Source organism: Alitabrizicola rongguiensis (assembly GCF_021491355.1).
In the GTDB taxonomy this organism is placed as follows: domain Bacteria; phylum Pseudomonadota; class Alphaproteobacteria; order Rhodobacterales; family Rhodobacteraceae; genus Aliitabrizicola; species Aliitabrizicola rongguiensis.
This window is the reverse complement of sequence record NZ_JAKENF010000003.1, coordinates 112,282-166,667: the sequence shown is the minus strand read 5'-3', so window position 1 is coordinate 166,667 and position 54,386 is coordinate 112,282. Positions and strand designations below refer to the sequence as shown.

The following is a 54,386-nucleotide window of genomic DNA, read 5'->3' as shown; positions in this document are numbered from 1 at the left end:
ACGTCGCGCACCCGATCGATCCCCAGCAGCAAGGACAGATCCACACGGCTGACCTTTGGCACTGGCACCAGCCGATCCGGCGACGTGTGCCAGACAAAGGCGTCGGCAGCCCCGATTTCCGGCAGGGGCGGCGTCGGCGGGCTCATCCGTTCCAGCGCCTCGGCTATGCGGGTCAGAGGATCGCTCATCTTGCTGCTCAAGGCTTCGCCGGCGGCTTTTCCTCGACGTCGGACGAGGTGGAGTCGTCATCCTCGAACCACAGACCCTGCGCCCGAAGCTCGGCTTCGCGACGCTTCTCGATGCGCCGGATCAGGAAGATCGACACTTCGTAGAGCGGATAGATCGCCGCGAAGAGGATGATCTGCGACATCATGTCGGGCGGCGTCGCGATGGCAGCGAGGATCAGGATCAGGACGATGGCATATTTGCGCATCCCCGCCAGCCCCTTGGACGTAACGATCCCCGCCTTGCCCATGAGCGTCAGCAGAACCGGAAGCTGGAAGCACAGACCGAAGGCCATGATGAACGAGGTCGTCAGCGACAGGTATTGCTCCATCGAGCCCTGGAAGACGATGCCGGCCACATCCGGGTTCTTGGTCACCGCGGCCGGATCGGCAGTCATCGACTGCTGGAACCCGAGGAAGAAGCTGAAAGCTGTCGGCAGAACCACATAGAAGGCGAAGGCCGCGCCGATGAAGAACATCACCGGCGAGGCGATAAGAAACGGCAGGAACGCCGATTTCTCGGACTTGTAGAGACCCGGGGCGACGAACCGCCAGAGTTGCGTTGCGATCACCGGGAAAGCCATGATGAAGCCGGCCATCATCGAGATGCGGATCGCGACGAAGAAGCCTTCCTGCAGCTTGATGAGCACGAGGCCGCATTCCTGCCCGCGGTCTTCAAGCGCATTGCAGATCGGCTGGGTCAGGAAGTTGAAGATCGGGTTCCAGACCGCGAAGGCCAGGAAGATGCCCACGACAAAGGCCGCGAGCGAGATCATGATGCGGTTGCGCAGTTCGATCAGATGCTCGATCAGCGGGGCGCTGCTGTCGTCGATTTGGTCGGTCGTCATGCCTTGCTTCCGCTGTCATCGGTCTTGACGGACTTGCCGGATTTGCGCGCCTTGGCTGCCGACGACTTGTCCACTGCGGCACCCAGACGATCAGGACCCTTGCCTGCCGCAGCCTTTGGGGCGCGCGTCTTCTTCGCGGGCGCAGCTTCGGTGACAGCCGCAACCTGCGCCTCGACCTTGGCCTTAGGAGCCTTGGCAGGCGCTGCTTCGAAAGCGGCCTTCGGCTTGCGGGTCACGGGCTTGCGCTGCACGGCGGGGTCTGCGCCTTCCGCTGGTATGGAAGCCACAGGCAGCGGGGCGACCGGTGCAGCCGGGTCAGGCTTCGGGGCCAGACTCGCCTCGAAGGCAGCCTGACGCGCAGCCTTTTCCTCGGCCATCTTCTCGGCAAGCGCCTTGGTCGCCGGTCCCATCGGGGTCGGTTCCGGCGCTTCGGGATCGGGAACGGGCGCGGCCGCTGCCGTCGGCGCCGGTTTCGGCGTCGGCTTCAGGGGATCCCATTTCTCGAACTTGTCCGCCGCCTTCTTGACGGCATCGAGGCCAAGGCTCTGCGGCGAGGTCATCGTCTTGAGATCCTTGGCGATGTCCTTGACCCCCGCCTCGTCCGCCGCCGATTCCATCGCACGCTGGAAGTCGCGCGCCATCGACCGGGCCTTTGCGGTGAAGCGGCCGAGCGTCCGGAACATCTCCGGCAATTCCTTGGGACCGATGACGATCAGCGCCACGACCCCGATCAGCATCAGTTCGGTCCAGCCGATATCAAGCATCTTTTACGCCCCGCCCGCGCCGTCCATCCGACCCGCGATCAGGCCTTGTCTTTCTCGCTTTCGGGCGTCACGTCGCGCACCGCCTCGATTTCCTCGGTTCCGTCTTTCACGCCTTTCTTGAAGGCGGTGATGCCCTTGCCGACTTCACCCATCAGCGCGCTGACCTTGCCGCGTCCGAACAGCACGAGCAGCACAACCCCGATGATCAGAATCTCGGTAACGCCAAATCTTCCCATGGCTCTTTCTCCTTCGCGGGCGAACCTCCCGGCACGCCGTCCGAATTGCATGACGGTTCGGTGTAGCCCCCCGCCTGCCGCAAGGATAGCGCGATTCTTGCGGTGCGACTGTCCACAGGTGCGCTGAAGTGGCCTTGAATCTGTCTCACCTGACAGTTTATTGTCAGTTGCCCTCCAGTTTCGCACGGGCAACCCGCCATGAAGCGCACCGACCGCCTGTTCAACATCCTCCAGATTCTCCGCGACGGTGAACTTCATCGCGCTGCCGACATCGCGGCAACGCTTGGGGTTTCCGTGCGCACGGTCTGGCGGGACATGGCGACGCTCGCATCGAGCGGCCTTCCGATCGAGGGCGAGCGCGGCCTTGGATACATTCTCGGCGCGCCGATCACCCTGCCGCCGGTGGCGCTCGGCAAGGAGGAACTCGAGGCGCTACGCCTTGGCATCACCCTTGTTTCCAGCGCCCAGGACCCGGCGACGGCGCGGGCGGCAAAAAGCCTCGCCGCCAAGATCGCCGCCGTCGCCCCTTTCGGGACCGAGGAAACCGGCAGCGAGAGCTTTGTCTTTTCCACCCCCGAGGCAGCCCGCGCCGCGCCGCATCTAGGCATTCTGCGCCGCGCTCTGCGCGACCGGTTGATGCTTGTCCTGCACTACCGCGACGAGGCCGGAAACGAGACCGAGCGGCGGATCAGACCCTTGCATCTGGAATACTGGGGCCACGCCTGGATCCTGACTGCCTGGTGCGAATTGTCTCAGGATTTCCGTGTGTTTCGCGTTGACCTTGTCATGTCGCTTCACCCGGACGGCACCGCCTTCATGCCTGAGCCCGGCAAGACCGCAGAGGATTTCCTCGCCCGCCTTACCCGGCCCTGATCACCTCTCCAGCAGGCGCAGCGCGTGGTCGGCGATGTCGCCGGGCCAATCGGCGATCAGCGCAGAAAAGCGGGCCCCGTCACCGGCAAACAAGGCGCGCGACGCTTCTTCAAAGCCCGGCAGGTCGCCCGCAATCCCCGACAGGAAGCGATAGCAGCGCTCGCGCGCCTGCCGAAGGACGGTGCGCCCGTCATCCGCCTTTCGCGCCTCGTCCACCAGACGGCGGAGCGCCGCCGAGGCGCCGCCGGGCTGATCGGCCAGCCAGTCCCAATGCCGGGGAAGGAGCGTTACCTCGCGCGCGGTCACCCCAAGCTTTGGCCGCCCCCGCCCCCGGACCGGGGTTTCGGCGTTCGGCGCAAGGCGTGCCCTGACCTCTTCGTCGCTGCCGCGCAGATCAAGGTCCAGGACGCGCCCGGTGGCGTCGTCAAAGATCAGGACCGGCCCGCGGGTCTCGTCGAGGCGGCGGACGGCAAGGCCGACTTCCGCCAGCGGGCCTTGGGCGATCCGTCTGGTGCCTTGAAAGGCGGTCCAGCCGAGGGGGTGTTCGTCTGTCATGCGTGCCTCCAATTTGCCGGTAAATTTATCCGGGTATTAATACTTGTCAATATTACCCGGATGAATTACTCCGCCGATCGACAGAAGGAATCGATCATGACATCAGCCGCCCGAAAATCCGCGATCAGCGACTACAAGGAACGCAAGGCCTCTGCCGGGATCTATGCGATCAGTTGCCTGGCCACAGGCCAGGTCTGGGTCGGCCGGGCGCCGGACACCGGCGCGATCGCCAACCGCGTCTGGTTCATGCTCCGCCAGAACGCCAGCACCCATCGCAGCCTGCAGGAGGCGTGGAACCAGCAAGGCGCAGAAGCCTTCACGCTGGAGATCGTAGAGGTGCTGGACCCGGACCTCACACCCTATGCCCGCCAGGACGCGCTGAAGACCCGGCTTGGTCATTGGGCGGGGATGCTGGGGGCAACGGCAATCTGAGGCCTGTCCAATATCCTTCGAAGGATATTGGCAGATCTCTTCGAAGAGATCTGCCCGCGCCTGACCTCAGATCGTCGCGTTCACCGCACCGCCGTCAAGCAGGATGTTCTGGCCGACGATGAAGCCCGCATGGGCCGAACACAGAAAGGCGCACATCGCTCCAAATTCCTGCGGCGTGCCGTAGCGCCCGACCGGGATACTGGCGGCCCCGCGCCGTTCGACCTCGGCAACCGTGATGCCCTGCGCTCTTGCGGCGGCTTCGGCCAGGGCAATCGAGCGATCTGTTGCATGACTGCCCGGCAGCAGGTTGTTGATCGTCACCCCGTGTTTCGCCACCTGCCGCGAGGTGCCGGCCACAAAGCCGGTCAGCCCGGTGCGCGCGGTGTTCGACAGGCCGAGCGCCGCGAGCGGCGCCTTGACCGATTGCGAGGTGATGTTGATCACCCTGCCCCAACCGCGCTCGATCATCCCCGGCAGAAAGGTCTGCATCAGCGCGATCGGCGTCAACGTGTTGGCGTCGAGCGCGCGAATGAAATCGTCACGGCTCCAGTCTGACCAAAGGCCCGGGGGAGGTCCCCCGGCATTGGTCACAAGGATGTCGATCCGCCCTGCCGCTGCGATCACCCCGGCCCGCGCCTCGGACGCGGTAATGTCGCCGGCCGCTGTCAGCACCTTGACCCCGTGCGCCTTTCGGATCGCCTCGGCAGTCTGCTCCAAGGCCTCGGCGCCGCGGGCGTTCAGCACCAGATCGACACCTGCTTCGGCCAGTGCCTCGGCACAGCCGCGGCCCAGCCCTTTCGATGCTCCGCAGACCAGTGCCCGCTTGCCCCTGATGCCCAGATCCATCGCCGCCTCCAATATGCCCTGATCCCGGAGTAGCATCGAGGGCGCGGAACGAGAAGGCGGTTTGACCTTGCCCGGCACCGCGCCCAAGATCGGCATCTGATGACAGACAGGACCTCCCCCTCCGTCGATCCACACGGCCAGACTGCACAGGTCTTTGCCGCCGACGATTTCCGCGTGGTCAGCGGCGTCAATCGCGGCGAGGGCCCGGAGCGGGCCGATCTTCTGGAACCGGGCGACATCTACGAACTCCGCGACGGCGGAACGCCTTTGCGCATGCGACTGGTGCAGACAGGCGACGGGACCCGCGTGGCCGAGGGGTCGGGCATAGGCCAGTCTGGCGACAGGCTGGATCTGCTCGCGGCGCTGGTCTTTCTTGCGGCCCATGGCGAACGGGTCGAGGTGCTGTTGCTGGGCCATGCCTCCGGCGCCTATCTGCTGCCGCTGTCGCCGCTTGCCAGGCGGACAGGCTACACGCTGGTCGGCATTGACGAGACGCCGAAGGATGCAAGGCTGACCGATCTGATCTGCGTCTCGCTGTCGCGCGGCACGCTCATCACCCTGCCATCGGGCCTTCAGCAGCCGATCGAGGCGCTCCGCCCCGGTGACCGCGTGCTGACCCGCGATCACGGCCCCCAGCCGATCGCCTGGATCGGCCAGGCGGCGCTGCGCGCCGTCGGCGCCTTTGCCCCCGTGGTGATCGGAGCTGGCGTGCTTGGCAATGCCCGTGACCTGATCGTTAGCCAGCATCACCGCATCTTCCTCTATCAGCGGGCCAGGCGGTCTGGCATCCGCACTGCCGAGGTTCTGGTTCAGGCCAAGCACCTGATCGACGGAGAGCAAATCTTCCTGCGCGAGGGTGGCATGGTCGAATACTTCAGCCTCGCCTTCGACCGCCACGAGATCATCTATGCCGAGGGCATTCCCTGCGAGAGCCTTCTGGTCAGCGAGGCCACGGTCGCCCGCCTGCCTCCGGACCTGGCGCAAGCCGTGCGCGACCGTTTCCCCGGCCTGCGTCAGGACCAGCATTTCGGCACCGAGGCCGGGCGCGAGGTTCTTGACAGCCTGAGGGATGCGCTGATCCGGCCCTCCCTGACCTGAGGTGATGGACGAAATGACGCTCTTGCGCTAACAGCCGGGCCATGCTCGACAACCGCGCCCAACTCCCGCCCGAAATTGCCCGTCGCCGGACCTTCGCGATCATTTCGCACCCCGACGCCGGAAAGACGACGCTGACCGAAAAGTTTCTGCTGTTCGGGGGCGCGATCCAGATGGCGGGACAGGTGAGGGCAAAGGGTGAGGCGCGGCGCACGCGGTCGGACTTCATGAAGCTCGAGCAGGAGCGCGGGATCTCCGTCTCGGCCTCGGCCATGTCCTTCGACTACCGCGAGTTCCGCTTCAACCTCGTCGACACGCCCGGCCACTCGGACTTTTCCGAGGACACCTACCGCACGCTGACCGCCGTGGACGCGGCGATCATGGTGATCGACGGCGCGAAGGGCGTGGAAAGCCAGACGCGGAAGCTGTTCGAGGTCTGCCGCCTGCGCGACCTGCCGATCCTGACCTTCTGCAACAAGATGGATCGGGAAAGCCGCGACACCTTCGAGATCATCGACGAGATCCAGGAAAACCTGGCGATCGACGTGTCGCCGGCAAGCTGGCCGATCGGGATGGGCCGCGAGTTCGTCGGCTGCTACGACATCCTGCACGACCGGCTGGAGCTGATGGACCGCGCCGACCGCAACCGGGTGGCGGAATCGATCAAGATCGACGGGCTGGATGACCCGAAGCTGGCCGAACATGTCCCGGCCGAGCTGCTGGCCAAGCTCCGCGAGGAGCTGGAGATGGCGCGCGCGCTCCTGCCCGCCTTCGACCGCGAGGCATTCCTGAACGGCTCGATGACGCCGATTTGGTTCGGCTCGGCCATCAATTCGTTCGGGGTGAAGGAACTGATGGATGGCATCGGCGAATACGGCCCCGTCCCGCAGATCCAGAAGGCCTCCGAGCGCGGCATCCTGCCCGAGGAACAGGCCGTGACCGGCTTCGTCTTCAAGGTGCAGGCAAACATGGACCCCAAGCACCGCGACCGGGTGGCGTTCGTCCGCCTCGCCTCGGGGCATTTCGAACGGGGAATGAAGCTCCTCCATGTGCGGTCGAAAAAGCCGATGGCGGTGTCGAACCCGGTGCTGTTCCTCGCCGCCGACCGCGAACTGGCGGAAGAGGCTTGGGCGGGCGACATCATCGGCATCCCGAACCACGGGCAACTCAGGATCGGGGACGCGCTGACCGAGGGTGAGACGCTGCGCTTCACCGGCATCCCGAGCTTCGCGCCGGAACTTCTGCAGGGCGTGCGCGCGGGCGACCCCATGAAGGCCAAGCACCTGGAAAAGGCGCTGATGCAGTTCGCCGAGGAAGGCGCGGCAAAGGTCTTCAAGCCGATGATCGGCTCGGGATTCATCGTCGGGGTCGTGGGGGCGCTGCAATTCGACGTGCTGGCGAGCCGGATCGAGCAGGAATACCAGCTGCCGGTCCGCTTCGAGGGCTCGCAATTCACCTCGGCGCGGTGGGTGTCAGGCCCCAAGGCGTCGCTCGAGAAGTTCATCAACGTCAACAAAGGCCATATCGGCTATGACCACGACGGCGACGTGGTTTTCCTGACCCGCCTGCAATGGGACATCGACCGCGTCCAGCGCGACTATCCCGATCTCAGGCTGACCGCGACCAAAGAGATGATGGTCTGAGCCGTCCGAGCCATTTGCAGTCGCAGCGAATCACATTCCGGTGATCTGGCGTGAGCAGCGCCAGACGCGGCTTTGGCGTGCTTCCGGTGGGGTGAAGCTTTGGCGCGAAAAGATTCATTCAAACCATATTTTCCCCATCGGCAACAATCTACAACCAGATGCGGGATTGTAATTGCGAGCGAGGCTAAATCTTAGGACTCTGGGCCTTAAATTGTTTCAAAGTAGGCAGAATTCTGGCATCTTAATTACGCGGGCAGGATTTAGCCCTGTGTGTTTTTTGTACAGCCTGTTTCAACTAACCAGTGATGGAGGATTTCCATGCTTCGTAACTTGGCGCTCGCCGCTGGCGCTGCGCTCTTCCTGCCAATTGCGGCCAACGCCGCTACGGCGATCATCACCGACGGCAATGTCAGTCTGGGCGTCGACAACTTCGGTCAACTGAACGTCGGCGGCGGTGTCCGCGACGTTGTCGGTCAGACGATCGTGGGCGAACGTTGGATCGACCCGGATGGCGTTCAGTACGAGTCCACCTCGCACGGCTGTCTTTGCGAAGGTTGGGGTGTTGCCGTCAACGGCACCACCGCCGGCTATGCGAACAACTCGTCCGGGACGGGCGGGCTTACCCAGATCAGCTTCGACTCTGACGCCAAGACGGCGAAAGTCGTCACGCAGATCAACGGCACCGATGTCTTCGTGACACACAGCTTCGCGCTCGCCACGGAAACCGATGACCTTTATCGGGTGAAGGTGACGATCGAGAACAAGGGGACGTCCGGCGTCACCGATGTGACCTACCGCCGGACAATGGACTGGGATACCTCGCCGACCCCGTTCAGCGAGTATGTCACCATCCAGGGCACCACGACCACGACGCTTCTGAACCGTTCGTCTGACAATGGCTTCTCCAGCGCCAACCCGCTGGCGAATGACGTGACCGACCTGAATGGCTGCGGATTTGCCGACTTCACCGCATGCGGTCCGGACGATCATGGTGCGGTCTTCGACTTTGGCTTCGGCGACCTCGCTGCCGGAGAGTCCTATTCGTTCGACATCTACTACGGTGGCGCCGCGAACAAGAAGGACGCCCTTGCTGCGCTCGGCGCGGTGAAGGCCGAGCTCTACTCCTTCGGCTGGTCTGCGCTTGATCCCGATCAGAACGGCTTCTCTGACGCTGGCGCGCGGACCCCGACCTTCATCTTCGCCTTCTCGGGCGTTGGTGGCGAGGTCATCGTGCCCGAACCCGGCGCGGTTCCGCTGCCTGCGGCTGGCCTGATGCTGATCGGCGGTCTGGGCGGTCTTGGAGCCTTCGGCGCATTCCGCAAGCGCAAGGCGGCCTGAGAATCTGATGACAACGGTTGCGGGCAGGCGTTCTACTGGCGCCTGCCCGTTTTCTTTTTCCGAAGGTGTCGAATTATGTTTCGCAGTATCCTCCTCGCCTCGACCCTGATTGCGCCGCTTGCCGCGCAGGCAGAAGATCAGGCTGCCTGGCAAAGCAATTGCCAGAACGGGTCTTGCACCTTGGTGCGAAGCGTCGCCGAAAGCGGCACGGACCGTACTGTGGCGACCTTTATCGTTGCCCTTTCCAAAACACATGAGACGGCGCGCGTGGGCGTCGCCCTGCCCCTTGGCACCGCCCTTGATGCCGGCGTGCGGATGATCGTTGGCGACAAGACCCTGAACGTCCCGTTCCAAGTCTGCTTCCCCGATGGTTGCCGCGCAACGGCCGACGCAGATTCAGCAACCCTCGCTGCGCTGACGGGCGCGGCGGCGGTCCAGGTGCAGTTCTTCCCGTTCTCGTCGGACAAGCCCGTGGCGGTCGACGTGCCGATGAGCGGCCTTGCCGAGGCCATTGCAGCGGCACGCACAGCCCTGACCCAACCCTGACCGGCCGGAATGCCGCTCCGGAACCGCGTCCTGCCCAACGGCGAGATCGTCGCCGTTGCAGGGCGTGGGCTGTTCACCGGCAACCGCGGCATCCTGCATGACGCACAGCGACAGCTGGGGCGGGCGCGCTGGCGGCATCCGCACTGGATAATCTGCGCGCTGGACTACAAGGACGTGCGCCGCAGGGTGATGTCGCCCGGAACCTGGACGGAACTGTTCTTTCTGGACGAGGCGGTGGCTCTGGCCGCTGGACACCGCCCCTGTGCTCTGTGCAGACGCAGCGCCTACGAGGCCTTCCGTGATGGGTGGCAGGCGGCAACGGGCAGCCGCGCGTCGGCAGAGGCGATGGACCGCGCGCTTCATGCGGCACGCCTTGGGGCCGACCTACGCCAGCAGAGCTACGCGGCGGACTGGACCAGCCTGCCCTCTGGTGCATTTGTCCAGCTTGAAGGCGCTTCCTGGCTACTCATGGGCGACCGTTTGCGCCGCTTCACCCCCGAAGGCTATGACGCCACGCTTCGGCGCCCCGCATCTGGCAAGGCCGAGGTGATGACCCCGGCCCCGACCATTGCCGTGCTGCAGGCGGGCTATCGTCCCGCCCTGCATCCTTCCGCCTGATCAGGCGAGTTTCGCGTCCAGCGTGATCTCTGCCGCCTTGAGCAGCCGCGAGATCGGGCAGCCCGCCTTTGCATCCGCCGCAGCCTTCTGGAAAGCGGCATCGCTCGCGCCGGGAATCTTCGCCGTCAGATCGAGATGGATCTTCGTGACAGTCGGCGCGCCGTCTATGACGTCGAGCGTTACGGTCGCCGTGGTGTCGATCGCGTCGGCGGTCAAGCCGGCCTTGCCGAGTTCGGCCGACAACGCCATCGAGAAGCAGGCGGCATGGGCCGCGCCGATCAGTTCCTCGGGGTTGGTGCCCTTTTCGCCCTCGAACCGCTTGCGGAAATCGTAAGGCAGACCCGACAGCCCTCCCGAAGCGGTCGAAATCTGCCCCTTGCCGGTTTTCAGGTCGCCCGCCCAATGGGCCGATGCCGCATTCTTCAGTGCCATTCTCACTCTCCTCGATTCAAAGACGGCACCCTGGCGGCCGACGGGCAAAGAATGGGGCGTCCACCGTCAGGGTCAAGGTGGAGACAGACGTGCCGATGTCCATGATCCGGGCTGGTCCGGTCAAGGCGGATCAACCGGGGCAGCGACCGTTCGGCTCGGCAATCGGCAACGGACAGGGCCACGACCTGTTCGCCCATCGGAAAGCCGGCGCCAAGAGCAACGATGCCTCCGTCGGCTGGGTTTAGGCTGGTCCGGTGCAGCTTGCCGGCAGCGGTCCACGACGCCAGCATTGCCGCCCCGCCGGACATCCCCGGATCGAAGATCAGGCCATAGCGGGCCGAAGCCGAAACAGCATGAAAGCTCAGATGCATCTGCTTGATGCACGCCCGCGCAGGATCCGCAGACAGGACTTGTTGATAGGCGGCGTTCTGGGACTGAACAGAACTAGCAGTAACCAGCAGAAACGCCGCAAAAACGGCCAAGAGACGCATGATGAAAATCCACAATTGAAAAGGTCGTCGTTAAATGCCGAAAGTGTCTCGCAGCGACGCCTCCGGCGCAAGGACTTCAAACCGTCGATGACCGCGACCTATCCCAATGCACCCGAGACGCTGATCGCGCGTTGGCAGGAACGGCGCACCCCACTTGATTTTGCCCGGGGCGAGGCCCTGCCGCCCCTGGATTCGGATCTTGTCGCGCTGACCCGTCAGACGGTCGCCGATCCGGGGCCCGAGCGGCCGCGACGAGCCAGCGGATTTGCAATCAAGCGCCATGCCCTGGCCCGCGAACTCGTCGGGCAGCCGGAACTGGTCCTGCTTCATGCGGTCCTGATCGCCTGCCTTCGCAAGCGCGATTGGCCTCGCCATGCCCCCGCGCTGTTCCTGCGGCTGTGGAGCGAGCAGGCTGACTGGCTGATTGTCCATTTGCCCGATCGCTGGAAGATCTCGGCTGCGATTACCTTTGCCGACCATGGCGCGACCGAGGCACAGCGCAGGTTAGGACAGTCGCTTAACCTTATGTTTTCGCTCATGAAACTTTATGAGGCTGAGCGGCTCTACTCCGGGCGGGCGCCAGACGATGCATTCGGCTTCGGCCGAAAGGTCGATGCGCCGCTCCCCCTCGGAATGCCGGGTTTCTCGCTTGGCTCGGGCGGGCTCGACTACAACCTGCTGGCCCCGATCTGGTCCGAGGCGCAGGCGACGCCGATTCTGGGACCGCTCGCCAGCCACCTTCTCGACCGGCTCAACGCCGACCCGGGCACCCTGTTCCGGCGGTTGCAATCGATGCGCAACCGCCGGGAGCAACGTCGCAAAGCCGCGAAACCGCCCGATCCTTGACCTCAGCACACTTTTCCGCTAACGCAACCGAAGGCCGAAAGGCCCAGACGCCGGGGCGCCCGGAACATGCGTCCCATACATTCATGCGGTCCGATACCGCATCCAAGGACGCATATGACCAAATTCTCCGACCTCGCGCTTGACCCGCGCGTGCTGAAGGCCATCAGCGAAGCGGGCTACGAGACCCCCACCCCGATCCAGGCGCAGGCCATCCCCCACGCCCTGCAGGGCAAGGATGTGCTTGGCATCGCCCAGACCGGCACCGGCAAGACGGCCAGCTTCACGCTGCCGATGATCACGCTTCTTGGCCAGGGCCGCGCCCGCGCCAGGATGCCGCGTTCGCTGGTGCTGGCCCCGACCCGGGAACTCGCCGCGCAGGTGGCCGAGAACTTCGATGTCTATGCCAAGCACACCAAACTGACGAAGGCGCTGCTGATCGGCGGCGTTTCCTTCGGCGAGCAGGACAAGCTGATCGACCGCGGCGTCGACGTGCTGATCGCGACACCTGGCCGCCTTCTCGACCATTTCGAGCGCGGCAAGCTTCTGCTCAACGGTGTGCAGATCATGGTCGTGGACGAAGCCGACCGGATGCTCGACATGGGCTTCATCCCGGATATCGAGCGGATCTTCTCGCTGACCCCGTTCACCCGGCAGACCTTCTTCTACTCGGCAACCATGGCGCCCGAGATCGAGCGGATCACCAACACCTTCCTGTCGGGCGCGGTGAAGATCGAGGTCGCGCGTCAGGCGACAGCTTCCGAGACCATCGAACAGCAGCTGATCGCGCTGACGCCCTCGCGCCGCGACCGCAGCTTCTCGGAAAAGCGCGCTGTCCTGCGCGAGCTCATCAAGGCCGAGGGCGAGGCCTGCACCAACGCCATCATCTTCTGTAACCGCAAGATGGATGTGGACGTGGTGGCGAAGTCGCTCAAGGCGCATGGCTTCAACGCAGCACCCATCCATGGCGACCTTGACCAGTCGGTGCGGATGAAGACTCTGGACGGCTTCCGCGATGGCTCGCTGCACCTGCTGGTCGCCTCGGACGTGGCCGCGCGCGGTCTCGACATTCCGGCGGTCAGCCACGTCTTCAACTTCGACGTGCCGACCCACTCCGAGGACTATGTCCACCGCATCGGCCGCACCGGCCGCGCCGGACGGCAGGGCAAGGCCTATACCATCGCCACGCCCTCGGACGACAAGTATGTCGGCCAGATCGAAAGCCTGATCAAGAAACCGATCCCGCGGGGCGAAACCCCGGCGATCGAGATTCGCGAAGGCGCCCCCGACCGGCCCGAGCGCAGCGAACGTCGTCCCTCGTCGCGCGACCGGGGCGAAAAACGCCCGCGCCCGGTGGCCGATCACGGCCGTGAGGCATCGCGCGAACCCTTCCGCCCGACGGAAACCGTCGAGGCCGTCGAGCCCGTGCGGGAGGAGCGCCCCCGCGAAGAACGAGCGCCGCGCGAACAGCGCCCGCGTGAGGATCGCAGCCGCAGCGGCGAGCGCCGTTCGGACAGCCGGTCCGACAACCGCCGCGACTCGCGGCGCGAGGATGGGCCCGTCGTCGGCATGGGCGATCACATGCCCGACTTCCTGCTGCGCAGCTTCGCGCCGGCCAGTTCGGAATAAGCGGCTCCACGCAAGAAAAAGGCCCCGCAACCTGTTGCGGGGCCTTTTCTTTTTCGGATCATGACGATCAGTCCGCCTGCAACCGGCTGACCACCACCGTCACTTCGGGTTTCTTGCCGATTTCCTCGACCGCGACCTGCCGAACGACACGGCGCACCGCCTCGTCGAGCTTGTCGTCATCGCTCAGCACCTTGCCCCCCCGATCAAGGAATTCGTTCAACTCTTCCTCGATGGTTTCGGCCAGCGGCCGGGCGCCCTTGCCCGTCTCTGGCAGCCCCATGATCTCGGCCCAAGCTTCGCCGAGAGGCTCGTCGTTCTCGTCCAGGATGATCGTGATCATCACATGGCCATTCAGCGCCATGCGGATGCGGTCGCGTACCACCCCGTCCATCGCCCCGATCAGCGCCGTGCCATCAAGGTAAAGCCGGCCCGTCTCGATGTATTCCGTCACTTCGGGACTATCGCCGGTCAGATCCAGCATCATGCCATTGGTCGCAATCTCGCCGTCGAAGCCCTTGGACGCCGCCAGTTTCACGTGCTCGCGCAGGTGCCGGTGCTCGCCATGCATCGGGATCACGACGCCCGGCTTGACGATGGAATGCATCAGTTCGAGGTCCGGGCGGTTGGCATGACCCGAGACGTGGTAAAGGCCGTTCGCCTCGTCCACCACATCGACGCCCATCTCGGAAAAGGCGTTGACGATCCGCAGCACGCCGCGCTCGTTGCCGGGGATGGTGCGCGACGAGAACAGGAACAGATCGCCCTCCTTCATCTCCATCCCGAGGTACTTGCCGCGGGCAAGCTGGGCCGAGGCCGCGCGCCGCTCGCCCTGGCTGCCGGTCACAAGCAGCATCAGGTTCTGGCGCGGGATATCCTCGGCCTCTTCCGGCGCAACGACTTTGGGAAACTCTGCCAGCACGCCGGATTCGACCGCCGCCGCGACCATCTTCTTCATCGCCCGCCCCATAAGGCAGACCGACCGGCCCGCCGACTGCGCTGCTTCGGCCAGTGTCACCAGCCGCGCGACGTTCGAGGCGAAGGTGGTCGCCACCACCATCCCTTCCGCCTTTTGCACCAGTTCGCGGATCGGGTCGCGCAGTGTCGCCTCGGACCGGCCGGCATGGGTCGAGAAGACGTTGGTCGAGTCGCACATCAGCGCCTTGACCGGCTTTTCGGCAGCCACTTCGGCGAACAACTCCGGCCGCCACGCCTCGCCGACCAGCGGTGTGGGATCAAGCTTGAAGTCGCCCGAATGCAGGATGCGCCCGGCAGGCGTGTCGATCACCAGCGCGGCGCTTTCCGGGATAGAATGGGCAACGGGCAGGTACTGCACCTTGAACGGCCCCGCCTCGATCACCTGCGGCCGCGCCTCGACCGTAGTGATGATCGTTCCCGGCTGTCCCTGCTCTTCCAGCTTTGCCCGCCCGATCAGTGCGGTGAAACGCCGGGCATAGACCTTGGCGCGCAGCCTGGGCCAGAGGTGGCCAAGCGCGCCGATGTGATCCTCATGCGCATGGGTGATGAAGATCGCCTCGATCCGGTCCTGCCGCTCTTCCAGCCAGCGCACGTCCGGCATGATGAGGTCGATGCCCGGCGTCGTCTCCATGTCGCCAAAGGTGACACCCAGATCGACGACGATCAGGCGCTCCTTGTCCTCGGGGCCATAGCCATAGACGTAGCAGTTCATGCCGATCTCTCCCGCGCCACCGAGGGGGAGATAGATCAGACGGTTCGCAGTCATGCCGTTTCCAGTTCCTTGTTGTAGCGGTGGATCAGCACCAGACCATGCATGGTCAGGTCATCCTCGACCGCATCAAATAGATCGAAACCCTGCGCGAACAGGGGGGCAAGCCCGCCGGTTGCGATGACTTTCATCGGCCGGTCGCGTTCTGCCCGGATCTGACGCACGATACCTTCCGCCAGACCGATGTAGCCCCAGTAAACGCCCGATTGCATGCAGGCCACCGTATTCGTCCCGATCGCCTTCTGCGGGCGGCTGACCTCGACATGCGGCAGGGCCGCCGCCGCCATGTGCAGCGCCTCAAGGCTCAGGTTCACGCCGGGCGCGATCACCCCGCCGATATAGGCGCCGTCGGTATCGACGACGTCAAAGGTTGTCGCCGTTCCGAAGTCGATGACGATCAGGTTGCCGCCATGCCGGTCGAAGCCACCAACGGTGTTAACCAGACGGTCCGGCCCCACGGTGGTCCCGGCATCGACGCGCGGCGCGACCGGCAGGGCGCATTCAGGCTTGCCCACCACCAGCGGGCGGCAGTTGAAGTAGCGGTTGCACAGGACCCGCAAGTTGAACACCACGCGCGGCACTGTCGAAGAGATGATGGCCTCGGTAACCGTCACCTCGGTTTTGGTCAGCATCATTAATGAGGACAACCAGACGAAGTATTCGTCCGCGGTCCGCTTGTAGTCTGTGGCGATGCGCCAGGTCGACAGGAAGCGCCTGCCATCCCAGATCGAGAAGACGGTGTTGGTGTTGCCGCAGTCGATGGCAAGAAGCATGGACGTCTCCGTTGGACTCGCGTCTCAGAAGAAAACCTCGGCGGCAGGAATGGCAAGGCGCCCGTCGGGTTGGCGCAGGACAAGCGCGCCACTGGCATCGATCGTCTCGAACACCCCCTCATCCGTCCGCGTGCCGGTCCGTGCCCGGATCGGCTCGCCCAGACGGGCGGCATGGGCCAGCCACGCCTCGCGCAGGGGGGCAAAACCATCGCGGACGAAGACAGCCTCGCGCCGGGCATAGGCAGGCGCAAGCCGGTCGAGAAAGGCCTCGGGGGTGACCCTGAGACCGATTTCGGACAGAAGGCTGACAGGAGCCACTGCACCGGGCTCCACCGTCGCGGGATCGGGCGCCGAGATCAGGTTGACCCCGATGCCGATCGCCAGATGCCCGACCCGGCCACCCTGCCCTGCGCTTTCCAGCAGGATGCCCGCAAGCTTCCCGCCGTTCAGGAGCACGTCGTTGGGCCATTTGAGCTGGAACGCGTCGGGCAGCCCGGTGATCCCCACCAGCGCATCGCGCAGCGCCAGGGCTGCGGCGAAGGACCGAAGCGCCACGACGTCGGGCGCCTCGGTCGGATGCATGAGGAGTGTGGCGTAGAAGTTGCCCTTCGGGCTGACCCAGGGTCGGCCGCGCCGCCCCCGCCCGCCCGTCTGCTCCAGCCCGAGGACCCAGCAGGGTCCGGCCATCTCGGCAGCCAGACGCGCCGCTTCGGCATTGGTGCTGTCGACCGAGGGCAGGACGCGGCGCGCCACGCCCTCGGGCCAAGGATCGCGCGTCGCGTCAGCGCACAAGCGTTTCGGCCGCGACGGCAGCGAGCGAGTCGATGCCGAACAGGTTGACGACGCCCAGAACCATCACTGCGGCCGAGCCCACGAGCATCACCCACTGCACCGGGGAGATGTCGCCATCGAGACGGTCGCCTTCCTTGCCGAAATACATGTAGAAGACAATCCGCAGGTAATAGTACGCGCCGATGACCGAGGCGATCACGCCCAGCACCGCCAACCAGACCATCCCGGCATCGACCGCCGCCTTCAGGACATAGAACTTCCCGAAGAAGCCGACCATCGGCGGCACGCCCGCAAGGCTGAACATCAGAACAAGGAGCGCCAGCGCACGGAGCGGCTCCTTCTTGGAATACATGTTCAGGCTTTCGATATCCGTGACCGGCACGCCATCCTTCTGCATCGACAGGATAAAGGCGAAGGTGCCGACGCTCATGGTGACGTAGATCGCCATGTAGACCAGCATCGCCTGCACCCCCTCGGCCGTGCCCGAGGCGAGGCCAAGCAGGGCAAAGCCCATATGCGAGATCGAAGAATAGGCCATCAGGCGCTTGATGTCGCGCTGGCCGATCGCGGCGATGGCGCCGACGAACATCGACAGCACGGCCAGCAGAGCCAGCACCTGCCCCCAGTCGCCCGGAATCTTGCCGAAGGCGTCCTGCGTGACCCGCGCAAGCAGGCCCATGGCGGCAACCTTGGGTGCCGCGGCGAAGAAGGCGGTGACCGGGGTCGGCGCGCCTTCATAGACGTCGGGCGTCCACATGTGGAACGGAACCGCTGATACCTTGAACGCGAGCCCCGCGATGATGAAGATCAGGCCGAACAGCAGTCCCAACGGCACTTCGCCGCCAAGAGTGGACAGGATGCCCGAATAGAGCGTGGTGCCCGCGAAGCCATAGGTCAGCGACGCGCCGTACAGCAGCAAGCCCGAGGACAGCGCTCCGAGGACGAAGTACTTCAGGCCCGCTTCGGTCGATTTCACGCTGTCGCGACGGATCGCGGCGATGACGTAAAGCGACAGTGATTGCAGCTCGAGGCCCATGTAGAGCGTCATCAGGTCGCCCGAAGACACCATGATCATCATGCCGATGGTCGCCAGCGCCACCAGCACGGGGTACTCGAAGCGCAGAAGGTCGCGCCGCTCCATATAGTCCTTGCCCATGGCAAGAACCGCAGCGCCGGAAAGCAGGATAGTCACCTTGGCGAAGCGCGAGAACGGGTCGTCGTTCACCATGCCGCCGAAGGCCGTGCGCGCGCCGTCGCCGCCCGCCCCGATCCAAAGAGCCAGCAGGACGAAGAGCCCTGCCGTCACCCAGGTCAGCAGGCCCGCAACGGCGTCCTTGCCGGTATAGACCGCGAAGAGAAGCGCGAGCATCGCATAGGCCGCGAGAATGACCTCGGGCAGGACGATCTGGAAGTCGGTCGCGAACATTCGGGCGGTTCCCTTACTTCAGGGCCAGGCGCGTCGCCGAGTCAGCGGGCAGCGCAGCGTGGTATTCGGTGACAAGGGCGGCAACCGACGGGCCGATGCGATCGGTCACGAAGCTCGGATAGACGCCCAGGAACAGGGTCATGGCAACGAGCGGGGCGAAGATCGCCTTCTCGCGCGCGGTCATGTCGGTGATAGCCTTAAGGCTTTCCTTGATGAGATCGCCGAAGACCACCCGGCGGTAGAGCCAGAGCGCATAGGCCGCCGACAGGATCACACCAGTCGCGGCAACCGCCGCCACCCAGGTGTTGACCTGGAAGATGCCGGCAAGCGTCAGGAATTCCCCGATGAACCCGCTCGTACCCGGAAGGCCGACATTGGCCATGGTGAAGAACATGAAGACCAGCGCATAGGCCGGCATCCGGTTCACGAGGCCGCCATAGGCGTCGATGTCGCGGGTATGCATCCGATCGTAGATCACGCCGACGCAAAGGAACAGCGCGCCCGAGATGAAGCCGTGGCTCAGCATCTGGAAGATCGCGCCGTCGATGCCCTGCTGGTTCGCCGCGAAGATCCCCATGGTCACGTAGCCCATATGGGCGACCGATGAATAGGCGATCAGCTTCTTCATGTCCTGCTGGGCCAGCGCCACCAGCGAGGTGTAGACGATCGCGATCGCCGACATCCAGAACACCAGCGGCGACAGCAGGTCGGACGCGATCGGGAACATCGGCAGGCTGAAGCGCAGGAAGCCGTAGCCGCCCATCTTCAGCAGGATCGCCGCCAGTACGACCGACCCGGCGGTCGGCGCCTGAACGTGCGCGTCAGGCAGCCAGGTGTGCACCGGCCACATCGGCATCTTCACCGCGAAACTGGCGAAGAAGGCCAGCCACAGGAGCGTCTGCATCCCGCCGACAACCTGGAAGCCAAGAACCGTAATCGTCTCGGACCCGAAGTTGTGGTTCAGGAGGCTCGGAATGTCCGTGGTGCCCGCGTCGTAATACATGGCGATCATCGCCACCAGCATCAGGACCGAACCGAGGAAGGTGTAGAGGAAGAACTTGAAGGACGCATAGATGCGGTCCTTGCCCCCCCAGATGCCGATGATGAGGAACATCGGGATCAGGCCGGCCTCGAAGAACAGGTAGAACAGCACCAGGTCCAGCGCGCAGAACACGCCGAGCATCAGCGTTTCCAGCACGAGGAAGGCGATCATGTATTCCTTGACCCGCGTCTCGACACTCCAGCAGGCGCCGATGGTCAGCGGCATGAGGAAGGTCGTCAGCAGTACGAACAACACAGAGATGCCGTCGACACCCATCTTGTAGGTCAGGCCCAGGATCCAGGGCCGTTCCTCGACGAACTGGAACCCGGTGTTCTGTGGATCGAACCCGGTCAGCAGGAAGAGCGAGATCAGGAAGGTCGCGGTCGTTGCCAGAAGCGCCAGCCACTTGGCGTTGCGCTGCGCGGCCGGGTCGTCGCCCCGCAGGAACAAAGCCATGATCACCGCGGCGACGAGCGGGATGAAGGTGATAATAGACAGAAGATTTTCCATGATGCCCGTCCCCTTACTTGGCGCCGCCCGTTAGCGTCATCCAGGTCACGAGGACCGCGATCCCCAGCACCATCGCAAAGGCATAGGTGAAGATGTAGCCGGTCTGCGCCCGGCCGGCGAGGCGGGTGAAGAACGGGATGATCCCCATCGCCACGCCGTTGATTGTGCCGTCAATCACCTCGCCGTCGCCGCGCTTCCACAGGAAGCCGCCCAGCCACTTGGCGCTGCGCACGAAGAGCACGTCATAGACCTCGTCGAAGTACCACTTGTTCAGCAGGAACTGGTACAGGATCGGCTGGTTGGCCGCGAGCTTGCCCGGCAGGTCCGGCCGGCGGATGTAGAACTGGAAGGCCATCAGCAGACCAAGGACCATGGCGATGAACGGGCTGACCTTGACCCAGGCCGGCACTTCATGCGCGGCATGGATGGTGTGGTTCTCCGGTCCGAAGAACACCGCGCCCTGTACCGGGACCGGTACCGCTTCGTGACCTGCCTCGGCAGCCGCGGCATCCGTGGTGGCAGTCTCGGTAGCAGCGGTTTCGGTGGTCGCCGTCTCGGTCGTGGCGGCATGCTCCGTTCCTGCCCCCTCGGTTGCGGCAGCGGCATCGTGCGAAGTCTCTTCCCCGGCTGCGTGCTCGGTCGCATGTGCTTCGACCGGCAGGCCGAACCACGCGCGCATCTGATCCACGTTGCCGAAGAAGTTGTTGTACCAGATCATCCCCGAGAAGACCGCACCAAGCGCCAGTACGCCAAGCGGGATCAGCATGACCTTCGGGCTTTCATGGGCGTGGTCATGGGCGTGATGGTCGCCACGCGCCTCGCCATAGAAGGTCATGAACATCAGGCGCCAGGAATAGAACGAGGTCATCCCGGCGGCGATCACCAGCATGATGAAGGCATAATGGTTGCCGACGAAGGCGCTCTCGATCACCGCGTCCTTCGACAGGAAGCCGGCAAAGCCGATATGGGTCAGCGGGATGCCGACGCCGGTGATGGCCAGCGTCCCGATCATCATCGCCCAGAAGGTCAGCGGGATCTTTTTCCGCAGCGCCCCGTAGTTCCGCATGTCCTGCTCATGGTGCATCGCGTGGATGACCGAGCCGGCGCCAAGGAACAGCATCGCCTTGAAGAAGGCATGCGTGAACAGGTGGAACATCGCGACGGGATAGGCGCCCACACCCGCCGCCACGAACATGTAGCCGAGCTGCGAGCAGGTCGAATAGGCGATCACGCGCTTGATGTCGTTCTGCACCAGACCCACGGTCGCCGCGAAGAAGGCTGTCGTCGCCCCAAGCACGGTGACAAATGTCAGGGCCTGGGGCGCGAACTCGAAGATCGGCGACATGCGGCAGACAAGGAAGACGCCGGCGGTCACCATCGTCGCCGCGTGGATCAGGGCCGAAACCGGGGTCGGGCCTTCCATCGCGTCCGGCAGCCAGGTGTGCAGGATCAGCTGCGCCGATTTGCCCATCGCGCCGATGAACAAGAGGACCGCGATCAGGTTCGCCGCGTTCCAGTCGCGCCAGAGGAAGCTGATCTCGGTCTGCGCCAGAACCGGGCCTTGCGCGAAGATGTCGTCGAACTTGACCGAGTCCGTCAGGAAGAACAGGCCGAAGATTCCGAGCGCAAAACCGAAGTCGCCGACGCGGTTGACGATGAATGCCTTCATCGCCGCGGCATTGGCCGAGGGCTTGCGGTAGTAGAAGCCGATCAGCAGATACGAGGCGACGCCCACGCCTTCCCAGCCGAAGAAGATCTGCGGCAGGTTGTCGGCGGTCACCAGCATCAGCATGGCGAAGGTGAAGAACGACAGATAGGCGAAGAACCGCGCCTTGTAATGCTCGTGATGGCCCCAGTTGTCGTCATGGGCCATGTAACCGAACGAATAGAGGTGGACGAGCGCCGAGACGGTGTTGACCACGACCAGCATGATCGCCGTCAGCCGGTCGAGACGGATCGACCAGTCAGCGACGAAGGACCCGGAGTCAAACCAGCGGAACAGGTCGACATGCTGGGTGGTCCCGTCGAAGCTGAAGAAGATGATCCAGCTCAGGAAGGCGCCGAGAAAGACGAGACCGGTGGTGATGACCTGCCCCGCCGTCTCGCCGATGAAGCGCCAGCCGAAGCCGCAGATCAGCGCACCGATCAGCGGTGCGAAAAGGATGATCGTGGTCATCGGTTCAGCCCTTCATCACGTTGACGTCTTCAACCTCGATGCTTCCCCGGTTGCGGAAGAAGCAGACAAGGATCGCAAGCCCGATGGCGGCCTCGGCGGCGGCGACGGTCAGCACGAACATCGTGAAGACCTGCCCCACCAGGTCGCCCAGGAAGGAGGAGAAGGCGACAAAGTTGATGTTCACCGACAGGAGCATCAGCTCGATCGACATCAGGATGACGATCACGTTCTTCCGGTTGAGGAAGATCCCGAAAATCCCGATGACGAACAGCGCCGCGGCCACCGTCAGGTAATGAGTCAGTCCCACCATCTTCGTCCCTCCGGGCCTCTGCCCGTTATCGTTCCGTCCGGGCGGCCCTTTTTGGGCCGTCCCGCAAATTCCCTCAGCTCAGAGCCCCTGCCCCGGCTTCACATCGACCAGTTCCATCGCCTTCGCCGGATCGCGGTACATCTGCGCCAGCACGTTCTGGCGTTTGACATCCTTGCGGTGGCGCAGAGTCAGCACGATCGCCCCGATCATCGCGACCAGCAGGATCAGGCCGGCGACCTGGAACAGGAAGATGTACTTGTCGTAGATCAAGAGGCCGAGCGCGCGGGCATTGTCCACCTCGGCCACGTCGGGCGTCACCGCCTGCCGCAGACCAAGCGCGCCATCAGCTTGAACCCAGGCACCGTAGGCCATCGCGAACTGCATCAGCAGGATTACCCCGATCAACAGCGCCAGCGGCATATAGCGCGCCATCTCGCCCTTCAGCTCTTCGAAGTCGATGTCGAGCATCATGACCACGAACAGGAACAGCACGGCGACGGCGCCGACATAGACGATGATGAGCAGCATCGCGACGAATTCCGCCCCGAGCAGCACGAACAGGCCGGCGGCGTTCAGGAAGGCAAGGATCAGCCAAAGCACCGAATGCACCGGGTTGCGCGCGATGGTCACCATCAGGCCCGCCGCAATCAGCACGATCGCAAAGCCATAGAAGGCATAATCCGCGATGGTCATTCGCTTTTCTCCCCGGTCTCGCCGAATACGCCCTGGGCGATCTCCAGCGCCTTCGTCATGGCGGGCACGCCGCCGAACATGCTCATCTGCCAGATCACCTCGGCGATCTCGCGTTTCGTTGCGCCCGCCTCGATCGCGTGTCGGATCGTCAGCTTCAGCTGCGGCTCGGCATGGGCGCCCAGCACCGTCAGCGCGGCGATCGTGACCAGAAGCCGGGTCTTGGCATCCAGCCCCTCGCGGTTGAAGGTCTTGCCGAACCACATCTCCATCATGTCTTTCGACATGGTGGGCCAGAGGTTCTCGAACCCCTTCACCTGGAAGTTCTCCAGCGCAGGGTTGAAGGCGCGGGCCATTTCCTGGCCGCTCTCAACCATCGCCTTGAACATCTTGGTGAATTCGTCGGTCATCTGTAGGGCGCGTCCATCTCGAGGTTGCGGGCAATCTCGGCTTCCCACCGCGCGCCGTTATCGAGGAGCTTTTCCTTGGTGTAGAACAGCTCTTCGCGGGTCTCGGTCGAGAATTCGAAGTTCGGCCCCTCGACGATCGCATCCACCGGGCAGGCTTCCTGGCAGAAGCCGCAATAGATGCATTTCGTCATGTCGATGTCGTAGCGGGTCGTCCGGCGGCTGCCATCCTCGCGCGGTTCGGCGTCGATGGTGATGGCCTGCGCCGGGCAGATCGCCTCGCAAAGCTTGCAGGCGATGCAGCGTTCCTCGCCGTTCGGATAGCGGCGCAGCGCGTGCTCGCCACGGAAACGCGGCGACAGCGGACCCTTCTCGTGCGGATAGTTCAGCGTCGCCTTCGGTGCGAAGAAGTACTTCAGGCCCAGCTTCATGCCGTTCCAGAAGTCTGCCAGCAGGAAGTAGCGGGTGGCGCGGGTCCAGTCGATGTTTGCCATATTCATTCCTTCGACTTGCACTGCGTCTGCATAGCTTCGGCCTGCTGTTCAAGGGCCTGCTTGAACGCCTCACCTGCAAGATCACTTACGAGGCTATCGCGAATGATCGAAGCGTGCTCCATGAAGCACTCGGTCAGCCGAGCCTCCACAAGGACGTCTTTGGGCTCGGATTTGTCGGCCTTGGCCCACTGACTTTCATTCGGCGACAGGCAATTCGACACGCCCAGTGCTGCATCCAGTTGCTTCGCAATGGAAATGCGATCTTGCGGCGATCTGACAGTCGACTTTGCTAACACCATTGCGTCTATCAATGGGTAGACCGAGGCGCTCCACGCTCCAATCGCAAGTCGCTCCGGGGCAACCGATTGCGGCAGTTCTTCAGTCGCAGGGCGCAGCCGCCAGAATGACTGGCCTTCGCGCAGAGTTGCTTCATAGGCAGCGAGCTGCTTGGCACACTTGTTCTCGACAAAGCCGCGAACTGTCCGGTCTTGCCCATTCGTCTGTTGGGCATCCCCAACTGACGCGAGGTTAAGCGTCAATACCGCCGACATCGTCGCAATGCCCACTGGGTTGGTTGGGTTGTGGAACATCACCCCCCCATCGTCCAACGGGCATAGGCGCCGCCGAACAGTTCGAATTTTGCAAGGAAGGCCACCAGCACGACCCAGCCGAGCGACATCGGCAGGAACACCTTCCAGCCGATCCGCATCAGCTGGTCGTAGCGGTAGCGCGGAACGATGGCCTTCACCATCGCGAAGAGGAAGAAGAAGAACGCCATCTTGGCGATCAGCCACAGCGCCCCGTCGGGCAGGCCCGGGATCGGCGACAGCCAGCCACCGAAGAACAGGAGCGAGATCAGCGCGCACATCAGGAAGATGGCGATGTATTCGCCGGCCATGAACAGCAGGAACGGGGTCGAGGAATACTCGACAAAGAACCCGGCAACGAGTTCCGATTCAGCTTCGGGCAGGTCGAAGGGCGGGCGGTTGGTCTCGGCCAGCGCCGAGACGAAGAACAGCACAACCATCGGCAGATGCGGCAGCCAATACCATGAGAACAGGCCATAATTCCCGTCCTGCGCCCGCACGATGTCGCCGAAGTTCATGCTGCCGGTCGAGATGATGATCCCGATGATGATGAGGCCGAGCGAGACCTCGTAAGAGATCATCTGAGCGGCCGACCGCAGCGAGCCAAGGAAGGCGTATTTCGAGTTCGACGCCCAGCCACCCATGATGACGCCATAGACCTCGAGCGAGGACATGGCGAAGACGAACAGGATCGCGACGTTGATGTCGGCCAGCACCCAGCCGTCGGCAAACGGGATCACGGCCCAGGCCATCATCGCCAGCACGAAGGACAGCATCGGCGCAAGGAAGAACACCGGGCGGTCAACACCCGCCGGAATGACGATTTCCTTCAGCACGTATTTCAGCGCGTCGGCGACGGTCTGCAGCAGGCCCCAGGGACCAACGACGTTCGGACCCCTCCGCATCTGCACGGCTGCCCAGATCTTGCGGTCGCCATAGACGAGGAACAGCATCGAGATCATGACGAAGCCGATGACCAGCAGGCTTTGCCCGATGATCAGAACGGTCGTCCCCAGCCCCGTCTGCAAGAAATCAGCCATGATGCTTCTTGTCCCTCAGTCTTCTTCCGGCCGTCAGACCGTTGGTATGCCCCGTGCGCCGCAGTCGCGAACCTCGACTTCGGCATCGATCGTCTTGAGCCCCGGCGGCAGCGCCGCCGAGATGGTGTAAACCGCATCGCCGCGCCAAACGCCACCCTGATTAGTGACGTTCGTACGCACATGGCGTGCGAATCCGAAGCCTCGGATCAGCGTGTACTGCGCTGCCGCGCAGCGCGCATAATCCGCCACATCCTCGCGGTCACGGGCGCCCTTCATGGTCACCCGCAGGTTCACCAGATCATTGTCCAGCATCATCGTCTGGATGCCGAGGTATTCCGGCTTGAACTCTGACCCCGCCGCCTGCGCAGCCGGATCGGCCGCGTCCTGCGCCGGGGCGCAGGCGGCGAGGCCGGTCAGCGTTGCGATCGGAAGGGCGCGCAAGGTCATCCTCACTCAGCAGCCATCGGTGTATTGGCCCGATCCGCCGCCATGGCCGACAGTTCGGCCATCAGCACGGACGCGCGTGCGATCGGGTTGGTCAGGTAGAAGTCCTTGATCGCCAGGCGGAAATCAGCCTTTGCCGGAGCGCGAAGCTCCAGCGCGGTCCATTCGTTTTCCGCGACCTCGTCGATCCGGCCCAGATGCGGCACGGCCGCGACCAGCGCGCGGCGCAGCGCCGCCAGGCTGTCCCACGGCAGCGTCTTGCCCAGTTCTGCCGACAGCGCCCGCAGGATCGCCCAGTTTTCCTTGGCCTCGCCCGGCGCGAAGCCAGCGCGCAGCGCCAGTTGCGGGCGGCCCTCGGTGTTCACGAACAGGCCGTTTTCCTCGGTATAGGCGGCGCCCGGCAGGATGACGTCGGCGCGGTGCGCGCCGCGGTCGCCGTGGCTGCCCTGATAGATGACGAAGGCACCCGGAGCGACCTCGACCTCATCGGCGCCGAGGTTGTAGACCACTTCGGCCCCCTCCAGCGCAGCCTTCAGCCCGCCTTCGGTCACCGCGCCCACATCCATCGCGCCGACACGGCTTGCGGCGGTGTGCAGGACCAGAAGCTTGGCCTTGCGCGCGGCGGCGATGCGCATTGCCTGCGCCAGAACCGCCTCGCCATCCGCCTCGTTCAGGGCGCCCTGCCCGACGATCACGATACCCGGCTTGGTATCCGCCGGCGCTTCCTCGGCCAGCTTCGCATGCGCCATCAGCGCGTCGCGGTCCGTTCCGAAGTGGTGGTAGTCATAGGTCAGGTCCATCTCCGGCCCGATCACGCCGACCTGCGCGCCCTTGGTCCAGGCCTTGCGGATGCGGGCGTTCAGCACCGGCGCCTCGACGCGGGGGTTCGATCCGATCAGCAGAATGCCGCCAGCCATGTCGATGTCTGCTATCGTCGCCGTCCCGACATAGGCCGAGCGGTTGCCTGCAGGGAGCCGCGCGCCGTCGGTCCGGCACTCGACCGAGCCGCCCAGGCTTTCGACCAGCGATTTCAGAGAGTACGCAGCTTCGACCGGCGCGAGGTCACCGATCAGGCCGACGACCTTCTTGCCCTTCATCGCGGCAGCGGCGGCGGCCAGCGCCTCGCCCCACGTGGCGGGCTTCAGCTTGCCGTTCACGCGGATATAGGGCCGGTCGAGCCGCTGGCGGCGCAGGCCATCCCAGACGAAGCGGGTCTTGTCGCTGATCCACTCCTCGTTCACGCCGTCATGGTTGCGCGGCAGGATGCGCATGACTTCGCGGCCCTTGGTGTCGACGCGGATGTTGCTCCCAAGCGCGTCCATCACATCGATGGTCTCGGTCTTTGACAGCTCCCACGGACGCGCGGTGAAGGCATAAGGCTTCGAGGTGAGCGCGCCGACCGGGCAGAGGTCGATGATGTTGCCCTGCAGGTTCGAGTCCAGCGTCATGTTGAGATACGAGGTGATCTCGGAATCCTCGCCCCGGCCGGTCTGACCCATCTGGGTGATGCCCGCGACCTCGGTGGTGAAGCGGACGCAACGCGTGCAGGAGATGCAGCGCGTCATCTCGGTCTTGACCAGCGGGCCGAGATTAAGGTTCTCCGAGGCCCGCTTCGGCTCGCGGTAGCGGCTGAAGTCCACCCCGTAAGCCATTGCCTGGTCTTGCAGATCGCATTCGCCGCCCTGGTCGCAGATCGGGCAGTCGAGCGGGTGGTTGATGAGCAGGAACTCCATCACCCCCTCGCGCGCTTTCTTGACCATGGGCGAGTTGGTCTTGACGACTGGTGGTTCGCCGTTCGGGCCCGGGCGCAGGTCGCGCACCTGCATTGCGCAAGAGGCGGCGGGTTTCGGCGGGCCGCCCACGACCTCGACGAGGCACATGCGGCAGTTGCCGGCGATCGACAGCCGTTCGTGATAGCAGAAGCGCGGGATCTCGACCCCGGCGATTTCGGCCGCCTGGATGATCGTCATCGCCGGATCGACCTCGACCACGATGCCGTCGATCGAGATGGGCTTGAGATTAGACATGCGCCTCTTCCTTCCGCATCCACGGGGTCAGCCATGCGCCGATCCGGGCGAGAAGCCTGACCGGCGTGCGGCTGTCCGCGTCATTGTCCTGCCGCGCCTGCGCGACATTTGCGAGACGGTGATCCATCTCGCGCATCATCAGTTTGGCATCGAGGCTGGCGTGGCACATCCTGCTCACTCCGCCGCGATGCGGGCGCATTGATGCTGCCGGAACAGCTGCGCCTCTTGCAGATACGACCAGCCAAAGGCCTCGTCGCTGTCGCCATGCGCCTGCAGATGCGCCAGCTTCGCCAGCGCCTCGTCCAGCGTCGGGCGGTGTCCGGCGGGCACCCACCACATGACGAAATGCATCCGGCCCAGCACCTCGAACCACTCGGCCCGCCGCTCGTAGAAGGCGCGGTGGACGGTGTTCCAGACGAACTGCTCCAGCGTATCGACGCTTTCCCAGACGGTCAGGTTCGACACAAATTGCGGATCGCCGTCGATCTTCGCCTCGGTATTACCCGTGCCCGGCTCGCCCGAGCCTTCCATCATCCAGACGAAGCCCGGCATGCGCTTGCCAAGCCCGTTGACCCGGTCCAGCGCCGCCATGAACTCGGCCACGCGCGGATCGTCGGTCGGCGCCAGAAGGCGGCCGACATTCAGCTCAGCAAGATGATATCCGGGCCTCACTGACACAGGTTCACGAACTCCCAGACGCCATCGACGCGGTTTGCGATCATTGATCCGGCGATGACGGGCCTGCGCCCGTTCTCGTCGCAATACTGCTGCGCAACGACGAGGGCTTTCTCCTTGTCCGTGATCATGAAGGCCCCGCCCCGCCGAGCGACGGTAACCTTCGGGCCGCCGGTCATCGGATCGGCGGGCATGTAGGTCACGTCATAGACGGTCGCGTCCTTGTTGATCTGTACGCTTTCGGTCCGCTGCGGTGCAGACGGGGCGCTGCCGCCCCCTGCCGTCGCCTCCGGGTCACCACAGGCCGCCAAGGCCAGAAGTGCGATCAGAGCCAACCCCGTTTTCATGCGCAGCCCCCCTTGAAAACCCAGGTTCCGCTGGCGAACTGCGCCACGGCACCGTCATTCACCCGACCCCCGGCCGAACCGCAGGCCTCGACCGCCGCCTTCTTGGCGGGAAGCCCTTCGTCATAGCCCATCGCCGAACCATCGCGCGCGACGGTCACCGTGCGTCCCGGAACCGGCACCGCGCCGACACGGGTCAGCTGCTGGCCCGCCGGGCCGGGACGGATGTCGACCGTATAGGCCGCACCGTCCACCGTGACAGGATAGCTGCCAGCCGCCGAGGAAACGGCCGTCCCGCCTTGCGGCGCGACGCAAGCGCTGACGCCCAGACCGACCATTCCCATTATCGCGGCCATCCGCATCCTTACTCCGCCGCCATGGCGCCCATGCGCCCCGTGCGTTTCGCCTTGATCCGGTCCTCGATTTCTTCGCGGTAATGGCGGATCAGCCCCTGGATCGGCCATGCCGCCGCATCGCCAAGGGCGCAGATCGTGTGGCCCTCGACCTGCTTGGTCACCGACAGCAGCATGTCGATTTCCTCGACCTCGGCCTCGCCGCGTACCAGACGGTCCATGACCCGCATCATCCAGCCCGTGCCTTCGCGGCAGGGCGTGCACTGGCCGCAGCTTTCGTGCTTGAAGAACTTGGCCAGCCGCCAGACCGCCTTGATGACGTCAGTCGACTGGTCCATCACGATCATGCAGGCGGTGCCGAAGGACGACTTCAGCTCGCGCATCCCGTCATAGTCCATGATCGCCGTCTCGCACAGATCGGCCGGCAGGATCGGGCAGGACGCGCCGCCGGGGATCACCGCCTTGAGGTTCTTCCAGCCGCCGCGCACGCCGCCGCCATGCTTCTCGATGAGTTCCTTCATCGAGATAGACATCGACTCTTCCACCACGCAGGGCGTGTTGATGTGGCCGGTCAGGCCAAAAAGCTTGACGCCGGTGTTGTTCGGACGCCCAAACGAGGCGAACCACTCGCCGCCGCGACGCAGGATCGCCGGGGCGACCGCGATCGACTCGACGTTGTTCACCGTGGTCGGGCAGCCGTAGAGGCCCGCGCCCGCCGGGAACGGCGGCTTCATCCGCGGCATGCCCTTCTTGCCTTCGAGGCTTTCCAGAAGCGCGGTTTCCTCGCCGCAGATATAGGCGCCAGCGCCGTGATGCAGGTAGAGGTCGAAGTCCCAGCCCGAGCCGGCGGCATTGCGGCCAAGAAGACCGGCATCATAGCATTCGTCGATCGCCGCCTGCAGGGCTTCCTTTTCGCGGATGTATTCGCCGCGGATGTAGATGTAGGCCGCATTCGCCCCCATCGCGAAGGACGCGATCAGCGCGCCCTCGATCAGCGGATGCGGGTCGTGCCGCATGATCTCGCGGTCCTTGCAGGTCGCGGGCTCGGATTCGTCGGCGTTGATGACCAGGTAGGCCGGACGCCCGTCAGAAACCTTGGGCATGAAGGACCACTTCATGCCGGTCGGGAAGCCCGCGCCGCCGCGTCCGCGCAGACCGGATTTCTTCATCTCGTCGATGATCCAGTCGCGGCCCTTGGCGATGATCGCCGCCGTCCCGTCCCAGTGGCCGCGCTTCTTCGCGCCTGCGAGGGTGCGCTCGTGCATCCCGTAGAGGTTCGTGAAGATCCGGTCCTGATCCTTCAGCATGTCTCGTCCTCAGCTGTTCCGGCGCGCGCGCCAGATGCGGGCGGTCACGATCAGCGCCCAGATAAAGGCGGCCATCGCGGCCATGTCGAACAGGAAGGCATAGCGGGTCTCCAGACCCATCTGCCCGCCCAGCCATGATGCCCCCATCCACAGGATCATCGTTGCAGCCAGGACCACCGACACCAGTCGGGCCTGACGTGCGAGATGACGATCCTGTTCCGGGGTCATCTACGGCGCCTCAGTAGTCGTTCGTCTTGGCCCGGCGGAGGAATTCCTCCATCCCGACCTCGAGGATCAGTTTCGCCTGCGCCACCCACTTGTCGCGGGTCACGCGGCCCTTGAAGCCCTGCAGGTTCTCATCGACCCAGGCAATTTCGGACTCGGTCCATTTGGCAATCTGGTCGAAATGGAAATACCCGAGCGAGTGCAGCAGTTCCTCAAGCTTCGGCCCGATCCCCTCGATCGCCTTCAGATCGTCGGGAACGCCCTTGCGGGCGGCCTTCAGCCCGCGCGGCTTGCGCGGCGCCGAGGCGGCGGCGATCGCATCGGCCAGAACGCCGGTTGCGCCATCGTTCTTGCGGGCGCGCGGAGCCTTGGGGGCGGGCATCTCGGCAAGAGCGGCGGGCTCTGCCTTCTCTTTCGGCGCGGCCTTGGCTTTCGGCTCGGCCTTGGGCTTCGGTTCGGCTTTCGGTGCGGCCTTGACGGCCGGCGCCTTCGCGGCCTTGCCCAGCCATGGCGTCAGCAGCGGGACTTCCGTCCCGTCGATGCGCTTGACCGTGTCACCGATATCCACCGCAAGCTGGACCGAGGCATTGTACTGTGTCCGCCCGCTTTCGAACTCCTTCAGCGCGGTCAGGCCGGTCAGCGGCTCGGCCGCGTACCGTCCGTTCTGCGGACCGGGCACCGGAACCTCGCCCTTCGAGAAGCGGGCGATCAGCTCGCGCAGCTTCTGCGGGGTCAGGTCCTCGTAATAGTCCTTGCCGATCTGGGCCATCGGCGCGTTCGAGCAGGAGCCGAGGCATTCGACCTCTTCCCAGCTGAACTTGCCGTCGGCCGAAAGCTGATGCGCCTTGGGCGCGATCAGTTCCTTGCAGACCGCGATGAGGTCCTCGGCGCCGCAGATCATGCAGGTCGTGGTGCCGCAGATCTGGATATGCGCAACGGTTCCAACGGGTTGCAGCTGGAACATGAAGTAGAAGGTCGCAACCTCCAGCGCCCGGATATAGGCCATGCCCAGCATGTCAGCGACATATTCGATCGCCGGGCGGGTCAGCCAGCCTTCCTGTTCCTGCGCGCGCCACAGAAGCGGAATGATGGCGCTGGCCTGACGGCCCTCGGGATACTTGGTGATCTGGCCCTTGGCCCATTCGAGGTTCGCCGGGGTGAAGGCGAAGCTTGCGGGCTGGTGGGCGTGAAGGCGGCGCAGCATCAGCGGTCGACCTCTCCGAAAACGATGTCCAGTGTCCCGATGATCGCCGAGACGTCGGCCAGCAGGTGGCCCTTGCAGATATGGTCCAGCGCCTGAAGGTGGGCAAAGCCCGGGGCGCGGATCTTGGCGCGGTAGGGTTTGTTGGTCCCGTCGGCGACAAGGTAGACGCCGAACTCGCCCTTGGGCGCTTCGACGGCGGCATAGACCTCGCCCGCCGGCACGTGGAAGCCCTCGGTGTAAAGCTTGAAGTGGTGGATAAGCGCCTCCATCGAGGTCTTCATCTCGCCCCGCTTCGGCGGCGTGATCTTGCCGCGCGCCAGCACGTCGGTCTTTCCGGCCGGCTCGCGCAACTTGGCGATCGCCTGATGGATGATCGAGGTCGACTCGCGCATCTCGGCCATTCGGCAGAGATAGCGGTCGTAGCAGTCGCCGTTCTTGCCGACCGGGATCTTGAAGTCGAACTCATCGTAGCATTCGTAGGGCTGGGCCCGGCGCAGGTCCCAGGCCAGACCCGAGCCGCGCACCATCACGCCCGAGAAGCCCCAGTGCTGGATCTCTTCCTCGGAGATGACGCCGATATCGGCGTTGCGCTGCTTGAAGATGCGGTTCTCGGTCAGGAGGCCGTCGATGTCGTCCAGCACCTTCGGGAAATGGGTGGCCCATTCCTCGATGTCATTGAGCAGATCCGGCGGCAGGTCCTGGTGCACCCCACCCGGCCGGAAATAGGCCGCGTGCAGGCGCGCGCCGCAGGCCCGCTCGTAGAAGACCATGAGCTTTTCGCGCTCTTCGAAGCCCCAGAGCGGCGGGGTCAGCGCGCCCACGTCCATCGCCTGCGTGGTAACGTTGAGGAGGTGGTTCAGGATGCGGCCGATCTCGGAATAGAGCACGCGGATCAGCTGGGCGCGGCGCGGCACGACGGTGCCGGTCAGCTTCTCGATCGCCAGGCACCAGGCATGTTCCTGGTTCATCGGCGCCACATAGTCCAGCCGGTCGAAATACGGCAGGTTCTGCAGATACGTCCGGCTTTCCATCAGCTTCTCGGTCCCGCGGTGCAGCAGGCCGATATGCGGGTCGCAGCGTTCGACGATCTCGCCGTCAAGCTCCAGCACAAGGCGAAGAACGCCATGCGCCGCAGGGTGTTGCGGGCCGAAGTTGATGTTGAAGTTGCGGATGCGCTGTTCGCCCGTCAGAACGTCGTCGAAGCTGCCGTCCATCATCTTGCTCCCCCTCGGCCCGTCAGGCCTTGGCCTTGTCGTCGCCCGGAAGGATGTATTCGGCACCCTCCCACGGCGACATGAAGTCGAATTGCCGATATTCCTGCACCAGCTTCACCGGCTCGTAGACCACGCGCTTGCGCGCGTCGTCATAACGGACCTCGATATAGCCGGTGGTCGGGAAGTCCTTGCGCAGCGGATGACCGCGGAAGCCGTAGTCGGTCAGAAGGCGGCGCAGATCGGGATGGCCCGAGAACAGGATGCCGAACATGTCGAACACCTCGCGCTCGAACCAGTTGGCCGAGGGGTGGATCGCGATCAGCGAGGGCACCATCTCCATCTCGCCGGTGGCGACCTTCACCCGGATGCGCTGGTTCCGGTACATCGACAGGAAATGGTACACCACGTCGAAACGCTCTTCCCGCTCGGGATAGTCGATGGCGGTGATGTCGACCAGCGTCGAAAAGCGGCAGGTCGCTTCGCTGCGCAGGAATTCGACAAGCGCAGGAAGATTCTGCGCCGCAACGCGCAGCGTCAGTTCTCCATTGGCGATGGCGTTGCCCTGAAGCAGGTCGCCCTTCTTCAGCTCGATATGCGCAGACAGTTCGGCGAGGGACTCGGTGATCTGGGCCTCGCGGGTCGCGACGTCGGTCATGCGGGCCTCCTCAGCGCGTGATGGTGCCGGTGCGGCGGATTCTCCGCTGCAACTGCAGGATGCCGTAGAGCAGCGCCTCTGCCGTGGGCGGGCAGCCCGGAACGTAGATGTCGACCGGCACGATCCGGTCGCAGCCACGCACCACCGAATAGCTGTAGTGGTAGTAGCCGCCGCCGTTCGCGCAGGATCCCATCGAGATCACGTAACGCGGTTCGGGCATCTGGTCGTAAACCTTGCGCAGCGCCGGTGCCATCTTGTTGGTCAGGGTCCCCGCGACGATCATCAGGTCCGACTGGCGCGGTGAAGCACGGGGCGCGGTGCCGAAGCGTTCAAGGTCGTAGCGCGGCATCGACGTATGCATCATCTCGACGGCGCAGCAGGCCAGGCCGAAGGTCATCCAGTGCAGCGAACCGATGCGCGCCCAGTTGATGATGTCCTCGGTCGAGGTGAGGATAAAGCCCTTGTCCTGCAGTTCGGCGTTGAGGGCCTGAACGGCAACCTCGTGATCGCCGCCCGCGTGGTTGGCAGAGGTGCTCACTCCCATTCCAGGGCCCCTTTCTTCCATTCATAGGCGAAGCCGACGGTCAGAACGCCGAGGAACACCATCATCGACCAGAAACCGATCATCGAGACGTCCTTGAACGCCACGGCCCAGGGGAACAGGAACGCCACCTCGAGGTCGAAGATGATGAACAGGATCGAGACGAGATAGAAGCGCACGTCGAACTTCATCCGCGCATCGTCGAAGGCGTTGAAACCGCATTCGTAGGCCGAGACCTTCTCCGGGTCGGGATTGCGGACCGCGAGGATCGCCGCGGACAGGATCAGGACCAGCCCCAGACCGACCGCGATGACCAGAAAGATGAGAATTGGCAGATATTCTCGGAGAAGATCGTCCACCAGGTGGCTCCTTCGGCTGGCACATCGCTTGCGCACGGGCCTGTCCGGCCCGATCACGGTTCAGCGCTTCGTTTACTCTGCCCCCCGCGCGGGGTCAACCGAAGGTGGCCGGACAAGAGCCCGTTTTTCCGCGGGATCGACGCCTTTTCGGGCGGGATATCCGGCACTGCCCGGCCATGCGCAGAACCGGAATGCGGCATTGCGGCATTGGCGGGTGCGGCAGGTGCGAAGCCAGGCGATTCTTCTCCGCGCGACCCGGGTCGGTCAGGCCCCGGGTCCGTCGCCATGGCGCGATATCTCGCCCATCTCGCGGTCAAGGAAGTAGCTGATGACCGACCGGATCAGGACGAGAAGGCCAAGGAAAACGAGATCGGAAAGCTGCAGACTGAGTGCCGTTTCGATGATGTCGGAGACGATCATCAGTTCCAGCCCGGCCAGAATGTAGCGCCCAAGCTCCATCCGCGCCGTATCGAGCGCCGCGATCCGGCCGTTCCTGCGCCGTTCTGCCCCCAGAAAGGCAGCCGCAAATCGCAGCACGCCGGCCAGCATCACCAGGATCGCGAAAAGATCGATCCCGGCTTCGACCCAGGTCAGCACCTCAACAAGGCCGGGAAACCGGGTGTTCAGCAGGCTTTCCTTGCCTGCGGGAATAAGACTGCCAAGGTCGGCCATCGTGCCCCGGATGTGGCTGGCGGGTTGATGTCCGATTGCTGATGGATCGCTGCCCCTGCGTCAATGGCGATCCCCGCAATGCCCCACCGGACATCCGCTTCAAGAGCCCCCGCTGCGACGGGTTGCCACAGGAGAGGCTGGTTTGATCCAGATCATGCAGAACACCGCAATTCGGGGGAAAGGAGTTGCCACGAATTACATAATGGAAACAGAAAGATGAACGCGAAACTTCTCTTTTCCGCCGCCGCCCTTGCCTTGGCCACCGCTATGCCCGCCGCAGCGCAGGATGCCGGAAGCTGGTCCATCAGCCTCGGAATCGCGACCGTCGACCCCAAGACAGACAACGGCAACCTTGCCGGGGCCAATGCCACGATCGACAGTTCGACCCGTCCGACCATCACCGGCGAGTACTTCGTCTACAAGAATGTCGGCATCGAGCTTCTTGCCGCTGTTCCGTTCGAGCACAACGTCTCGCTCAACGGCACGGAAGCCGCGAGCACCAAGGTTCTGCCTCCGACCCTGTCGCTGCAGTATCACTTCGCGAACAGTTCGGCCTTCACCCCCTTCGTGGGCGTCGGTGTGAACTACACCGTCTTTTATGACTCGGACTCGCCCCTCGGCGACATCGACATCGAGAACTCCTGGGGTCTGGCCGGGCATCTGGGCGTCGACTACGCCTTCGATGAGAACTGGGCGATCCGGCTGGATGCGCGCTGGATCGGCATCGAAAGCGACGTGACGCTGAACGGCGCCGATATCGGCAAGGTCGAGGTCGATCCGCTCGTCTATGGCGTTTCGGTCGTCTACAACTTCTGAAACTTCGACCTTACTGCCTGCCGCCCCGACCCTCGCGGGGCGGCAGCGCATTTGGGGGCTGCGCTCAGCCGTCGAGATACTTGCAGGCTTCCTTCCGGGCGAAGGGCTTGAGACGCGCCCCATGCACGGACAGGAAGGCACGGACCCGGTCAGGGTCATGCTTCGACAGGTCGCGCAGCCACCAGGCGATGGCCTTCTGGATGAACCAGTCGCGATCGTCGGCGTAGCCCGCCGCCCAGCCCAGAACCCTGTCGCGGATCGCAAGGTCTTCCGGCTTGGGAAAGTTCTGTTTCGTCCAGGGCAGCGTCGCGACCAGCGCGGCTCGGCGCACCCACATCGAAGGGTCGCGCGTCCAGGCCTCGACGACGTCGAGCCGCGTCGGGTCTGCGACAAGCCGCCGCTCGATGGCATCACAGGCATGATCGGCGATCGCCCAGGCATCGAAGGTCGGAACCCAGGAAAGCAGCACCGACCAGACGGCGCCATCGGGCCGGATGCGCGCCTGTGTCAGGAGCTTGGCCGCAGCGACACGCGCCTCGTGAATGTCGGTCTGCCAAAGGGCGTCGGCGAGCGCCGCCCGCTCGTCCGGCGTCAACTCCTCTCGCCAGGAGGTCGCCAAGTCCGCGATGACCGGGACGGGAACGCCAAGGTAGCGGCGGGGCAGCTTGTGATAGGCCAGCATCTCGGCCGCCCGGCCGGCATCCGCCTGGGCCTCCAGCGCGGCGAGCGCGACCTCGGGCGTCATTCCACAGTGACCGACTTGGCGAGGTTGCGCGGCTGGTCGACATCGGTGCCCTTGGCGATGGCGGTGTGGTAGGCCAGCAGTTGCGCGGGGATGGCGTAGAGGATCGGGGCGAAGGGCTCGGCGACCTCGGGCAGGGTCAGCGTCTTCCAGCAGCCCTGGCCCGCCTCGGCCACGCCGGCGGCATCGGACAGAAGCAGCACCTTGCCGTGCCGCGCCATCACCTCCTGCATGTTCGACACCGTCTTGTCGAACAGCCCATCACGCGGGGCCAGAACGATCACCGGCACATGCTGGTCGATCAGCGCGATCGGTCCGTGCTTGAGTTCGCCAGAGGCATAACCTTCAGCGTGGATATAGCTGATCTCCTTCAGCTTCAGCGCGCCTTCCAGCGCCAGCGGGAACATCGGGCCGCGCCCGAGGAACAGGATGTCCTGCGCCTCGGCCAGCTTCTCGGCCACCCTGGTGATGTCGGCGGACAGACCAAGCGTGTGGTTCATCAGCCCCGGCAGCGTGCCGAGCGTTTCCAGATGCCCGGCGAGGGCCGCATCATCCAGCACGCCCCGGTCGCGCCCCGCCTTCAGCGCGAGCAGCGCCAGCACCAGAAGCTGGCAGGTGAAGGCCTTGGTCGAGGCGACGCCGATCTCGACCCCGGCGAGGATCGGCAAGGCCAGGTCGCTTTCCCGCGCGATCGACGAGGTCGGCACGTTCACCACCGCGAGCGTCCGCGCCACCTTGTCTTGCGCATAGCGCAGGGCCGCGAGCGTGTCCGCCGTCTCGCCCGACTGGCTGACGAACACCGCCCAGGAGGCGGGCGACAAGGGTGGCTCGCGGTAGCGGAACTCCGAGGCGACATCGACATCGACGGGCAGCCCCGCCAGCCGCTCGAACCAGTATTTCGCCACATGGCAGGCATAGGAGGCCGTGCCGCAGGCGACCAGCGTCAGCCGGTCAACGCCGGTGAAATCGACACCCGGCAGGTGCAGCGCCTTGCCGTCGGCGGTCAGGTAATGCTTCAGCGCATCGGCCAGCACCACCGGCTGCTCGGCGATCTCCTTGGCCATGAAGTGTTTGTAACCAGCCTTCTCGACCCGCGTCGCGTCGATCTGGATGCGGGTCTCGGATCGGTTGGCAAGCCGGCCGGCCGCGTCATAGATCTGCGCGCCCTTGCGGGTGACCACCGCCCAGTCGCCTTCCTCGAGATAGGTGATGCGGTCGGTCAGCGGCGCCAGCGCGATCGCGTCGGAGCCCACGAACATCTCGCCGTCGCCATGCCCGATGGCAAGCGGGCTGCCCTTGCGGGCCGCGATCATCAGGTCCTCCTCGCCGTCGAAGAGGAAGCAGAGCGCGAAGGCCCCATGCAGCCGCCCGAGCGTCTCGCGCGCCGCTTCGACCGGGGTCATGCCGCGCGCCATGTAGAGCTGCGCCAGAAGGGCGACCGTCTCGGTATCGGTTTCGGATTCGAAGGCATAGCCGGCCTCGGCAATCTCGGCCCGCAACTCGCGGAAGTTCTCGATGATGCCGTTATGGACGACCGCCACCGGGCCCGCCTTGTGGGGGTGGGCGTTCCTGACCGTCGCCACGCCGTGGGTGGCCCACCGCGTATGCCCGATGCCCGCCTTGCCGGCGAGCGGTTCATGGACCAGCAGGTCCGACAGGTTCACGAGCTTGCCCACCGCCCGGCGCCGGTCGAGCCGGCCCTTGTTCACCGTGGCAATGCCTGCGGAGTCATAGCCCCGGTATTCCAGCCGTTTCAGCGCCTCCACCAGAAGCGGCGCCGCCTCGTGGTGGCCCAGAATGCCAATGATCCCGCACATCAGGTGTTGTCCTTCTTCGCGGCCTTAACGGCGCGGAGTTTCTCCATCAGGCGAACGGCAAATCCGTCCTTGTTCACCTGCCTCGCCCTCGCCACGGCCAGCGCACCCGCCGGGACGTTTTCTGTGATGACCGAGCCGCTGGCCGTCATCGCCTCGTCCCCGACGCGGACGGGGGCGACCAGCATCGTGTCCGAGCCAATGAAGACGCGCTTGCCGATCACCGTGCGGTGCTTCATCACCCCGTCGTAGTTGCAGGTCACCGTACCCGCGCCGATGTTGGTCTGCTCGCCCACCTCGGCATCGCCGAGATAGGTCAGGTGGCCGACCTTCACGCCCTCGTCGAGGATGGCGTTCTTGATCTCGACGAAGTTGCCGACATGCACGTCCTCGGCCAGTTCGGCCCCGGGCCGCAGGCGGGCGAACGGGCCGACCTGGGCGCCGCGCGAGATGTGGCAGCCCTCGAGATGGCAGAAACCCTTGACCTCGGCCCCGCTTTCGATCGTCACGCCCGGCCCGAACAGCACGTTCGGCCCGATGATCGCATCGCGCCCCACGACCGTGTCCATCGCGAAGAACACCGTCTCGGGCGCGGTTAGTGTCACGCCGTTTTCCAGCGCCTCGGCCCGGGCGCGCGACTGGAACGCCGCTTCGGCCTCGGCCAGCTGCGCGCGGGTGTTGACGCCCATTGTCTCGGCCTCGTCGCAGACCACGACGCCCGCCGACAGGCCGCGCTTGCGGGCCAGCTCCACGATGTCGGTCAGGTAGTATTCCCCGGCTGCGTTGGCGTTTCCGACCTCGGCGACCAGCTGGAATAGAAGCTTCGCCTCGGCACAGATCACGCCGGAATTGCACAGTGTGATCTCGCGTTCGGCGGCGCTGGCATCCTTGAACTCGACGATGCGGTCCAGCTCCTCGCCCCGTGTGATGAGCCGCCCGTAGCGGCCGGGATCGCGCGCCTCGAAGCCCAGCACCACAACGGCATGGCGGGCGCGGGCGTCGCGCATTGCCTGCAGCGTGTCCTCGCGAATGAAGGGCGTGTCGCCATACAGCACGATCGCATCGCCCGGCACCTCTGCCAGGATCGGCGCGGCCTGGGCCACGGCATGCGCCGTTCCAAGCTGCGGCTCCTGTACGACGACCGAAGCGGTTTCGTCGAAATCGCGGGCGGAGGCTGCAACGGCCTCGCCGCCATGACCGGTGACAACCACGACATGCTGTGGCTCAAGCGCCATTCCCGCCCGAAGCGCATGGTGCAGCAGCGGCGCCCCGGCCACCCTGTGAAGGACCTTGGGCAGATCGGAGTTCATCCGGGTGCCCTGCCCCGCCGCCAGCACGATCAACGAAACGCGTGATGAGTTGGGCATGGAACCCCTTTCCTTCGACCGGCCCCCGTTTTATCCGGGTCGGGCGGGGCCGCAAGACCCCTGACTTCACGCAAGGTTACAGCAGATGCGCACCGTGGTCTTCGATCTGGATGGAACGCTGGCCGATACCAGCGGGGACCTGCTGGCCGCTGCCAATGCCTGCTTCCGCGCCCTCGGCCATGGCGACATGCTGGACGAACGCGATGCGCTGACCGCCTTCCATGGCGGACGGGCGATGCTGCGGCTGGGGTTCAAGCGGCTGGGCACACCGGACGAGGCATTGGTCGATGCGCAGTATCCGCACCTTCTGTCCGCCTATTCCGATGCGATCGACGTCCATACCCGGCTTTATCCCGGTGCCGTGGATGCGGTGGAGCGCCTGCGCTCCGACGGCTATGCCACCGCGATCTGCACCAACAAGCCCGAAGGCCTGGCCGAGACGCTGATGCAGCGGCTGGGCGTGCGAGGCCTGTTCGGCGCGCTGGTGGGCGCCGATACACTGCCGGTGCGCAAACCCGATCCTGCGCCGCTGAATCTTGCCCTTTCGCGTGTCGGCGGCAGCCGCGACCGGGCGATCCTGATCGGCGATACCGACACCGATCGCCAGACCGGCCGCAATGCCGGCGTGCCGGTCGTGCTGGTGACATTCGGGCCCGAGGGACGCGAGGTGGCCCGCATGGAGCCCGAGGCGCTGCTCGACCATTTCGACGACCTGCCCGGCATCGCGCGCCGCTTCCTGCCGGCCTGACATCGAGGCCGGCTGCGCAATCGCGGTTGACAGAATGTCGCAGTCCCCCTAGCGTCCCGGCGCGAACATTACCGGAACATATTCATGTCTGCCTCACCCGCCTCGTCCCATGCGGTGGTCTTTGCGCTTGTCACCGTTTTTCTCGACATGGTGGGCTTCGGCATCATCATGCCCATCCTGCCGCTTCTGATCGAGGAGGTCGGCCACATGGATCTTGCCGCCGCCTCGATCATCGGCGGCTGGATCTTCGTAGCCTTTTCGCTGGCTCAGTTTGCCTTCAGCCCGCTGATGGGAAACCTGTCCGACCGGTACGGGCGGCGGCCGCTCTTGTTGCTGGCGATCTTCGGCCTCGGCCTTGATTTCCTGTTCTGCGCGCTGGCCCCGAACCTCACCTGGCTGTTCGTCGGGCGGGTTCTCGCCGGGGTCTGCGGATCGTCCTATGTCATCGCCAACGCCTATATCGCCGACGTGACCCCGCCCGAAGGCCGGGCGCGCGCCTTCGGCCTGATGGGGGCAGCGTTTGGCGTGGGCTTCGTGCTTGGACCGGCGATCGGTGGCCTGCTGGGCGAATTCGGCGCGCGCGTGCCCTTCTTCGTCGCGGCAGGAATATCTGGGATCAACTTCGTTTACGGCTGGTTCGTGCTTCCCGAGAGCCTGACAGCGGACAAGCGCCGCCCCTTCGACTGGCGCCGCGCCAACCCCTTCGGTGCGCTGATGGTGTTCCGACGCTATGCCGGGGTGCTGCCGCTTCTGGCGGTGCTGAGCGTGTTCTTCTTTGCCTCGTCAGTCTATCCGGCGGTCTGGGCCTTCTGGGGAATGGCGAAATTCGGATGGGGCGCAGCGACGGTCGGGTTGACGCTGGCGGCCTTTGGGATCGTCACAGCGGTCTTCCAGGGCGTCTTGACCGGTCCGGCCGTCGCACGGCTTGGGGAATGGCGGGTCGCGCTGATTGGGCTGGTCGCGGCGGTTGCCGCAGCGGCCGGCTACGGCCTTGTCACGACGCTGAGCGGGGTCCTGATCCTTCTTCTGATCCACGGCCCTGAGGGTTTCGTCCACCCCATGCTGACGGCGATGATGTCGAAGGCCGTGCCCGACAATGCCCAGGGCGAGCTGCAGGGCGGGATCTCGGCGGTCACGAACCTGGCGATGCTGGGCGGGACCTTGACCTTTGCCCAGGTCTTCGGTCGGTTCATGGCTGACGACTCACCCTATCGGTCGCCGGATGTGGCCTACAACCTTGCCGCCGTCCTGCTTGTCGTGACGCTCGGCCTGTTCCTGATCATCGTCCGGCGCCCGGCAGCCAAGGCCAGGGAGGCCTGATTCATATGCCCGAGGTGTTCACCGGCAGCTTCACCCAGCAGGAACCGATCCCCGAGGAGGGCATCGCGGCCGCGCTGGCGGTCCTGCGCCACGGACGGCTGCACCGCTACAACACCGCACCGGGCGAGATCGCCGAGGCCGCGCTGCTTGAGGAAGAATTCGCGGCGCTGACTGGGGCGAAATACTGCCTCGCGGTCGCCTCGGGCGGGTCCGCCATGACGACCGCGCTTCGGGCGGCGGGGGTGAAGCCGGGCGATGCGGTCCTGTCGAACGGCTTCACGCTGGCGCCCGTCCCCGGTGCGATTGCGGCGGTTGGCGGCAGGCCGGTCTTCGTCGAAGTGACCGAAGACCTGACCATCGACCTTGACGACATCGCCCCCAAGGCGCGTGCGAGCGGGGCGAAGGTGCTTCTGCTGTCCCACATGCGCGGGCATCTCTGCGACATGGACCGGCTGATGGCCATCGCCAGGGCCGAGGGGCTGACGGTGATCGAAGATTGCGCCCATACGATGGGGGCGACATGGCGCGGAGTGCCATCGGGCCGACACGGGCTGATGGGCTGCTATTCGACCCAGACCTACAAGCATGCGAATTCCGGCGAGGGGGGCCTGCTTATCTCGGATGACGCCCGGGCGATGGCGCGGGCGATCCTGCTGTCGGGCAGCTACATGCTTTACGCCCGCCACCGCGCCGCCCCGCCGCCCGAGGTGTTCGAGGGCGTCCGGCTGGACACCCCCAATATCTCGTCGCGGATGGACAACCTGCGCGCGGCGATCCTGCGGCCACAACTGAAGACGCTGGCCGAGCGGGTGGCGCGATGGGAGGTGCTTTACCGGACGCTCGAGACCGGCCTGGAGCATACGCCCGGCCTTCGCCTGATCCGCCGGCCGGCGGAGGAGCATTTCGTCGGCTCTTCGTTCCAGTTCCTGTTGCCCAACTGGACGCCAGAGCAGATCCGCGCCCTGATCGCCCGATCGGCGGCGCGCGGGGTCGAAATGAAATGGTTCGGCGCGCCCGAACCCGTGGCCTTCACCTCGCGCTACGAACACTGGCGCTATGCCGATCCTGCCCCCCTGCCCCGGACCGACCGCGTGCTGGCCGGGTTGATCGACATGCGGCTGCCGCTGACCTTCTCACCCGCCGACGCCGCCCAGATCGCCCGCATCCTGCGCGAGGAAGTGCTGGCGGTCGGACAAGGCGCGCCGCTCGATCTGCCGGCCGAGGTGCCGCTGGCGGATTGAGCCGCGCCCGCGTTCCTGCTTGCCGACGCTCCGGTGCGGGCCTAAGTCTTTGCAATGTCCGCCAGCGCCCCCCTCATCGACCCGTTCCAGCGCGCGATCAGCTATCTGCGCGTGTCGGTCACTGACCGCTGCGATTTCCGCTGCGTCTACTGCATGAGCGAGAACATGACCTTCCTGCCGAAGGCCGACCTGCTGACGCTGGAGGAGCTGGACCGCATGTGTTCGGCCTTCGTGCGGCTTGGGGTCGAGAAACTGCGCATCACCGGGGGCGAGCCACTGGTCCGCAAGGGCATCATGACCTTCTTCAACGCCATGTCCCGGCATCTGGAAAGCGGCGCGCTGAAGGAATTGACGGTCACCACCAATGGATCGCAGCTGCAGCGCTATGCCGCCGATCTTGCTGCGGCGGGCGTGAAGCGGATCAACGTCTCGCTCGACACACTCGAGGTGGAGAAGTTTGCGCGCATCACCCGGTGGGGACGGCTGGGTCAGGTGCTCGACGGGATCGAGGCGGCGCGGAAAGCCGGCCTCGGGGTCAAGATCAACACCGTCGCGCTGAAGGGCGTCAACGAGGACGAGCTGTTTCCCATCGTCGACTGGTGCGCCCGCGAAGGCCACGACCTGACCTTCATCGAGGTCATGCCGATGGGCGACATGGGCGAGGACAACCGGCTGGATCAATACTGGTCGCTGAGGGATCTGCGGGGGCGCCTTTCAGAGCGGTTCACCCTGACCGACCTGGCCGAGCGGACGGGCGGGCCGGCACGCTATGTGCGGCTGGAAGAGACCGGCCAGAAAATCGGCTTCATCACGCCCCTGACCCACAACTTCTGCGAAAGCTGCAACCGCGTGCGGCTGACCTGCACGGGCGAACTTTACATGTGCCTCGGGCAGGAAGACATGGCCGACCTGCGCGCGCCCCTTCGCGCCGGCCCGGACGATGCGGCGCTTGAAAACGCCATCCGCGCCGCCATCGCCCGCAAACCCAAGGGTCACGATTTCGACTATTCGCGCCAATCGGTTACGGGCCAAATGTCCCGCCACATGAGCCACACGGGCGGCTGAGTTCCGCCACCAGCTGGCAGGATCAGCCTATCGCCGGCCCCATTTTGGCACACGAAGTCAAGTCTGCGCCAATCTCCGCTGCTAGAGACCCGACGTCGCGCGGAGCCGATAACCGGCTCGCGTCGATCGAACCGTCTGGAGAATTAGACATGAAACGCATCATCGCCCCCCTTCTGGCCTCGCTGGCCCTCTCGACCCCGCTTTACGCGCTGGATCTCGTGCCATTCGGAACCTCGGGCGCCTGGCAGATTTTCTCCGACCCGAACCACGGCAACAACTGCGTCGCGCAGGTGCAGTACGATGATGGCAGCTTCCTGCGTCTCGCCTTCCTCGACAAGGCGACGAAGACCTCGATCACCAGCTTCTCGCCCGCGTGGAAAGAGTTCAAGCTCGACCACAAGTACGACGTCGCCTACCAGGTCGATGACGCGGCGGCGATCATCGCCCAGGCCAAGGGCATTCAGGTCGACACCATGCCGGGCGTCGAGATGGTATTCGAGACCGGCGACCTGTTCGGCACGCTCGTGACCGGCAAGGTCCTGACGTTCATCGCCGATGGCAACACCATCGTCCAGCAGTCGCTCGACGGCAGCGCTGACGCCATCGAGATGGCGACCGCCTGCGAAGCCGCTCAGAAGTAACTGAATCCTCGAGGTGCGCCCGAAACGTCCGGGCGCACCTCAATAATGGCGCCTGATGCCAAATAGCGGCCTGAGCAACGCCCGGCGGCACTCGACAAACTCTGAAAAACAGAAGAAAATATTGTATGGTGGCCCGGAGCGGCTGACAAGACGACGGAGATTGAAATGAAATCTGCAATCCTGCTCGCCGCAGCTACGCTTGCCGCGGGCACCTCGGCGGCCAGCGCTGGTGACTGGCGGTACGACCTGTCGTTGTACGCCTGGGTTCCGGGTCTGAGCGCGACGGCCGATACGCCCTATGGTTCGGTGTCGAGCGACAACAGCCCGGCCGACACGGTGAACGCCCTCGACATGGCGTTCATGGGCCACATCGCCGCGCAGAACGGCAAATGGGGCCTTGTCGGTGACCTGATGTATGCCGACCTGTCGGCATCGAAGTCGACCCCGTTCGGGGCGCTCTTCTCGGATGCGACCTTCAAAACGAAACTGACCGCGGTCAGCGGCTATGCCCTTTACCGTCTTGCCGCGGATCCGAAGATCCAGTTCGACGCCGGTGTCGGCTTCCGCTACTTCGATATGAAATTCGACACGATCCTGGGCGGGAACCTGGCGTCCACCTGGGAAAGCTCCAGCAGCACCAGCTGGATCGATCCGCTGATCGCCGCGCGGCTGACCATTCCGATCAACGACCAGTGGCTTGTCAACGGCTTCGCCGACTGGGGCGGCACCGGCGACAGCGAGACCTGGCAGCTCTATGCAGGTGTGACCTACAAGATCAACGATGCCTGGTCGACCCAGGCCGGCTGGCGCTACATGAACGTCAACAAGGACGTGGGCGACACCAATTCGAACGTCGACCTTGGAATGAGCGGCCCCGTCTTCGCGGTGACCTACAGCTTCTGATCGCTGCCGCAACCCGGCAAATCCCTGACAGCAATGGATGCGGCCCCCGAACTTCGGGGGCCGTTCGCTTTCCTGGGCCCACTATTGATGACGCAGCGCTTCGATCGGATCGAGCCTGGCGGCCCGGCGGGCCGGGAAATAGCCGAAGACGACACCCACCAACGCGGAAAAGCCAAAGGCCAGTAGCACCACGCCAATCTGCGGCGTGAAGGGGATCGCCATGACCTGGGCCGCGACATAGGCCATCGCCAGGCCAGTGGCGATTCCGATGACGCCGCCCAGGACCGAAAGCACCACCGCTTCGATCAGAAACTGCATCAGAACCTGACCAGACTGCGCCCCGATCGCAAGCCGGATGCCGATCTCTCGTGTCCGCTCGGTCACCGAGACCAGCATGATGTTCATGATGCCGATACCGCCGACCAGAAGGCTGACTGCCGCCACCGAGGAAAGCAGCCCGGTCAGTACCGCGTTGATCCCGGTCAGCATCGAGGCGATCTCTTTCATGTCGGTGATGCTGAAATTGTCGTCCTGCCCCTCGGCAATCCGCCGCCGCTCGCGCATCAGGGCCGCGATCTCGCGCTGCGCCGAGGCACTGCTGACCCCCTCGGCAAGCGTCAGGCTGATGCTGCCGACATCGTCGTTTCCGGTCATCCTGCGCTGCACCGCCCGGATGGGCATCAGGATCGTATCGTCCTGGTCGCGCCCGAAGGACGTCGCGCCCTTGGGCGAAAGCAGCCCGATCACCTCACAGGACAGGCCCTTGACCCGGATCGACTGCCCGACCGGGTCGGCGCGTCCGAACAACTTTTCGCGCACCGTCTCGCCGATGATGCAGTAGAGCACACCGCTGCGCCCCTCGGTTTCGGAGAAGTTGCGCCCGATCGCCATCGTCCAGCCGCCAACGGGAACGTATCCCGCCGTTGTGCCGGTGACGGTCGTGGTCAGGTTGGCGTTGCCGGCTACAGCCGTGACCGAGGCGCTGGTGCTTGGCGCGACCGCCGCCACGACGGGCAGTTCGGCCAGCGCATCGGCATCGCGCAGGGTGAAGGCGCGCGTCGTCTCCCCCTGCGTCGGCGGACCCATGGTCCGCTTGCCGGGGCGAAGGACCAGCACGTTTGACCCAAGGCTTTGCACGCTGGCCGAGACCTGCTGGGATGACCCCTGCCCGACCGTGAGCATCGCGATCACTGCCGCGACCCCGATCACCACACCGAGCACGGTCAGGAACGACCGCAGCACGTTGCGGCGGATCGTGCGGACGGCCAGGCGCAGGGTTTCCCACAGCATCGTTCAGCCCCCCTTTGCCACGTGCAGGTTCTCGCCCTGCACCGGGCCGTCGCTCTGCACCGTGCCATCGACGAAGACCACCAGGCGGCTGGCGTAATGCGCCATGTGCTCTTCATGGGTGACCATGACGATGGTCAGCCCCTCGTCGCGGTTCAGCCGGGTGAGAAGCTGCATGATCTCGTGCGACCGCTGCGTGTCGAGGTTGCCGGTCGGTTCGTCAGCCAGGATCACCGTGGGCGACCCGGCCAGCGCCCGGGCGATGGCAACGCGCTGCTGCTGTCCCCCCGACAGCTGCGACGGGTCATGCCCCTCACGCCCGGCCAGCCCGACCCTCGCCAGGGCGGCGCGTGCCCGTTCGATCCGCTCCGGCCCCGGCACAGCCTTGTAGACCAGCGGCAGTTCGACATTCTCGAGGGCGGTCGTCCGCGGCAACAGGTTGAAGCCCTGGAAGATGAAGCCGAGGTAGTGGCGGCGCAGCAGCGCGCGCTGGTCCTGGTCGAGTTGTCCAACCTCGTGACCCTGAAACAGGTAGTGCCCGCTGGTTGGCCGGTCGAGCAGGCCGATGATGTTCATCGCCGTCGATTTCCCCGACCCCGACGGCCCCATGATGGCAACGAATTCGCCCTGTCGGATGGTCAGGCTGACGCCTCCCAGGGCGACGACCTCGGCCTCGCCGCTGCCATAGCGGCGGGTGATGTCGCGAAGCTCGATCACCGGTGGCGCGGCCCCGGACAGACTGGCTGTCGCCATCACGCCCCCTCGCGGCTGTCGACGATCACAAGGTCGCCATCCTTCAGGCCCTCGGCGCTGACCGCCGTCAGGCGACCGTCGCTGTCACCCTTGGTGATCGGAACGCGAACCGGGGCGCCGTCCCTCAGAACCCAGACCGCAGCCCCCTCGCCTGACGTCCGGCTGCCGGACCCGGAAGGCGGGCGCGGAATGATGAGCCCAAGCAGGCCATTTCCGCTGCTGCCGCTACTGGACGCGGCCGTTTCAGGCGGGCTGAAGCGCAGCGCAGCATTCGGGACAAGCATCGCATCCGGCACCTCCTTGACCGTGATGACGGCTGTTGCCGTCATGCCGGGACGCAGCAGCAGTTCGGCATTGTCCACCGACAGGATCGCCTTGTAAGTCACCACGCCGTCGGTGGTTTCCGGCGCAAAGCGCACCTGGGTGATGACGGCCGGAAAGCTGCGGCCAGGAAAGGCATCGACGGTAAAGGTCGCGGCATTTCCCTCGGCGACCTGGCCGATATCGGCCTCGTCGACATCAACCCGCAGTTCCATCCGGCTCAGGTCCTCTGCCAGGGTGAACAAGGTCGGCGCCGACAAAGACGAGGCGACGATCTGGCCCGGCTCGGCGGCGCGCGACAGCACCACACCCTTGATCGGCGAGCGGATCACCGACTTTTCCAGATCGGCCCGCATCATCGCCAGCTTCGCCTCGGCGGTCTTGCGATCTGCCTGGCCTATGGCGAGATCGGCCTTGGCCCGGTTGCGCGTTGCCTGGTTCGCAACGAGGTCCAGCCGCTTGGTCACGCCGCGCAGGTCGAGCGCCGTGATCGAGCGCAGGTTCTCCTCGGCCTCGTCCAGCGTGGCCTGCGACCGCTCGACCGTGGCCTCGGCCGCCAGAAGCGTAGCCTCGGCGGTATCGACTTCGGCCTTGAGCTTGGTGTCGTCGAGCCGCGCCAGCACCTGCCCGACCTCGACCCGGTCGTTGTAGTTGACTTCGACGGCAGTAATCGTGCCGGATAGCTCCGACGAGACCTCGACCTGGGTGATCGGCTCGATCGTGCCCGTGGCGGTGACAGTGACCGAAAGCGGGCCACGGATGACAGGTTCGGTCACATAGCTAACTGCGCTGTTTCCGCCCAGCCCGCCGGCCAGATACCAGCCGCCGGCCAGCAGCAGGGCGGCAACCGGCACGCCAAGCCAGAACCAGCGGCGCCGCTTCCTGCGGCCGTCCGCCAAGAGCCTGTCGATCCCCGGTTTGTCTTCGCTCATCTGTGCCTCGTGTTCGGCTCCCGCCATGCCGGGCGGGCCTTCGTTCCCCCTTATACGAGCATCGGCACCGATTCCGACGTGACGAACCGCGCATCGCCTGCCGCCGAACACGGCCTGGCGGATCAATCTCCTTCCCTCGGCCGGCAAAGGCAGAACAACAATCCGCTCATGACCAACAAAAAGGGAGGAAGAATCACGATGACTTTGGTAGATTAATCCTACGACTCAGCGAACTTGGGGGAGTCATGACCATCAGAACCTCGCAAAAGTCGCGTAGCGTGGCGGCGATCGCTGTCTTCGCCGCCGTCTATTTGGCTGCCATGGCGCTGCTTTTCATGCCGAAGAGCTTCTTCGTGGCCTCGCCGGAGCTTCAGACCTCCGGAGTGTTGCAGTAATTCGTCCGGCCGCGGACCCTGCCATGGTCCGCGGCCAGTCGTACCGGACTGAAACCTGCCAAAAGATTCAGCGTCTTCCGTTGCCGTTGCGGCACTTCGGGATTGAGCCGCGCGGCTCTGTGTCCTACGAAGGGACATGATCACGCAGAAGATGAAATATGCGCTGAAGGCGCTTCTGGTCCTCGCCGACGAAAAGGCCGGCGCCGGTCAAGCCCTGCGCATCGAGGAAATCGCACGGCGCGCGGATACGCCGAAGCGGTTCCTTGAACACATCCTTCTGGAAATCCGCAATGCGGGCTACATCGCCAGCATCCGCGGCCGAAACGGTGGATACCAACTTATCCGCGATCCGTCCGAGATTCCGATAAGCGAGCTTCTGCGGATGATCGACGGGCCGATCGCGCCGCTGCAATGCCTCTCCCGCCGGTCCTACCAGCGCTGCGAGGATTGCGCAGACGAAACCACATGCCGCATCCGCAAGGTCTTTGCCGAGGTGTTCTGGTCGTATCTCGTCCTGATCGAAAGCCTGACGCTGGAGGACCTGACGCGCTCCCCAGCCTCTCAGGTTGAGCTCCTCGCCGCGTCGGACGCCTGAGCGTTCAGGGGCGGAACCCTGCCACGACACACGTCCATTGAACTCAAGACATGTCCGACTGCCAGCTCGGATCGTGCGTGACCAATCGGATTGCCGGCGGCGGTGAGCGCCTCACTGCCCCGCCCCACCGGCCAGCCTGTGGCGCGCGAAGGTTTCGGCCAAGGCAAGGACGGCGGCATGGATCGGGCCCGCGGTAAGGCCGGGCAGGACCGAGGAATCGACCACGAAAAGATTGTCCGTTCCTCTGAGCCGCAGGTCAGGATCGACGGGCGCGCCATCGTCCTTGGCGGATCAGACGGTGCTTCGTACCCGCTGGTTTACAGCACCGGCGGCAAGGCCGGCCGTTACCGGTCTCCGCGTCGGGGTCGTGTCTGGATGAGTTCGTCAGCTCGTCACCCCCGCGATCGTGCCTTGGACTTCGAGGCCTGGAGACAAGCTTCTAGATGCGATGGGTATTTCTCGCGTCTTAAGTGGTGGGAGAAGAATGTGGGAGCAGCCGTGGTACCTTGTCGGTTGGCAAGGGAGGGTAAAGGGGGCTGCCTTCCTCTCACCTTCTGTGCGTATCTCTTTTGGATCTTTCACTGACACTTAGTCTCTTCGTCCTGCTCAGGCTCAGTGGATGGAATGGGTGGAGTATTCTAACCCGCGGGAGAGCTGACGGCGAACTGGCCTCAGAATTCCCGAAACCCCCGCTTACCGCTAACGAAGTGGAAGTGGCCACGGCCCAAACGAATTGCCCGATCTTTCCCGAAATGTGGTATCAAGGATTGGTGGGCCCAGCCTTGCGAACAATTCAAACGTTCCCTGTTCGGTCGCAACCTACCTGATCCCATAGCCTTACAAGCACACTGCAGCCAATGGCCGCCCGATTGCGGCTATCCAACAGTAATTCAGGAGGAAGACATGAGTGCCAAGACACCAGACGAACTCCGTGAACAGGTGCGCGGGGAAGTGATTGTCGAAGGTGACGCAGATTACGAGAACGCACGTTCGGTCCATAACGGGATGATCGACAAACGCCCCGCCGTTGTCGTGCGGGTAATGAATGCCGGGGACGTAATGACCACGGTCAACTACGCGAGAGAAAACGGTCATGTACTGTCAATCAGGGGAGGAGGGCATAGCGGGCCAGGCTTTGGTACCAATGACGGCGGGGTTGTCATCGACTTCTCACGAATGCGTGGTGTCAGGATCGACCCGAACGGAAAGACGGCCAGAGCAGAAGGGGGCGCAACTTGGGGTGACTTCAATGCCGCGACGAATGCGTTCGGTCTTGCCACGCCTGGAGGGATCATCTCAACGACCGGAATCGCTGGACTGACGCTTGGTGGTGGTATCGGCTACCTGACACGGGGACATGGTCTTTCGCTCGACAATCTCGTTTCGGCTGATGTTGTGACTGCTGACGGCAAAATGATCGTCGCCAACGAAAACGAGAACCCAGACCTATTCTGGGCCATCAGAGGTGGGGGTGGTAATTTCGGTGTCTGCACCTCACTGGAATACAAGCTCCATCCAGTCAGGAATGTGTACTGGGGACCGATGTTCTATGAGGTCAGCGAGGCTGAGACGATCCTTCGCTTCTATCGCGACTATATCAAGCATGCTCCTGACGAGATGGGGGCCTTTCCGGCGTTCCAGATAGCTCCGCCGCTGCCATTCATCCCTGAAGATCGGCACGGTGACATGTTTGCGGCCATCGTTGCATGCTGGTCCGGCGATCCCGCAGAGGGCGAACGTCAGTTTAAAGCTTTCCACGATGTCGCTGAGGTAAAGGCCGAGATGGTTGGTCCGGTTCCCTATCCAGCAATCAATGCTGCCTTCGACGGTCTTTTTCCGCCGGGGATCCGCCAATACTGGAAGGGTAACTTCGTCAAGGAACTGACCGACGATGCAATTGCTGCGCATGTCCAGCATGGACCTGCGGCGCCGAACGTCAGCTCGACGATGCATCTCTATCCGATCAACGGGGCCTGTCACCGGGTCGCTTCGGATGCCTCTGCCTTCGGGCATAGGGACGCGAACTTCTCGATGGTGATCATTTCAGCATCGACGGATCCGGCGCAGGATGACGTCGACACGAAATGGGTAAAGGACTATTCAGATGCGATCGCGCCGCACTCCGAGGTCGGCGGCTATGTAAACTTCATGGACGACGACGACAGTTCGCGCGTTCGGGCCAACTATGGCAGCAATTACGATCGTCTCGTCCAGTTGAAGCGTCGTTTCGACCCCGGCAATCTATTCAGGGTCAATCAGAACATTGCGCCATAGCGCAGTGTAGGGTGTTTGCCGGCAGTGACTATGCGAAAGGCTTACAGCGATGAGGAAAAGAAGCCCCAATCGGCGCGGCGCTTAGCGCCAAGCTGCTGCCGGCAACTGCTGCCTTGCAGCACGCATTCCGAAGAGGTCGCAGCGATTGCAAATGAGCGGAGGTGCGCGGAGGAGCGGTTCTCTGCGCACGCTTCGTCTCCTCGGCTTGATCTGAACTCAAGCCAGGAACGCGACAGTTGCTGGCGGCGACCCTTGGTTCAAAGTGGCTATCTGTCCCTTTGGATCAGGGCGAGTAGTTGCTACGGCGTGGTTCGGGCCGCCGATTCAGAGGCGCCGGTTGATGCTCCTTGCCCCCTACGCAGCCGCGATCTGCACCAGCAATAAGTAAGCTCCGACCGGGTGGCACCTTCCCGGGCCGCAGCAGGGCAAGGAGCCCGACAACTCATGGCATGCTCCGCGGGGACAAGTCTTCCAACCCTTTGTTTCGACGTCGCAAGCTGTCATGCTCGAACGGTCATAAACAAGGTGCTGCCCCATGCCCTTTTCCACCCATCTCGACCGCCACCAGTCCCGCTATGTTGCCGAGTTGATGGAGTTCATCGCCATCCCCTCGGTCTCAGCCGATCCGACGCATCAGGGCGACATGGTCCGGGCGGCGGATTGGGTGGCGGCGCGGCTGACGGCGGCGGGGCTGGAGCACGCGCGGGTCATCCCGACCAAAGGCCATCCGGTGGTTCTGGCCGACTGGCTCCATGCCGGGGCGGACAAACCCACCGTGCTGATCTATGGCCATTTCGACGTCCAGCCGCCCGAGCCGCTGGAGGCCTGGACCTCGCCACCCTTCGCCCCGGAAGTCCGAGGGGGCCGCATCTATGGTCGGGGCGCTTCGGATGACAAGGGCGGGCTGATGACGCCGATCCTCGCCTGCGAGGCGCTTCTGGCCCAGGGACCTCTGCCGGTGAACGTGAAGTTCTTCGTCGAGGGCGAGGAAGAGATCGGTTCGCCCTCGATCCCCGATGCGGTGCAGAGCCTGGCGCCCGAGCTGGCCGCCGACATGATCTTTTCTGCCGATGGCCTGCAATGGCGGCCGGACCAGCCGCAGATCCTCGAGGCGTTGAAGGGCATCGTCAAGTTGGAGCTGGTGGTCAGGGGACCGCGCGCCGATCAGCATTCCGGGCTTTATGGCGGCGGGATCGCCAATCCGGCCATGGCGCTGGCGCAGATCCTCGCCAGCATGAAGGCCACCGACGGAACGATCACCGTGGCGGGGTTTTACGACGACGTGATCCACCTGACCGACGAAGACCGCGCCGCCATCGCCCGCATCCCCTATGACGAGGCCGCCTGGCTGGCCGAGACCGGCGCCCCCGCCACGGCCGGGGAGCCGGGCTATACGACGCGCGAAAGGCTTTGGGCGCGGCCGACCCTCGATGTGAACGGTCTGACCTCGGGCTGGCAGGGGGCCGGGTCCAAGACCGTGCTGCCTGCCGAGGCGCGGGCCAAGATCACCTGTCGTCTGGTTGCGGCCCAGACGCCCGAAGGTGTGGCCGCCCGCCTGACCGAACACCTGTGCGCCCATACGCCCCCCGGCGTCACCGCCGAGCTGCAGGTCATCCCTGGCGGCTCCGATCCCCTCTTGATCCCCCGCGGCCACAATGCCGCAGCCCTGGCCGAAACCATCCTTGCGGAAGTCTATGGCAAGACGCCCTACCGCACCCGTGTCGGCGGCTCGATCCCGATCCTGTCGA

The 54,386-nt window shown here is 64.6% G+C and carries 59 protein-coding genes and 2 pseudogenes (2 of these 61 only partly in view); 20 read left to right on the top strand and 41 right to left on the bottom strand.

Features of this window, described 5'->3' with window-relative positions; all coding sequences use genetic code 11:
* From L0V05_RS12310 to L0V05_RS12295, 4 genes and pseudogenes are all read right to left on the bottom strand, one after another.
* Positions 1-188: the beginning of an ATP-binding protein gene (locus L0V05_RS12310; protein WP_234870894.1), read on the bottom strand. The gene continues 649 nt to the left of window position 1, outside the view; only the first 188 of its 837 coding nucleotides appear in the window; the start codon lies at positions 186-188; the stop codon falls past the left edge of the window.
* An 8-nt stretch (positions 189-196) separates the two neighbouring features.
* Positions 197-1,072: a twin-arginine translocase subunit TatC gene (gene tatC / locus L0V05_RS12305; protein WP_234870892.1), complete on the bottom strand. Its 876-nt coding sequence runs from the start codon at positions 1,070-1,072 to the stop codon at positions 197-199.
* 478 nt (positions 1,073-1,550) lie between these two features.
* A pseudogene (tatB, locus tag L0V05_RS20720) lies at positions 1,551-1,836 on the bottom strand (Sec-independent protein translocase protein TatB); the annotation flags it as partial.
* Between the two features lie 38 nt (positions 1,837-1,874).
* Entirely contained in the window at positions 1,875-2,072 is a 198-nt protein-coding gene (locus tag L0V05_RS12295; protein ID WP_234870890.1) for a twin-arginine translocase TatA/TatE family subunit, read from the bottom strand.
* 198 nt (positions 2,073-2,270) lie between these two features.
* Between L0V05_RS12295 and L0V05_RS12290 the strand changes: the two genes are divergently transcribed.
* Complete coding sequence (locus L0V05_RS12290) at positions 2,271-2,945, top strand: helix-turn-helix transcriptional regulator (protein ID WP_234870888.1); 675 nt, start codon at positions 2,271-2,273, stop codon at positions 2,943-2,945.
* Here L0V05_RS12290 and L0V05_RS12285 read toward each other — a convergent pair whose 3' ends face one another.
* The gene (locus L0V05_RS12285) at positions 2,946-3,500 is read right to left on the bottom strand and encodes a DUF2239 family protein (protein WP_234870886.1); all 555 of its coding nucleotides are present in this window, start codon (positions 3,498-3,500) and stop codon (positions 2,946-2,948) included. It lies immediately after the preceding gene.
* A 96-nt stretch (positions 3,501-3,596) separates the two neighbouring features.
* Between L0V05_RS12285 and L0V05_RS12280 the strand changes: the two genes are divergently transcribed.
* Positions 3,597-3,932, top strand: coding sequence for a GIY-YIG nuclease family protein (locus L0V05_RS12280; protein ID WP_234870884.1), 336 nt, complete (start codon positions 3,597-3,599; stop codon positions 3,930-3,932).
* Between the two features lie 66 nt (positions 3,933-3,998).
* Here L0V05_RS12280 and L0V05_RS12275 read toward each other — a convergent pair whose 3' ends face one another.
* The gene (locus L0V05_RS12275) at positions 3,999-4,778 is read right to left on the bottom strand and encodes an SDR family oxidoreductase (RefSeq protein ID WP_234870882.1); all 780 of its coding nucleotides are present in this window, start codon (positions 4,776-4,778) and stop codon (positions 3,999-4,001) included.
* A gap of 99 nt (positions 4,779-4,877) precedes the next feature.
* Between L0V05_RS12275 and L0V05_RS12270 the strand changes: the two genes are divergently transcribed.
* From L0V05_RS12270 to L0V05_RS12250, 5 genes are all read left to right on the top strand, one after another.
* Positions 4,878-5,876: a Hint domain-containing protein gene (locus L0V05_RS12270; RefSeq protein ID WP_234870880.1), complete on the top strand. Its 999-nt coding sequence runs from the start codon at positions 4,878-4,880 to the stop codon at positions 5,874-5,876.
* Positions 5,877-5,917: 41 nt separating this feature from the next.
* Entirely contained in the window at positions 5,918-7,516 is a 1,599-nt protein-coding gene (locus L0V05_RS12265; protein WP_234870878.1) for a peptide chain release factor 3, read from the top strand.
* A 318-nt stretch (positions 7,517-7,834) separates the two neighbouring features.
* Complete coding sequence (locus L0V05_RS12260; RefSeq protein ID WP_234870877.1) at positions 7,835-8,854, top strand: VPLPA-CTERM sorting domain-containing protein; 1,020 nt, start codon at positions 7,835-7,837, stop codon at positions 8,852-8,854.
* Between the two features lie 75 nt (positions 8,855-8,929).
* Complete coding sequence (locus L0V05_RS12255) at positions 8,930-9,400, top strand: invasion associated locus B family protein (RefSeq protein WP_234870875.1); 471 nt, start codon at positions 8,930-8,932, stop codon at positions 9,398-9,400.
* 9 nt (positions 9,401-9,409) lie between these two features.
* Positions 9,410-10,018, top strand: coding sequence for a hypothetical protein (locus tag L0V05_RS12250; protein WP_234870873.1), 609 nt, complete (start codon positions 9,410-9,412; stop codon positions 10,016-10,018).
* Here the strand turns inward: L0V05_RS12250 and L0V05_RS12245 are convergent, their stop codons facing one another.
* Complete coding sequence (locus tag L0V05_RS12245; RefSeq protein ID WP_319937904.1) at positions 10,019-10,444, bottom strand: OsmC family protein; 426 nt, start codon at positions 10,442-10,444, stop codon at positions 10,019-10,021.
* 8 nt (positions 10,445-10,452) lie between these two features.
* A complete protein-coding gene (locus L0V05_RS12240) occupies positions 10,453-10,956 on the bottom strand; it encodes a hypothetical protein (RefSeq protein WP_234870870.1) in 504 nt (167 codons plus the stop codon).
* A 72-nt stretch (positions 10,957-11,028) separates the two neighbouring features.
* Here L0V05_RS12240 and L0V05_RS12235 point away from each other — a divergent pair, with 72 nt between their 5' ends.
* Positions 11,029-11,787, top strand: coding sequence for a hypothetical protein (locus L0V05_RS12235; RefSeq protein ID WP_234870868.1), 759 nt, complete (start codon positions 11,029-11,031; stop codon positions 11,785-11,787).
* Between the two features lie 114 nt (positions 11,788-11,901).
* Positions 11,902-13,413 carry a DEAD/DEAH box helicase gene (locus L0V05_RS12230; RefSeq protein WP_234870867.1) on the top strand — a complete coding sequence of 504 codons (1,512 nt, stop codon included), beginning with the start codon at positions 11,902-11,904 and terminating at the stop codon, positions 13,411-13,413.
* A gap of 67 nt (positions 13,414-13,480) precedes the next feature.
* On the opposite strand, the gene L0V05_RS12225 is transcribed toward L0V05_RS12230, so the two are convergent.
* The 26 genes from L0V05_RS12225 to L0V05_RS12100 all read right to left on the bottom strand — a co-directional run bounded on the left by L0V05_RS12225 (position 13,481) and on the right by L0V05_RS12100 (position 35,424).
* Positions 13,481-15,154 carry a ribonuclease J gene (locus tag L0V05_RS12225; RefSeq protein ID WP_234870865.1) on the bottom strand — a complete coding sequence of 558 codons (1,674 nt, stop codon included), beginning with the start codon at positions 15,152-15,154 and terminating at the stop codon, positions 13,481-13,483.
* Positions 15,151-15,930: a type III pantothenate kinase gene (locus L0V05_RS12220; RefSeq protein ID WP_234870863.1), complete on the bottom strand. Its 780-nt coding sequence runs from the start codon at positions 15,928-15,930 to the stop codon at positions 15,151-15,153. The genes L0V05_RS12225 and L0V05_RS12220 overlap by 4 nt, the downstream gene beginning before the upstream one ends.
* Before the next feature lie 24 nt (positions 15,931-15,954).
* A complete protein-coding gene (locus L0V05_RS12215) occupies positions 15,955-16,683 on the bottom strand; it encodes a biotin--[acetyl-CoA-carboxylase] ligase (RefSeq protein WP_234872179.1) in 729 nt (242 codons plus the stop codon).
* A gap of 28 nt (positions 16,684-16,711) precedes the next feature.
* Positions 16,712-18,148 carry an NADH-quinone oxidoreductase subunit NuoN gene (gene nuoN / locus L0V05_RS12210; RefSeq protein ID WP_234870861.1) on the bottom strand — a complete coding sequence of 479 codons (1,437 nt, stop codon included), beginning with the start codon at positions 18,146-18,148 and terminating at the stop codon, positions 16,712-16,714.
* Between the two features lie 13 nt (positions 18,149-18,161).
* Positions 18,162-19,700, bottom strand: coding sequence for an NADH-quinone oxidoreductase subunit M (locus L0V05_RS12205; protein ID WP_234870859.1), 1,539 nt, complete (start codon positions 19,698-19,700; stop codon positions 18,162-18,164).
* Between the two features lie 13 nt (positions 19,701-19,713).
* Complete coding sequence (gene nuoL, locus L0V05_RS12200; RefSeq protein ID WP_234870857.1) at positions 19,714-21,876, bottom strand: NADH-quinone oxidoreductase subunit L; 2,163 nt, start codon at positions 21,874-21,876, stop codon at positions 19,714-19,716.
* A 4-nt stretch (positions 21,877-21,880) separates the two neighbouring features.
* Positions 21,881-22,186 (bottom strand): NADH-quinone oxidoreductase subunit NuoK, encoded by a 306-nt coding sequence (nuoK, locus tag L0V05_RS12195; protein WP_234870855.1) that lies wholly within the window; start codon positions 22,184-22,186, stop codon positions 21,881-21,883.
* Between the two features lie 78 nt (positions 22,187-22,264).
* Complete coding sequence (locus tag L0V05_RS12190; RefSeq protein WP_234870853.1) at positions 22,265-22,879, bottom strand: NADH-quinone oxidoreductase subunit J; 615 nt, start codon at positions 22,877-22,879, stop codon at positions 22,265-22,267.
* On the bottom strand, positions 22,876-23,286 hold the full coding sequence (locus tag L0V05_RS12185) for a carboxymuconolactone decarboxylase family protein (RefSeq protein ID WP_234870851.1): 411 nt from the start codon (positions 23,284-23,286) through the stop codon (positions 22,876-22,878). The genes L0V05_RS12190 and L0V05_RS12185 overlap by 4 nt, the downstream gene beginning before the upstream one ends.
* Positions 23,283-23,777, bottom strand: a complete 495-nt coding sequence (gene nuoI / locus L0V05_RS12180; RefSeq protein WP_234870849.1) for an NADH-quinone oxidoreductase subunit NuoI — start codon at positions 23,775-23,777, stop codon at positions 23,283-23,285. The genes L0V05_RS12185 and nuoI overlap by 4 nt, the downstream gene beginning before the upstream one ends.
* Positions 23,778-23,779: 2 nt before the next feature.
* Positions 23,780-24,367: a hypothetical protein gene (locus L0V05_RS12175; RefSeq protein ID WP_234870847.1), complete on the bottom strand. Its 588-nt coding sequence runs from the start codon at positions 24,365-24,367 to the stop codon at positions 23,780-23,782.
* Complete coding sequence (gene nuoH, locus L0V05_RS12170) at positions 24,367-25,404, bottom strand: NADH-quinone oxidoreductase subunit NuoH (RefSeq protein ID WP_234870845.1); 1,038 nt, start codon at positions 25,402-25,404, stop codon at positions 24,367-24,369. Before nuoH ends, L0V05_RS12175 begins: the two co-directional genes overlap by 1 nt.
* Before the next feature lie 33 nt (positions 25,405-25,437).
* The gene (locus tag L0V05_RS12165) at positions 25,438-25,851 is read right to left on the bottom strand and encodes a YNQ4 family lipoprotein (protein WP_234870843.1); all 414 of its coding nucleotides are present in this window, start codon (positions 25,849-25,851) and stop codon (positions 25,438-25,440) included.
* A gap of 2 nt (positions 25,852-25,853) precedes the next feature.
* Positions 25,854-27,875: an NADH-quinone oxidoreductase subunit NuoG gene (gene nuoG / locus L0V05_RS12160; protein ID WP_234870841.1), complete on the bottom strand. Its 2,022-nt coding sequence runs from the start codon at positions 27,873-27,875 to the stop codon at positions 25,854-25,856.
* Positions 27,868-28,044 (bottom strand): hypothetical protein, encoded by a 177-nt coding sequence (locus L0V05_RS12155; protein WP_234870839.1) that lies wholly within the window; start codon positions 28,042-28,044, stop codon positions 27,868-27,870. The genes nuoG and L0V05_RS12155 overlap by 8 nt, the downstream gene beginning before the upstream one ends.
* Positions 28,045-28,049: 5 nt before the next feature.
* Positions 28,050-28,547 (bottom strand): DUF3291 domain-containing protein, encoded by a 498-nt coding sequence (locus L0V05_RS12150; protein ID WP_234870837.1) that lies wholly within the window; start codon positions 28,545-28,547, stop codon positions 28,050-28,052.
* On the bottom strand, positions 28,544-28,897 hold the full coding sequence (locus tag L0V05_RS12145; protein WP_234870835.1) for a hypothetical protein: 354 nt from the start codon (positions 28,895-28,897) through the stop codon (positions 28,544-28,546). Before L0V05_RS12145 ends, L0V05_RS12150 begins: the two co-directional genes overlap by 4 nt.
* Positions 28,894-29,250 (bottom strand): hypothetical protein, encoded by a 357-nt coding sequence (locus L0V05_RS12140; RefSeq protein ID WP_234870833.1) that lies wholly within the window; start codon positions 29,248-29,250, stop codon positions 28,894-28,896. The genes L0V05_RS12145 and L0V05_RS12140 overlap by 4 nt, the downstream gene beginning before the upstream one ends.
* Positions 29,251-29,258: 8 nt before the next feature.
* Positions 29,259-30,554 (bottom strand): NADH-quinone oxidoreductase subunit NuoF, encoded by a 1,296-nt coding sequence (gene nuoF, locus L0V05_RS12135; RefSeq protein WP_234870831.1) that lies wholly within the window; start codon positions 30,552-30,554, stop codon positions 29,259-29,261.
* Positions 30,555-30,563: 9 nt separating this feature from the next.
* Positions 30,564-30,782, bottom strand: a complete 219-nt coding sequence (locus L0V05_RS12130; RefSeq protein ID WP_234870829.1) for a DUF5337 domain-containing protein — start codon at positions 30,780-30,782, stop codon at positions 30,564-30,566.
* Between the two features lie 10 nt (positions 30,783-30,792).
* The gene (locus tag L0V05_RS12125) at positions 30,793-31,983 is read right to left on the bottom strand and encodes an NADH-quinone oxidoreductase subunit E (protein WP_234870827.1); all 1,191 of its coding nucleotides are present in this window, start codon (positions 31,981-31,983) and stop codon (positions 30,793-30,795) included.
* The gene (locus tag L0V05_RS12120) at positions 31,983-33,197 is read right to left on the bottom strand and encodes an NADH-quinone oxidoreductase subunit D (protein WP_234870825.1); all 1,215 of its coding nucleotides are present in this window, start codon (positions 33,195-33,197) and stop codon (positions 31,983-31,985) included. The genes L0V05_RS12125 and L0V05_RS12120 overlap by 1 nt, the downstream gene beginning before the upstream one ends.
* A gap of 22 nt (positions 33,198-33,219) precedes the next feature.
* Positions 33,220-33,822, bottom strand: coding sequence for an NADH-quinone oxidoreductase subunit C (locus L0V05_RS12115; protein WP_234872177.1), 603 nt, complete (start codon positions 33,820-33,822; stop codon positions 33,220-33,222).
* Between the two features lie 40 nt (positions 33,823-33,862).
* Complete coding sequence (locus L0V05_RS12110; protein WP_234870824.1) at positions 33,863-34,396, bottom strand: NuoB/complex I 20 kDa subunit family protein; 534 nt, start codon at positions 34,394-34,396, stop codon at positions 33,863-33,865.
* Positions 34,387-34,752 carry an NADH-quinone oxidoreductase subunit A gene (locus L0V05_RS12105; RefSeq protein ID WP_234870822.1) on the bottom strand — a complete coding sequence of 122 codons (366 nt, stop codon included), beginning with the start codon at positions 34,750-34,752 and terminating at the stop codon, positions 34,387-34,389. The genes L0V05_RS12110 and L0V05_RS12105 overlap by 10 nt, the downstream gene beginning before the upstream one ends.
* Positions 34,753-35,016: 264 nt before the next feature.
* Positions 35,017-35,424 (bottom strand): DUF1622 domain-containing protein, encoded by a 408-nt coding sequence (locus L0V05_RS12100; protein WP_234870820.1) that lies wholly within the window; start codon positions 35,422-35,424, stop codon positions 35,017-35,019.
* 216 nt (positions 35,425-35,640) lie between these two features.
* On the opposite strand from L0V05_RS12100, the gene L0V05_RS12095 reads away from it, so the two are divergent.
* Positions 35,641-36,240 carry an OmpW/AlkL family protein gene (locus tag L0V05_RS12095; RefSeq protein ID WP_234870818.1) on the top strand — a complete coding sequence of 200 codons (600 nt, stop codon included), beginning with the start codon at positions 35,641-35,643 and terminating at the stop codon, positions 36,238-36,240.
* 64 nt (positions 36,241-36,304) lie between these two features.
* Here the strand turns inward: L0V05_RS12095 and L0V05_RS12090 are convergent, their stop codons facing one another.
* Genes L0V05_RS12090 through glmU form a run of 3 tightly spaced genes read right to left on the bottom strand, consistent with a single transcriptional unit; the run spans position 36,305 to position 40,163 of the window.
* The gene (locus tag L0V05_RS12090; protein WP_234870816.1) at positions 36,305-36,985 is read right to left on the bottom strand and encodes a DNA alkylation repair protein; all 681 of its coding nucleotides are present in this window, start codon (positions 36,983-36,985) and stop codon (positions 36,305-36,307) included.
* A complete protein-coding gene (gene glmS, locus L0V05_RS12085) occupies positions 36,982-38,799 on the bottom strand; it encodes a glutamine--fructose-6-phosphate transaminase (isomerizing) (protein ID WP_234870814.1) in 1,818 nt (605 codons plus the stop codon). Before glmS ends, L0V05_RS12090 begins: the two co-directional genes overlap by 4 nt.
* Positions 38,799-40,163, bottom strand: coding sequence for a bifunctional UDP-N-acetylglucosamine diphosphorylase/glucosamine-1-phosphate N-acetyltransferase GlmU (gene glmU / locus L0V05_RS12080; RefSeq protein WP_234870813.1), 1,365 nt, complete (start codon positions 40,161-40,163; stop codon positions 38,799-38,801). The genes glmS and glmU overlap by 1 nt, the downstream gene beginning before the upstream one ends.
* Positions 40,164-40,248: 85 nt before the next feature.
* Between glmU and L0V05_RS12075 the strand changes: the two genes are divergently transcribed.
* The 6 genes from L0V05_RS12075 (at position 40,249) to L0V05_RS12050 (ending at position 46,081) form a co-directional block, all read left to right on the top strand.
* Positions 40,249-40,911: an HAD-IA family hydrolase gene (locus L0V05_RS12075; protein ID WP_234870811.1), complete on the top strand. Its 663-nt coding sequence runs from the start codon at positions 40,249-40,251 to the stop codon at positions 40,909-40,911.
* A gap of 84 nt (positions 40,912-40,995) precedes the next feature.
* A complete protein-coding gene (locus L0V05_RS12070) occupies positions 40,996-42,231 on the top strand; it encodes a TCR/Tet family MFS transporter (protein ID WP_234870809.1) in 1,236 nt (411 codons plus the stop codon).
* Positions 42,232-42,236: 5 nt separating this feature from the next.
* On the top strand, positions 42,237-43,472 hold the full coding sequence (locus L0V05_RS12065; protein ID WP_234870807.1) for a DegT/DnrJ/EryC1/StrS family aminotransferase: 1,236 nt from the start codon (positions 42,237-42,239) through the stop codon (positions 43,470-43,472).
* 54 nt (positions 43,473-43,526) lie between these two features.
* Positions 43,527-44,537, top strand: a complete 1,011-nt coding sequence (gene moaA / locus L0V05_RS12060; RefSeq protein WP_234870805.1) for a GTP 3',8-cyclase MoaA — start codon at positions 43,527-43,529, stop codon at positions 44,535-44,537.
* 149 nt (positions 44,538-44,686) lie between these two features.
* Positions 44,687-45,178 carry a hypothetical protein gene (locus L0V05_RS12055; protein ID WP_234870803.1) on the top strand — a complete coding sequence of 164 codons (492 nt, stop codon included), beginning with the start codon at positions 44,687-44,689 and terminating at the stop codon, positions 45,176-45,178.
* Between the two features lie 165 nt (positions 45,179-45,343).
* Positions 45,344-46,081 carry a porin family protein gene (locus tag L0V05_RS12050; RefSeq protein WP_234870801.1) on the top strand — a complete coding sequence of 246 codons (738 nt, stop codon included), beginning with the start codon at positions 45,344-45,346 and terminating at the stop codon, positions 46,079-46,081.
* Between the two features lie 81 nt (positions 46,082-46,162).
* Here the strand turns inward: L0V05_RS12050 and L0V05_RS12045 are convergent, their stop codons facing one another.
* Genes L0V05_RS12045 through L0V05_RS12035 form a run of 3 tightly spaced genes read right to left on the bottom strand, consistent with a single transcriptional unit; the run spans position 46,163 to position 49,374 of the window.
* Complete coding sequence (locus L0V05_RS12045) at positions 46,163-47,371, bottom strand: ABC transporter permease (protein WP_234870799.1); 1,209 nt, start codon at positions 47,369-47,371, stop codon at positions 46,163-46,165.
* Between the two features lie 3 nt (positions 47,372-47,374).
* Positions 47,375-48,121 carry an ABC transporter ATP-binding protein gene (locus L0V05_RS12040; RefSeq protein ID WP_234870797.1) on the bottom strand — a complete coding sequence of 249 codons (747 nt, stop codon included), beginning with the start codon at positions 48,119-48,121 and terminating at the stop codon, positions 47,375-47,377.
* Positions 48,121-49,374 carry an efflux RND transporter periplasmic adaptor subunit gene (locus tag L0V05_RS12035; protein WP_234870795.1) on the bottom strand — a complete coding sequence of 418 codons (1,254 nt, stop codon included), beginning with the start codon at positions 49,372-49,374 and terminating at the stop codon, positions 48,121-48,123. The genes L0V05_RS12040 and L0V05_RS12035 overlap by 1 nt, the downstream gene beginning before the upstream one ends.
* A 245-nt stretch (positions 49,375-49,619) precedes the next feature.
* On the opposite strand from L0V05_RS12035, the gene L0V05_RS12030 reads away from it, so the two are divergent.
* The gene (locus L0V05_RS12030; protein WP_234870793.1) at positions 49,620-49,769 is read left to right on the top strand and encodes a hypothetical protein; all 150 of its coding nucleotides are present in this window, start codon (positions 49,620-49,622) and stop codon (positions 49,767-49,769) included.
* Positions 49,770-49,905: 136 nt separating this feature from the next.
* Positions 49,906-50,364 (top strand): Rrf2 family transcriptional regulator, encoded by a 459-nt coding sequence (locus tag L0V05_RS12025; protein WP_234870791.1) that lies wholly within the window; start codon positions 49,906-49,908, stop codon positions 50,362-50,364.
* Between the two features lie 111 nt (positions 50,365-50,475).
* Here the strand turns inward: L0V05_RS12025 and L0V05_RS12020 are convergent.
* Positions 50,476-50,637 (bottom strand): annotated as a pseudogene (locus L0V05_RS12020) (GMC oxidoreductase); the annotation flags it as partial.
* A gap of 630 nt (positions 50,638-51,267) precedes the next feature.
* Here L0V05_RS12020 and L0V05_RS12015 point away from each other — a divergent pair.
* Together L0V05_RS12015 and L0V05_RS12010 are read left to right on the top strand one after the other, a co-directional pair.
* Entirely contained in the window at positions 51,268-52,638 is a 1,371-nt protein-coding gene (locus L0V05_RS12015; protein WP_234870787.1) for an FAD-binding oxidoreductase, read from the top strand.
* 535 nt (positions 52,639-53,173) lie between these two features.
* Positions 53,174-54,386, top strand: the 5' portion of a protein-coding gene (locus L0V05_RS12010; protein ID WP_234870785.1) for a dipeptidase. Its footprint extends 158 nt past the window's final position; only the first 1,213 of its 1,371 coding nucleotides appear in the window; it begins with the start codon at positions 53,174-53,176; the stop codon falls past the right edge of the window.

What these genes read in the sequence shown, in the direction of transcription:
- L0V05_RS12165 (WP_234870843.1), bottom strand. Translation starts at nt 25,851, where the DNA reads ATGACCTTGCGCGCCCTTCCGATCGCAACGCTGACCGGCCTCGCCGCC.
- L0V05_RS12220 (WP_234870863.1), bottom strand. Translation starts at nt 15,930, where the DNA reads ATGCTTCTTGCCATCGACTGCGGCAACACCAACACCGTCTTCTCGATC.
- L0V05_RS12110 (WP_234870824.1), bottom strand. Translation starts at nt 34,396, where the DNA reads ATGGGAGTGAGCACCTCTGCCAACCACGCGGGCGGCGATCACGAGGTT.
- L0V05_RS12225 (WP_234870865.1), bottom strand. Translation starts at nt 15,154, where the DNA reads ATGACTGCGAACCGTCTGATCTATCTCCCCCTCGGTGGCGCGGGAGAG.
- L0V05_RS12125 (WP_234870827.1), bottom strand. Translation starts at nt 31,983, where the DNA reads ATGCTGCGCCGCCTTCACGCCCACCAGCCCGCAAGCTTCGCCTTCACC.
- L0V05_RS12090 (WP_234870816.1), bottom strand. Translation starts at nt 36,985, where the DNA reads ATGACGCCCGAGGTCGCGCTCGCCGCGCTGGAGGCCCAGGCGGATGCC.
- L0V05_RS12235 (WP_234870868.1), top strand. Translation starts at nt 11,029, where the DNA reads ATGACCGCGACCTATCCCAATGCACCCGAGACGCTGATCGCGCGTTGG.
- L0V05_RS12270 (WP_234870880.1), top strand. Translation starts at nt 4,878, where the DNA reads ATGACAGACAGGACCTCCCCCTCCGTCGATCCACACGGCCAGACTGCA.
- L0V05_RS12280 (WP_234870884.1), top strand. Translation starts at nt 3,597, where the DNA reads ATGACATCAGCCGCCCGAAAATCCGCGATCAGCGACTACAAGGAACGC.
- tatC (WP_234870892.1), bottom strand. Translation starts at nt 1,072, where the DNA reads ATGACGACCGACCAAATCGACGACAGCAGCGCCCCGCTGATCGAGCAT.
- nuoF (WP_234870831.1), bottom strand. Translation starts at nt 30,554, where the DNA reads ATGCTGAAGGATCAGGACCGGATCTTCACGAACCTCTACGGGATGCAC.
- L0V05_RS12075 (WP_234870811.1), top strand. Translation starts at nt 40,249, where the DNA reads ATGCGCACCGTGGTCTTCGATCTGGATGGAACGCTGGCCGATACCAGC.
- L0V05_RS12155 (WP_234870839.1), bottom strand. Translation starts at nt 28,044, where the DNA reads ATGTGCCACGCCAGCCTCGATGCCAAACTGATGATGCGCGAGATGGAT.
- L0V05_RS12295 (WP_234870890.1), bottom strand. Translation starts at nt 2,072, where the DNA reads ATGGGAAGATTTGGCGTTACCGAGATTCTGATCATCGGGGTTGTGCTG.
- L0V05_RS12140 (WP_234870833.1), bottom strand. Translation starts at nt 29,250, where the DNA reads ATGGCCGCGATAATGGGAATGGTCGGTCTGGGCGTCAGCGCTTGCGTC.
- L0V05_RS12015 (WP_234870787.1), top strand. Translation starts at nt 51,268, where the DNA reads ATGAGTGCCAAGACACCAGACGAACTCCGTGAACAGGTGCGCGGGGAA.
- L0V05_RS12260 (WP_234870877.1), top strand. Translation starts at nt 7,835, where the DNA reads ATGCTTCGTAACTTGGCGCTCGCCGCTGGCGCTGCGCTCTTCCTGCCA.
- L0V05_RS12175 (WP_234870847.1), bottom strand. Translation starts at nt 24,367, where the DNA reads ATGTTCCACAACCCAACCAACCCAGTGGGCATTGCGACGATGTCGGCG.
- nuoL (WP_234870857.1), bottom strand. Translation starts at nt 21,876, where the DNA reads ATGACCACGATCATCCTTTTCGCACCGCTGATCGGTGCGCTGATCTGC.
- nuoG (WP_234870841.1), bottom strand. Translation starts at nt 27,875, where the DNA reads ATGTCTAATCTCAAGCCCATCTCGATCGACGGCATCGTGGTCGAGGTC.
- L0V05_RS12120 (WP_234870825.1), bottom strand. Translation starts at nt 33,197, where the DNA reads ATGGACGGCAGCTTCGACGACGTTCTGACGGGCGAACAGCGCATCCGC.
- nuoK (WP_234870855.1), bottom strand. Translation starts at nt 22,186, where the DNA reads ATGGTGGGACTGACTCATTACCTGACGGTGGCCGCGGCGCTGTTCGTC.
- L0V05_RS12050 (WP_234870801.1), top strand. Translation starts at nt 45,344, where the DNA reads ATGAAATCTGCAATCCTGCTCGCCGCAGCTACGCTTGCCGCGGGCACC.
- L0V05_RS12100 (WP_234870820.1), bottom strand. Translation starts at nt 35,424, where the DNA reads ATGGCCGACCTTGGCAGTCTTATTCCCGCAGGCAAGGAAAGCCTGCTG.
- L0V05_RS12185 (WP_234870851.1), bottom strand. Translation starts at nt 23,286, where the DNA reads ATGACCGACGAATTCACCAAGATGTTCAAGGCGATGGTTGAGAGCGGC.
- L0V05_RS12025 (WP_234870791.1), top strand. Translation starts at nt 49,906, where the DNA reads ATGATCACGCAGAAGATGAAATATGCGCTGAAGGCGCTTCTGGTCCTC.
- L0V05_RS12205 (WP_234870859.1), bottom strand. Translation starts at nt 19,700, where the DNA reads ATGGAAAATCTTCTGTCTATTATCACCTTCATCCCGCTCGTCGCCGCG.
- glmU (WP_234870813.1), bottom strand. Translation starts at nt 40,163, where the DNA reads ATGCCCAACTCATCACGCGTTTCGTTGATCGTGCTGGCGGCGGGGCAG.
- nuoN (WP_234870861.1), bottom strand. Translation starts at nt 18,148, where the DNA reads ATGTTCGCGACCGACTTCCAGATCGTCCTGCCCGAGGTCATTCTCGCG.
- L0V05_RS12230 (WP_234870867.1), top strand. Translation starts at nt 11,902, where the DNA reads ATGACCAAATTCTCCGACCTCGCGCTTGACCCGCGCGTGCTGAAGGCC.
- L0V05_RS12055 (WP_234870803.1), top strand. Translation starts at nt 44,687, where the DNA reads ATGAAACGCATCATCGCCCCCCTTCTGGCCTCGCTGGCCCTCTCGACC.
- L0V05_RS12250 (WP_234870873.1), top strand. Translation starts at nt 9,410, where the DNA reads ATGCCGCTCCGGAACCGCGTCCTGCCCAACGGCGAGATCGTCGCCGTT.
- moaA (WP_234870805.1), top strand. Translation starts at nt 43,527, where the DNA reads ATGTCCGCCAGCGCCCCCCTCATCGACCCGTTCCAGCGCGCGATCAGC.
- L0V05_RS12035 (WP_234870795.1), bottom strand. Translation starts at nt 49,374, where the DNA reads ATGAGCGAAGACAAACCGGGGATCGACAGGCTCTTGGCGGACGGCCGC.
- L0V05_RS12255 (WP_234870875.1), top strand. Translation starts at nt 8,930, where the DNA reads ATGTTTCGCAGTATCCTCCTCGCCTCGACCCTGATTGCGCCGCTTGCC.
- L0V05_RS12285 (WP_234870886.1), bottom strand. Translation starts at nt 3,500, where the DNA reads ATGACAGACGAACACCCCCTCGGCTGGACCGCCTTTCAAGGCACCAGA.
- L0V05_RS12190 (WP_234870853.1), bottom strand. Translation starts at nt 22,879, where the DNA reads ATGACCATCGCGGATTATGCCTTCTATGGCTTTGCGATCGTGCTGATT.
- L0V05_RS12065 (WP_234870807.1), top strand. Translation starts at nt 42,237, where the DNA reads ATGCCCGAGGTGTTCACCGGCAGCTTCACCCAGCAGGAACCGATCCCC.
- nuoH (WP_234870845.1), bottom strand. Translation starts at nt 25,404, where the DNA reads ATGGCTGATTTCTTGCAGACGGGGCTGGGGACGACCGTTCTGATCATC.
- L0V05_RS12095 (WP_234870818.1), top strand. Translation starts at nt 35,641, where the DNA reads ATGAACGCGAAACTTCTCTTTTCCGCCGCCGCCCTTGCCTTGGCCACC.
- L0V05_RS12130 (WP_234870829.1), bottom strand. Translation starts at nt 30,782, where the DNA reads ATGACCCCGGAACAGGATCGTCATCTCGCACGTCAGGCCCGACTGGTG.
- L0V05_RS12145 (WP_234870835.1), bottom strand. Translation starts at nt 28,897, where the DNA reads ATGAAAACGGGGTTGGCTCTGATCGCACTTCTGGCCTTGGCGGCCTGT.
- glmS (WP_234870814.1), bottom strand. Translation starts at nt 38,799, where the DNA reads ATGTGCGGGATCATTGGCATTCTGGGCCACCACGAGGCGGCGCCGCTT.
- L0V05_RS12045 (WP_234870799.1), bottom strand. Translation starts at nt 47,371, where the DNA reads ATGCTGTGGGAAACCCTGCGCCTGGCCGTCCGCACGATCCGCCGCAAC.
- L0V05_RS12290 (WP_234870888.1), top strand. Translation starts at nt 2,271, where the DNA reads ATGAAGCGCACCGACCGCCTGTTCAACATCCTCCAGATTCTCCGCGAC.
- L0V05_RS12265 (WP_234870878.1), top strand. Translation starts at nt 5,918, where the DNA reads ATGCTCGACAACCGCGCCCAACTCCCGCCCGAAATTGCCCGTCGCCGG.
- L0V05_RS12070 (WP_234870809.1), top strand. Translation starts at nt 40,996, where the DNA reads ATGTCTGCCTCACCCGCCTCGTCCCATGCGGTGGTCTTTGCGCTTGTC.
- L0V05_RS12030 (WP_234870793.1), top strand. Translation starts at nt 49,620, where the DNA reads ATGACCATCAGAACCTCGCAAAAGTCGCGTAGCGTGGCGGCGATCGCT.
- L0V05_RS12275 (WP_234870882.1), bottom strand. Translation starts at nt 4,778, where the DNA reads ATGGATCTGGGCATCAGGGGCAAGCGGGCACTGGTCTGCGGAGCATCG.
- nuoI (WP_234870849.1), bottom strand. Translation starts at nt 23,777, where the DNA reads ATGGCAAACATCGACTGGACCCGCGCCACCCGCTACTTCCTGCTGGCA.
- L0V05_RS12040 (WP_234870797.1), bottom strand. Translation starts at nt 48,121, where the DNA reads ATGGCGACAGCCAGTCTGTCCGGGGCCGCGCCACCGGTGATCGAGCTT.